This window comes from Oceaniovalibus sp. ACAM 378, from assembly GCF_008085915.1.
Lineage (GTDB): Bacteria > Pseudomonadota > Alphaproteobacteria > Rhodobacterales > Rhodobacteraceae > Oceaniglobus.
This window is the reverse complement of the sequence record NZ_VSJK01000001.1, coordinates 285294-342464: the sequence shown is the minus strand read 5'-3', so window position 1 is coordinate 342464 and position 57171 is coordinate 285294. Positions and strand designations below refer to the sequence as shown.

51 protein-coding genes, 1 tRNA gene, 1 pseudogene and 1 riboswitch (2 of these 54 running past the window's edge) are annotated in these 57171 nt (G+C 60.9%); of the genes and pseudogenes, 26 read left to right on the top strand and 27 right to left on the bottom strand.

Annotated features, from left to right (window positions below; genetic code table 11):
- The 6 genes and pseudogenes from FQ320_RS01515 to FQ320_RS26280 all read right to left on the bottom strand — a co-directional run.
- Positions 1-75: the beginning of an XRE family transcriptional regulator gene (locus FQ320_RS01515; protein WP_148469305.1), read on the bottom strand. The gene continues 582 nt to the left of window position 1, outside the view; only the first 75 of its 657 coding nucleotides appear in the window; the start codon lies at positions 73-75; the stop codon falls past the left edge of the window.
- 292 nt (positions 76-367) lie between these two features.
- On the bottom strand, positions 368-934 hold the full coding sequence (locus FQ320_RS01510; RefSeq protein ID WP_148469303.1) for a sarcosine oxidase subunit gamma: 567 nt from the start codon (positions 932-934) through the stop codon (positions 368-370).
- The gene (locus FQ320_RS01505; protein ID WP_148469301.1) at positions 927-3893 is read right to left on the bottom strand and encodes a sarcosine oxidase subunit alpha family protein; all 2967 of its coding nucleotides are present in this window, start codon (positions 3891-3893) and stop codon (positions 927-929) included. The genes FQ320_RS01510 and FQ320_RS01505 overlap by 8 nt, the downstream gene beginning before the upstream one ends.
- The gene (locus FQ320_RS01500; RefSeq protein ID WP_148469299.1) at positions 3890-4177 is read right to left on the bottom strand and encodes a sarcosine oxidase subunit delta; all 288 of its coding nucleotides are present in this window, start codon (positions 4175-4177) and stop codon (positions 3890-3892) included. The genes FQ320_RS01505 and FQ320_RS01500 overlap by 4 nt, the downstream gene beginning before the upstream one ends.
- A 13-nt stretch (positions 4178-4190) precedes the next feature.
- The gene (locus FQ320_RS01495) at positions 4191-5441 is read right to left on the bottom strand and encodes a sarcosine oxidase subunit beta family protein (protein WP_148469297.1); all 1251 of its coding nucleotides are present in this window, start codon (positions 5439-5441) and stop codon (positions 4191-4193) included.
- A 203-nt stretch (positions 5442-5644) separates the two neighbouring features.
- Positions 5645-5915: pseudogene (locus FQ320_RS26280) on the bottom strand (glutathione binding-like protein); the annotation flags it as partial.
- A gap of 259 nt (positions 5916-6174) precedes the next feature.
- Positions 6175-6299, top strand: a riboswitch (SAM riboswitch).
- Between the two features lie 43 nt (positions 6300-6342).
- On the opposite strand from FQ320_RS26280, the gene metZ reads away from it, so the two are divergent.
- The 3 genes from metZ to FQ320_RS01475 all read left to right on the top strand — a co-directional run bounded on the left by metZ (position 6343) and on the right by FQ320_RS01475 (position 10337).
- Positions 6343-7524, top strand: coding sequence for an O-succinylhomoserine sulfhydrylase (gene metZ / locus FQ320_RS01485; RefSeq protein ID WP_148469296.1), 1182 nt, complete (start codon positions 6343-6345; stop codon positions 7522-7524).
- 165 nt (positions 7525-7689) lie between these two features.
- The gene (folE2, locus tag FQ320_RS01480) at positions 7690-8793 is read left to right on the top strand and encodes a GTP cyclohydrolase FolE2 (RefSeq protein WP_148469294.1); all 1104 of its coding nucleotides are present in this window, start codon (positions 7690-7692) and stop codon (positions 8791-8793) included.
- Between the two features lie 92 nt (positions 8794-8885).
- Complete coding sequence (locus FQ320_RS01475) at positions 8886-10337, top strand: TrkH family potassium uptake protein (RefSeq protein ID WP_148469292.1); 1452 nt, start codon at positions 8886-8888, stop codon at positions 10335-10337.
- A gap of 153 nt (positions 10338-10490) precedes the next feature.
- On the opposite strand, the gene FQ320_RS01470 is transcribed toward FQ320_RS01475, so the two are convergent.
- Positions 10491-12263, bottom strand: coding sequence for a serine protease (locus FQ320_RS01470; RefSeq protein WP_148469290.1), 1773 nt, complete (start codon positions 12261-12263; stop codon positions 10491-10493).
- Positions 12264-12394: 131 nt separating this feature from the next.
- Here FQ320_RS01470 and FQ320_RS01465 point away from each other — a divergent pair, with 131 nt between their 5' ends.
- The 8 genes from FQ320_RS01465 (at position 12395) to glmM (ending at position 23081) form a co-directional block, all read left to right on the top strand.
- Positions 12395-13366 (top strand): glycine--tRNA ligase subunit alpha, encoded by a 972-nt coding sequence (locus FQ320_RS01465; protein WP_148469525.1) that lies wholly within the window; start codon positions 12395-12397, stop codon positions 13364-13366.
- Positions 13367-13430: 64 nt separating this feature from the next.
- Positions 13431-13952, top strand: coding sequence for a DUF6446 family protein (locus FQ320_RS01460; RefSeq protein ID WP_148469288.1), 522 nt, complete (start codon positions 13431-13433; stop codon positions 13950-13952).
- Positions 13953-14016: 64 nt separating this feature from the next.
- Positions 14017-16239, top strand: a complete 2223-nt coding sequence (gene glyS / locus FQ320_RS01455; protein WP_148469287.1) for a glycine--tRNA ligase subunit beta — start codon at positions 14017-14019, stop codon at positions 16237-16239.
- Positions 16240-16279: 40 nt separating this feature from the next.
- Complete coding sequence (locus FQ320_RS01450; RefSeq protein WP_148469285.1) at positions 16280-18868, top strand: putative PEP-binding protein; 2589 nt, start codon at positions 16280-16282, stop codon at positions 18866-18868.
- Between the two features lie 154 nt (positions 18869-19022).
- Positions 19023-19697 carry a cell wall hydrolase gene (locus FQ320_RS01445; protein ID WP_148469283.1) on the top strand — a complete coding sequence of 225 codons (675 nt, stop codon included), beginning with the start codon at positions 19023-19025 and terminating at the stop codon, positions 19695-19697.
- 98 nt (positions 19698-19795) lie between these two features.
- Positions 19796-20734, top strand: coding sequence for a dihydroneopterin aldolase (locus tag FQ320_RS01440; protein ID WP_148469281.1), 939 nt, complete (start codon positions 19796-19798; stop codon positions 20732-20734).
- Positions 20734-21741 carry a dihydropteroate synthase gene (gene folP / locus FQ320_RS01435; protein WP_148469279.1) on the top strand — a complete coding sequence of 336 codons (1008 nt, stop codon included), beginning with the start codon at positions 20734-20736 and terminating at the stop codon, positions 21739-21741. The genes FQ320_RS01440 and folP overlap by 1 nt, the downstream gene beginning before the upstream one ends.
- Positions 21738-23081, top strand: a complete 1344-nt coding sequence (glmM, locus tag FQ320_RS01430; protein WP_148469523.1) for a phosphoglucosamine mutase — start codon at positions 21738-21740, stop codon at positions 23079-23081. Before folP ends, glmM begins: the two co-directional genes overlap by 4 nt.
- 75 nt (positions 23082-23156) lie before the next feature.
- Here glmM and FQ320_RS01425 read toward each other — a convergent pair whose 3' ends face one another.
- Together FQ320_RS01425 and ilvC are read right to left on the bottom strand one after the other, a co-directional pair.
- Positions 23157-24113: a DMT family transporter gene (locus FQ320_RS01425; protein ID WP_255509332.1), complete on the bottom strand. Its 957-nt coding sequence runs from the start codon at positions 24111-24113 to the stop codon at positions 23157-23159.
- A 241-nt stretch (positions 24114-24354) separates the two neighbouring features.
- Positions 24355-25377, bottom strand: a complete 1023-nt coding sequence (ilvC, locus tag FQ320_RS01420) for a ketol-acid reductoisomerase (RefSeq protein ID WP_148469277.1) — start codon at positions 25375-25377, stop codon at positions 24355-24357.
- Positions 25378-25509: 132 nt separating this feature from the next.
- Between ilvC and FQ320_RS01415 the strand changes: the two genes are divergently transcribed.
- From FQ320_RS01415 to FQ320_RS01405, 3 genes are read left to right on the top strand one after another with little or no spacing between them, the layout of a single operon-like run.
- On the top strand, positions 25510-25965 hold the full coding sequence (locus tag FQ320_RS01415; RefSeq protein ID WP_148469276.1) for an Lrp/AsnC family transcriptional regulator: 456 nt from the start codon (positions 25510-25512) through the stop codon (positions 25963-25965).
- Entirely contained in the window at positions 25962-26423 is a 462-nt protein-coding gene (locus tag FQ320_RS01410) for an Lrp/AsnC family transcriptional regulator (RefSeq protein WP_148469273.1), read from the top strand. The genes FQ320_RS01415 and FQ320_RS01410 overlap by 4 nt, the downstream gene beginning before the upstream one ends.
- A gap of 49 nt (positions 26424-26472) precedes the next feature.
- On the top strand, positions 26473-27600 hold the full coding sequence (locus FQ320_RS01405) for an aminotransferase class V-fold PLP-dependent enzyme (protein ID WP_148469271.1): 1128 nt from the start codon (positions 26473-26475) through the stop codon (positions 27598-27600).
- Between the two features lie 76 nt (positions 27601-27676).
- Here FQ320_RS01405 and FQ320_RS01400 read toward each other — a convergent pair whose 3' ends face one another.
- Entirely contained in the window at positions 27677-28903 is a 1227-nt protein-coding gene (locus FQ320_RS01400; RefSeq protein WP_148469269.1) for an FAD-dependent monooxygenase, read from the bottom strand.
- A gap of 82 nt (positions 28904-28985) precedes the next feature.
- Entirely contained in the window at positions 28986-29630 is a 645-nt protein-coding gene (locus FQ320_RS01395; RefSeq protein WP_148469267.1) for a pyrimidine 5'-nucleotidase, read from the bottom strand.
- 181 nt (positions 29631-29811) lie between these two features.
- On the opposite strand from FQ320_RS01395, the gene FQ320_RS01390 reads away from it, so the two are divergent.
- On the top strand, positions 29812-30465 hold the full coding sequence (locus tag FQ320_RS01390; RefSeq protein WP_148469266.1) for a GntR family transcriptional regulator: 654 nt from the start codon (positions 29812-29814) through the stop codon (positions 30463-30465).
- Here the strand turns inward: FQ320_RS01390 and FQ320_RS01385 are convergent.
- Complete coding sequence (locus FQ320_RS01385) at positions 30428-32320, bottom strand: glycosyltransferase (protein ID WP_148469264.1); 1893 nt, start codon at positions 32318-32320, stop codon at positions 30428-30430. The genes FQ320_RS01390 and FQ320_RS01385 overlap by 38 nt on opposite strands.
- 70 nt (positions 32321-32390) lie before the next feature.
- Entirely contained in the window at positions 32391-33551 is a 1161-nt protein-coding gene (carA, locus tag FQ320_RS01380) for a glutamine-hydrolyzing carbamoyl-phosphate synthase small subunit (RefSeq protein WP_148469262.1), read from the bottom strand.
- A gap of 204 nt (positions 33552-33755) precedes the next feature.
- On the opposite strand from carA, the gene FQ320_RS01375 reads away from it, so the two are divergent.
- Positions 33756-34217, top strand: coding sequence for a GatB/YqeY domain-containing protein (locus FQ320_RS01375; RefSeq protein ID WP_148469260.1), 462 nt, complete (start codon positions 33756-33758; stop codon positions 34215-34217).
- Between the two features lie 186 nt (positions 34218-34403).
- Here the strand turns inward: FQ320_RS01375 and FQ320_RS01370 are convergent, their stop codons facing one another.
- The 3 genes from FQ320_RS01370 to lipB form a co-directional block, all read right to left on the bottom strand.
- The gene (locus tag FQ320_RS01370) at positions 34404-34940 is read right to left on the bottom strand and encodes a DUF2244 domain-containing protein (RefSeq protein WP_148469258.1); all 537 of its coding nucleotides are present in this window, start codon (positions 34938-34940) and stop codon (positions 34404-34406) included.
- A 157-nt stretch (positions 34941-35097) separates the two neighbouring features.
- On the bottom strand, positions 35098-36771 hold the full coding sequence (gene ctaD / locus FQ320_RS01365; protein ID WP_148469256.1) for a cytochrome c oxidase subunit I: 1674 nt from the start codon (positions 36769-36771) through the stop codon (positions 35098-35100).
- 321 nt (positions 36772-37092) lie between these two features.
- The gene (gene lipB / locus FQ320_RS01360) at positions 37093-37740 is read right to left on the bottom strand and encodes a lipoyl(octanoyl) transferase LipB (protein ID WP_148469255.1); all 648 of its coding nucleotides are present in this window, start codon (positions 37738-37740) and stop codon (positions 37093-37095) included.
- A 139-nt stretch (positions 37741-37879) separates the two neighbouring features.
- Between lipB and FQ320_RS01355 the strand changes: the two genes are divergently transcribed.
- Positions 37880-39241, top strand: a complete 1362-nt coding sequence (locus FQ320_RS01355; protein WP_148469253.1) for a peptidoglycan-binding domain-containing protein — start codon at positions 37880-37882, stop codon at positions 39239-39241.
- Between the two features lie 68 nt (positions 39242-39309).
- Positions 39310-39395, top strand: a tRNA-Leu gene (locus FQ320_RS01350).
- Positions 39396-39559: 164 nt separating this feature from the next.
- Here the strand turns inward: FQ320_RS01350 and FQ320_RS01345 are convergent.
- From FQ320_RS01345 to pyrC, 4 genes are all read right to left on the bottom strand, one after another.
- Positions 39560-40921, bottom strand: a complete 1362-nt coding sequence (locus FQ320_RS01345) for an MBL fold metallo-hydrolase (RefSeq protein ID WP_148469251.1) — start codon at positions 40919-40921, stop codon at positions 39560-39562.
- A complete protein-coding gene (locus FQ320_RS01340; protein ID WP_148469249.1) occupies positions 40921-42423 on the bottom strand; it encodes a replicative DNA helicase in 1503 nt (500 codons plus the stop codon). Before FQ320_RS01340 ends, FQ320_RS01345 begins: the two co-directional genes overlap by 1 nt.
- 164 nt (positions 42424-42587) lie before the next feature.
- Entirely contained in the window at positions 42588-43265 is a 678-nt protein-coding gene (locus FQ320_RS01335) for an orotate phosphoribosyltransferase (protein WP_148469247.1), read from the bottom strand.
- 47 nt (positions 43266-43312) lie between these two features.
- A complete protein-coding gene (gene pyrC, locus FQ320_RS01330; RefSeq protein ID WP_148469245.1) occupies positions 43313-44350 on the bottom strand; it encodes a dihydroorotase in 1038 nt (345 codons plus the stop codon).
- A 288-nt stretch (positions 44351-44638) separates the two neighbouring features.
- On the opposite strand from pyrC, the gene FQ320_RS01325 reads away from it, so the two are divergent.
- A complete protein-coding gene (locus FQ320_RS01325; RefSeq protein ID WP_187393733.1) occupies positions 44639-45040 on the top strand; it encodes a lysozyme inhibitor LprI family protein in 402 nt (133 codons plus the stop codon).
- Positions 45041-45230: 190 nt separating this feature from the next.
- On the top strand, positions 45231-45488 hold the full coding sequence (locus FQ320_RS01320; RefSeq protein ID WP_148469241.1) for a hypothetical protein: 258 nt from the start codon (positions 45231-45233) through the stop codon (positions 45486-45488).
- A 96-nt stretch (positions 45489-45584) separates the two neighbouring features.
- Here the strand turns inward: FQ320_RS01320 and FQ320_RS25470 are convergent, their stop codons facing one another.
- The 6 genes from FQ320_RS25470 to FQ320_RS01295 form a co-directional block, all read right to left on the bottom strand.
- A complete protein-coding gene (locus FQ320_RS25470; protein ID WP_187393732.1) occupies positions 45585-45752 on the bottom strand; it encodes a hypothetical protein in 168 nt (55 codons plus the stop codon).
- Positions 45753-46103: 351 nt separating this feature from the next.
- The gene (locus FQ320_RS01315) at positions 46104-47048 is read right to left on the bottom strand and encodes a hypothetical protein (protein WP_148469239.1); all 945 of its coding nucleotides are present in this window, start codon (positions 47046-47048) and stop codon (positions 46104-46106) included.
- 172 nt (positions 47049-47220) lie between these two features.
- Positions 47221-47901, bottom strand: a complete 681-nt coding sequence (locus FQ320_RS01310; protein ID WP_148469237.1) for an FkbM family methyltransferase — start codon at positions 47899-47901, stop codon at positions 47221-47223.
- The gene (locus tag FQ320_RS01305; RefSeq protein ID WP_148469235.1) at positions 47894-48304 is read right to left on the bottom strand and encodes a hypothetical protein; all 411 of its coding nucleotides are present in this window, start codon (positions 48302-48304) and stop codon (positions 47894-47896) included. Before FQ320_RS01305 ends, FQ320_RS01310 begins: the two co-directional genes overlap by 8 nt.
- Positions 48304-49182, bottom strand: coding sequence for a hypothetical protein (locus FQ320_RS01300; protein ID WP_255509331.1), 879 nt, complete (start codon positions 49180-49182; stop codon positions 48304-48306). The genes FQ320_RS01305 and FQ320_RS01300 overlap by 1 nt, the downstream gene beginning before the upstream one ends.
- Positions 49182-49988: a hypothetical protein gene (locus FQ320_RS01295; protein WP_148469231.1), complete on the bottom strand. Its 807-nt coding sequence runs from the start codon at positions 49986-49988 to the stop codon at positions 49182-49184. Before FQ320_RS01295 ends, FQ320_RS01300 begins: the two co-directional genes overlap by 1 nt.
- A 205-nt stretch (positions 49989-50193) precedes the next feature.
- Between FQ320_RS01295 and FQ320_RS01290 the strand changes: the two genes are divergently transcribed.
- Genes FQ320_RS01290 through FQ320_RS01280 form a run of 3 tightly spaced genes read left to right on the top strand, consistent with a single transcriptional unit; the run spans position 50194 to position 53922 of the window.
- On the top strand, positions 50194-51993 hold the full coding sequence (locus FQ320_RS01290) for a glycosyltransferase family 2 protein (RefSeq protein WP_255509330.1): 1800 nt from the start codon (positions 50194-50196) through the stop codon (positions 51991-51993).
- A complete protein-coding gene (locus FQ320_RS01285) occupies positions 51986-52882 on the top strand; it encodes a hypothetical protein (protein ID WP_148469229.1) in 897 nt (298 codons plus the stop codon). Before FQ320_RS01290 ends, FQ320_RS01285 begins: the two co-directional genes overlap by 8 nt.
- Positions 52879-53922: a glycosyltransferase family 2 protein gene (locus FQ320_RS01280; RefSeq protein ID WP_148469227.1), complete on the top strand. Its 1044-nt coding sequence runs from the start codon at positions 52879-52881 to the stop codon at positions 53920-53922. The genes FQ320_RS01285 and FQ320_RS01280 overlap by 4 nt, the downstream gene beginning before the upstream one ends.
- 38 nt (positions 53923-53960) lie before the next feature.
- Here FQ320_RS01280 and FQ320_RS01275 read toward each other — a convergent pair whose 3' ends face one another.
- Positions 53961-55181, bottom strand: a complete 1221-nt coding sequence (locus tag FQ320_RS01275; RefSeq protein WP_148469225.1) for an acyl-CoA dehydrogenase — start codon at positions 55179-55181, stop codon at positions 53961-53963.
- A 121-nt stretch (positions 55182-55302) separates the two neighbouring features.
- On the opposite strand from FQ320_RS01275, the gene FQ320_RS01270 reads away from it, so the two are divergent.
- The 3 genes in view from FQ320_RS01270 to FQ320_RS01260 are tightly spaced (each overlapping or abutting the next) and all read left to right on the top strand, a layout consistent with a single transcriptional unit that may run on beyond the window.
- Positions 55303-56214 (top strand): MoxR family ATPase, encoded by a 912-nt coding sequence (locus tag FQ320_RS01270; protein WP_148469223.1) that lies wholly within the window; start codon positions 55303-55305, stop codon positions 56212-56214.
- The gene (locus FQ320_RS01265; RefSeq protein ID WP_148469221.1) at positions 56211-56735 is read left to right on the top strand and encodes a hypothetical protein; all 525 of its coding nucleotides are present in this window, start codon (positions 56211-56213) and stop codon (positions 56733-56735) included. The genes FQ320_RS01270 and FQ320_RS01265 overlap by 4 nt, the downstream gene beginning before the upstream one ends.
- On the top strand, positions 56728-57171 hold the start of the coding sequence (locus tag FQ320_RS01260) for a VWA domain-containing protein (protein ID WP_148469219.1). 813 nt of this gene lie beyond the right edge of the window; the window shows 444 of its 1257 coding nt (coding positions 1-444); the start codon lies at positions 56728-56730; its stop codon lies off the right edge, out of view. The genes FQ320_RS01265 and FQ320_RS01260 overlap by 8 nt, the downstream gene beginning before the upstream one ends.

The following is a 57171-nucleotide window of genomic DNA, read 5'->3' as shown; positions in this document are numbered from 1 at the left end:
GGCGCCCCTGACCTTGAACGGCTCCTGTTCAGGCACCTTTGACGTTGCCCCGGGCGAGCGTTTTTCCTGATTCATCCTGTTAAGCCCTTACCTGCGATCTTTGCGGGCGCCATAAGCTTTGGTGAAAAATGCAGCAACCGCAGAGCGGAGAGGCGCAAAAGTTCCTTGGCAAGACCCATCACGGTAATAATTGATGAATAGCGGGAATAAATCAACGACCTTGCAGTCTGATTTTTCCGGGGTCCATGGCCTGTCTCGCAACGGTGATCAGGCTGCTGCGTGCAATCAGTAAAATCGCCATCCTCTTGTGTCAATTCCGCGCGTCGCCGACGGGCGACGTCACGCAGAACCCTTTGATCCGACCGGCTCAGACGACGCTGGTCGCTGCAACGGTGAGCGCGTGGTAAAGCGAGCCTGCCGACGACCGTGGGCCGATAACGCTGAAATGGCTGTTCTTGGTGCGGCAGATCAGAAAACACCCCAGATGTTCCAGCCGCGTCCGCGTGACCTGACCCTGTGCCATCACGCGGGTGTCGGCATTGCACAGCCGTTCCAGCACGTCATGGCAGCGTTCGCCCTGCAAATCGAAACGGCACCAGCCGTCGGTTTGTTCAGTGATCGACGCGGCGTCGCCGACGGCGGCTTTCAGCTGTGCGGCCAGATCTTCGTGACGGTCATGGGGCGCCTCGATCATCCATTGCTGCGGCCCGGTCCAGAAGGCGGTGAAAGCCCCCGCGGTGGCACAAGTAGCGACATCAGGCAGGGGGATGCCAAGGAATTTTTCGGCCGCCGTCGCCGTGTCACCCTCGCGATTGCGCCGCGCCGCGAGGGATGCCAGTGCCCAGTCGGGACATTCCGATATCTGCAATCCCTTGAACCTGTCGATCTGCGCGGTGGTGCGGCCAAGCGGGGTGATTGGGATCAGATCATGCACGGAGCCGGTCTCCTTTTGGATCGACAAAATGGGCGCTGACGACTTCGACGTCGACATCCGCCCCGGTCAGGGGCGTCGTGAGGGTCAGGATTTCACCAAACCGATTGCCACCGTCCCGAAGAAACCCGAGTCCGATGGATGAATTGAGGCTGGGGGAAAAGGCGGCAGAGGTGACATATCCCTGATCGTGTTTCGCATCCACCGGCGTTCCCTTGGTCATCAGATGCCCGCCCGCGGTGACTTTATGCGTGCTATCGACCGGTTTGAACCCGACCAGCATCAACGCATCCGGCTTATTCAGCCCCTCGCGCTGGGACAGGGTTGATCCGATACTGTCCTTCGTTCTGGACACCATGCGCCCCATGCCAAGGTTCAGCGCGGTACTCGTTCCGTTCAACTCACTGCCTGCCGCATGGCCCTTTTCGATACGCATGACACCCAACGCCTCGGTGCCATAGGGAACCACATCGAATTCGCGACCGGCCTCCATGATCCGGCGGAACATTGCATCGCCATATCGGGTTGGCACGGCGATCTCATAGGCCAGCTCGCCAGAGAACGAGATGCGGAACAGCCGGGCGCGCAGACCGCCGCAGACCGTAATCTCGCGGCAGGCCATGAATTCGAACCCTTCGTTCGTAATGTCGACATCCGGATCGACGATCTTTTGCAACAGCTTGCGCGAATTCGGACCGGCGACGGCGTATTGCGCCCATGCCTCGGTGGTCGAGATCAGTTGCACATCCATATCGGGGAACAGGCACTGGCGGACGAACTCCAGGTGTCGGTAAACACCCACGGCATTGGCGGTGGTGGTGGTCATTACGAAATGATCCTCGCTCAGACGCGCGGCAGTGCCGTCATCCATCGCCATGCCGTCTTCGCGCAGCATCAGACCATAGCGGGTCTTGCCGACGGCCAGTTTGGCAAATCCATTGGCATAGACCTTGTTCAGAAACCCGGCCGCATCGGTCCCTTGCACGTCGATCTTGCCCAGAGTGGTGACATCGCACACGCCGACCGATCCACGCACCGCGCGCACCTCCCGGTCGACACTTTCGCGCCAATGGACCTCGCCGGGTTGGGTAAACCATTGCGCCCGCAGCCAGTTGCCGACTTCGACGAAACTGGCGTTATGCTCGACGGAAAACCGGTGGCTGGGGGTTTCACGGGTGGGGTGAAAGTTCTTGCCACGCGCCCGCCCGCCAAATGTGCCAATCGGCACGGGGGTATAGGGTGGACGGAACATCGTCGTGCCGACCTCGGGGATCGATTTTCCGGCCAGTTCCGCCATGATGGCAAGGCCGCCCATGTTGGAGGTCTTGCCCTGATCGGTGGCCATGCCAAGCGTGGTGTAACGTTTGAGATGTTCGACCGAGCGGAAGTTTTCCTGATGCGCAAGCGTCACATCCTTGACGGTCACATCGTTCTGCTGATCCAGCCAGGCGCGCCCCTTGCCGCCCTGAACATACCAGAACGGCTGCAGGTTGATCGGTGCATCCTCAGCCTGCGGCAGATCGAGCGCGGGCGCGTCGATGTCCAGATCACGCAACGCGGCGGCAGCCTGATCGCTGCCGGTTCGCAAGGCGGCGGCAGTCGAAAAATCCCCATTGGCGGCACCGGCCACGGTCAGGCCCGGCGTGCCGGACTCACCCGGCACAAAGGCGGCGATTTCAGCGTTCCAGACCGGGCGCCCGCGTTGATGACAGGTCATGTGGACATTGGGGTTCCAGCCGCCTGATACGCCCAGAGCGCCGCATTCGATATTGCGCTCAGAGCCATCGCCAAGCCGCACGTGGATATAACTCAAGCCCAGCCGCCCCGTGGTGTCGGTCACTTGAGCATCCGGGAGCAGTTCGCAATCGGCAATGCGCGGCGCATCGGCGCGCGTGTCGATTACCGCCATCACCTTGACACCCTTGGCCAAAAGATCGGCGGCTGTGCGATGCCCGTCATCGTTGTTGGTGAAGATCGCAACGCGCTTGGCTGCCGTCACCGCCCAGCGGTTGGCATAGGCGCGCATGGAACCCGCCAGCATGATGCCCGGGCGATCGTTATTTTCAAAGGCGATGGGCCGTTCGATGGCACCGGCACACAGAAGCGCGCGTTTGGAATAGATCCGCCAGAGGATCTGCCGTGGCTTGCCAGCGGGTGTCACGGCAAGATGGTCACTGACACGTTCGACTGCGCTGTAAATCCCATGATCGAAGGCGCCGACAATTGTCGTTCTGGTCATGCAACGCACATTCGGCAGCGACTGAAGTTCCGCCATTGTCGCAGCGGCCCATGCCTGACCGGTCTGCATGCCCACGGCAAAGGTCTCGGCGTTCAGACGCCCGCCAAAGATGTAATCCTCATCCGCAAGGATCACACTTGCCCCCGCGCGCCCGGCGCGCAGCGCAGCGGCAAGCCCGGCAGGGCCACCGCCGATGATCAGCAGGTCGCAATGCAGGAAACCCTTGTCATAGCCATCGGGATCGTCCTGCAGGGAAAGTGAGCCAAGCCCCGCAGCCTTGCGAATGATCGGTTCATACAGTTTTTCCCAGAACGCAGCGGGCCACATGAAGGTCTTGTAATAGAACCCGGCGGTCAGGAAATTTGAAAACCTGTCGTTGATCGCCATTGCGTCGAATTTCAGCGACGGAAGCCGGTTCTGGCTTTTCGCCACCAGCCCGTCGAACAGCTCGGCAGTGGTCGCGCGGGTGTTCGGTTCTTGCCGCGCACCGCTGCGCAATTCGACCAGCGCGTTCGGCTCTTCGCTACCCGCGCTCAAAACGCCGCGCGGCCGGTGATATTTGAAAGAACGCCCCATCAGCCGCACGCCATTGGCCAGGAGCGCCGAGGACAGCGTATCGCCGGGATGGCCTGCATAGCTTTTGCCGTCAAAGGTGAATCTAATGGTCCGCGACCGGTCGATTGCGCCACCGGCAAGCCGGTTGTCCTGAGCTGCCCGGATCATTTGCTGCGCCCTTTGCTGCGGGCCACATCGCGGGCCATTTCAACACTGGTGATTTCATGGGTCAGCGTGTTGCGCGTGACGACCAGCCAACTGCGGTCGCCGATCTCGTGAAACCACAATTCGCGGTGTTCGCCCGCCGGATTATCGCGCAGATAGGCATATTCATAGAATTGTTCCTGCGCATCAGCGGCTTCCCAATCGGGGCGGTCGATCAGTGAGGCATCTCCGAGATAGGTGAACTCTTGCGCGTCGCGCGGGCCGAGAAGCGGGTGATTGATGATCATTCTTTCAGGCTCCTCAATGCAGGTTGGGCTGTGCGCCCACGCCTTTTTCATCGATCATATATCCGCGGCGGAAGCGGTCGAACCGATAGGCGGTGGCGTATTCATGCGGAATGTCGCGGGCCAGCAGATGCGCATAGCACATCCCCGAGGCCGGGGTCGCCTTGAAGCCGCCATAACACCAGCCGCCGTTGAAATAGAGCCCTTCAATCTCGGTGCGGTCGATGATCGGCGAACCATCCATCGACATGTCCATGAGGCCGCCCCACATCCGTAGCACGCGCGCCCGCCCCAATGCAGGGATCAGGGCCATGCCGCTTTCCATCACACCCTCGACCACGGGCAGATTGCCGCGCTGTGCATAGGTGTTATAGCCATCGGGATCGCCGCCAAAAACCAGCCCGCCCTTGTCCGACTGGCTGCAATAAAAGTGCCCCGCACCAAAGGTGATGACCCCCGGCAGAACCGGTTTCAGACCCTCGGTCACAAACGCCTGCAACACAGTGCTTTCGATCGGTAGTCGCATGCCGGCCTTTGCCATCAGGCGCGAGGATGACCCGGCGACGCAACTTGCCACCTTGCCCGCGCCAATGAAACCGCGCGATGTTTCGACACCCTTGCAAACACCGTTCTCAATGCGGAAACCGGTGACCTCACAATTCTGAATGATATCGACCCCCAGATTGTCGGCACCCCTCGCATAGCCCCATGCAACCGCATCATGGCGCACGGTCCCGCCGCGATGCTGGGCCAGACCGCCCTTGATCGGAAAGCGCGCGTCGTTGAAGTTCAGAAACGGATAGCGCGCCCTGATCTGTTCGACGCCAAGCATTTCGGCGTCTGCACCGTTCAGGATCATCGCATTCCCGCGCCGGGTGAAGGCAGTGCGCTGTGCATCGGTGTGGATCAGGTTGAGAATCCCGCGTTGGCTGACCATCGCGTTATAGTTCAACTCCTGCTCCAGCCCCTCCCACAGCTTCAGCGCGTATTCGTAGAAAGGCCCGTTGCCTTCCAACAGGTAGTTCGAGCGGATGATCGTGGTGTTGCGGCCCACGTTGCCGCCGCCGATCCAGCCCTTTTCCAGCACCGCGATGCGTTTTTTGCCAAAGGTGCTGGCCAGATAATATGCCGTTGCCAACCCATGCCCGCCGCCGCCGATGATGACAAAGTCATAGGCCGGTTGCGGTTCGGGATCACGCCATGCAGGTTTCCAGCCCTTGTTCCCCGTCAAGGCTTCCTTGATGATCCGCAGACCGGAATAGCGCATGAATGACCTCGTTCTTATTGCGTCAGGATGGGGGATGGGCAGGGCGGAGTTCAGGCAGTTGATCGGATGTCCATCGGTCAAGATCCGCCATAACAGCCATTTTCCGTTTCAGATTGCAAGGTTGGGCAAAAACCACTCTGGGCCGGGTCCTGCGATAAAGTGGTTCGTCTGACTGGATCACACCGTCGGGCGACCCAACAAGGCTAACGGCGCAGCTCTGCCGCCAGGGCCCGCGCCGCGATCACACCGGGTCTGCCCCCGACCAGATCAAGCCATCGGGCAAGGTGGGGCTTGTCGTACAGAGTCTGCTGCTGGCCTTCCCTAAGGGACGCCCAACCCCAGATCGCCAAGTCGGCGATGGAATAAAAATTGCCCGCAACAGTATTCGTTCTGCGTCAACTGACGATCAAGCACCCCATAAAGCCGTGCGGTTTCGCTGCGATAACGGTCCTTGGCATGGGGCAGGTCGATGGGATGTTGTTCAAGGCTGGAAACATCTGGTTGTAGGCGAAAACCAGTAGCCGTGAGTCATGATGATGACCGGTGCCTCCGCCGGCAGTGCGCGAAATATTGCGATCAGCGTGGCGGTGTCGTCAATCGCGCCGGTGTGACGAAGCATTGGCATCGTCGCGTTCCGTCTTCCTGTCGCACAGGATTGCGGCATCAGGGGAAAAGCACGGTTACATCATCGTGAGGGTGCTTGACCGATTGGGCTCACGGGTTTAATCGGCAAGTCAGGAAACGTGGCGATTTGTTCACCGGATTGCGGGCCACGTCGGTGTTTTTTCGTCCGGACCATCGGTCCGACCGGCAAGACCCCGGAAAAGAAACCGCTAAAGAGGTCGGGGCAAATGCCCCCGGCGTCCGTGACGGTGGGGGTTTTTGTTGGAAAGGACACCCCATGAGCGACAAGTGGAACACCCGCACCCGGGCTGTGCATGCAGGCACGCGCCGCAGCCAGTACGGCGAGGTCTCCGAGGCGATCTTTCTGACTCAGGGGTTCGTTTACGACACCGCTGAGCAGGCAGAAGAACGGTTTTTGCAACCGGGTGACGATGAATTCATCTATGCCCGTTATGGCAACCCAACCGTCCGCATGTTCGAAGATCGGATTGCAGCGATTGAAGGGGCCGAAGATGCCTTTGCCACCGCCAGCGGCATGGCGGCGGTCAATGGCGCGCTGACCTCGCTGTTGAAAGCGGGCGATCATGTGGTCAGCTCGCGCGCTTTGTTCGGGTCGTGCCTTTATATCCTCGATGATGTGCTGAAACGGTTCGGGGTCGATGTGACCTTTGTCGATGGCACCGATATCGATGCCTGGCGGGCCGCCATGCGCCCCGACACCCGCGCAGTGTTTCTGGAATCGATCAGCAACCCGACGCTTGAGGTGATTGATCTGAAGGCAGTGGCCGAGATTGCCCATTCAGTCGGTGCCACGGTGGTTGTCGACAACGTCTTCGCCTCGCCGGTCTGGTCGCGGGCGCTGGAGCTTGGGGCTGATGTCGTCGTCTATTCCGCCACCAAACACATTGACGGGCAGGGGCGGTGTCTGGGCGGCGTGGTTCTGGGCACCCGCGAATACATCCGCAAGACGCTGGAACCCTATCTGAAACACACCGGTGGCGCGATGTCGCCGTTCAACGCCTGGGTGATGCTGAAAGGTATGGAGACGCTCGATCTGCGGGTCCGGGCGATGACCGACAGCGCCACGCAGATCGCCGAAGCGCTGGAAGGTGACGCGCGCCTTGCCCGGGTTATCTTTCCCCATCTCGCCAGCCACCCGCAGGTCGAAGTGGCAAAGCGGATGATGGAGCGGGGCGGCACGGTTCTGTCGATTGATCTGAAGGGCGGGCAGGCGGCGGCGTTCCGGTTTTTGAACGCGCTTGAGATCATGACAATCTCGAACAACCTTGGCGATGCGAAGTCTATCGTCACTCACCCCGCCACAACCACCCATCAACGGCTCAGTGTCGATCAGCGGGCCATTCTGGGAATCACCCCCGGGCTGGTGCGGATCTCGGTCGGGCTTGAGGATTGCGGCGATCTGTTGAACGATATCCAACAGGCGCTGGAGGCGGTTTAGCGCGAGATGACCTTACTGGGGGTCTGCATGACTGCAAACCCTCCGGAGGCGCGGCGTTTTCCGATATCGCATCGTCGACCCCGGCTTCTGACGCGGTCGCCGGGGCGGTAAAACGGTGCAGGCCGCCCTATATGTTACTCACGATTGCATGAAAGGGACGATGCCATGACCCGTCTTGCCACCGAATTTGACCGCACGCCCGACCGGGATCAGGCAGCCGCCGCCCTGCGCCTGTTGCAGGATTGGGTTGCACAGGCCGGGGCCAAGGACATCGCGGCGCTTGATCCCGTTCTCGCCCGGCTGCTGCCCGGTCAACCGCCTGAAACCTGCGCCAAGCTGTCGCGCAGCTATCCCGATGAATTTGTTGTTGATGCCGATTATCGCGCCACACTGCCCGATCTGCAGAATGGGTCGCACACCCTGATCAAGGGATCGAAACGCCAGATTCAGCATGTGGGAATCAGCAATTTCCGCCTGCCGATCCGCTATCACACCCGCGACGGCGCCGACCTTGTGCTGGAAACCAGCGTCACCGGCACCGTGTCGCTTGAGGCCGAAAAAAAGGGCATAAACATGTCCCGGATCATGCGCACATTCTATCGCCACGCCGAAGCAACCTTCAGCTTTGAGGTGATCGAGGCGGCGCTGGATGATTACAAAACCGATCTGGAGAGTTTTGACGCAAGGATCCAGATGCGCCTGTCGTTCCCAATGAAGATGGACAGCCTGCGCTCGGGCCTCTCGGGGTATCAATACTATGATATCGCGTTGGAACTGGTGGAAATTGACGGGGTACGGCGCAAGATCCTGCATCTCGACTATGTCTATTCGTCGACCTGTCCCTGTTCGCTCGAACTGTCCGAACATGCGCGCGAGGCCCGTGGGCAGCTGGCCACGCCGCATTCGCAACGTTCGGTCGCGCGGCTGTCTATGGCGCTGACCCCCGATGCGCCCTGTCTGTGGTTCGAGGATCTGGTGGATCTGTGCCGCGCCGCAGTTCCGACGGAAACGCAGGTGATGGTCAAGCGCGAGGATGAACAGGCTTTTGCCGAGCTGAACGCCGCCAACCCGATCTTTGTCGAGGACGCGGCCCGGCTGTTTGCGGGGCGGTTGCAGGACGATCCACGGATCGGAGATTTCCGCGTGGTGGCCAGCCATCAGGAAAGCCTGCACAGTCACGATGCGGTTTCGGTGCTGACCGAAGGCGACACCTTTGCACAGGCCAGCCTTGACCCGCGCCTGTTTGCCACACTGTTTCATGTCGGCTGATAACCGGATCGCCGCGCCGGTGTTGTGCCCGGCGCGTCAACTCAGGCGGCACCCCGCTTGACACCGCGCGGCGGCCCGGCCAAGCCTGCGCAATGATCGACCCGCGCCCCGTTGGATATGTGATCGGCCTGCTTGTGGCTGCCCTCGGGCTGACCATGTTTGTACCGATGTTCGTCGATCTGGCCGCGGGCAATCCGCACTGGGCGACCTTTCTGGAAAGCGGTGTGGTCACCACACTGACCGGCGGGTTGATCGCGCTGGCCTGCTCCAATGGTCTGGCTGACCGAATCTCGATCCAACAGACATTCCTGCTGACCACCGGGGTCTGGGTCATGCTGCCGGTGTTCGGCGCGATTCCCTTTGTGCTAGGCGCGACCGAGGCCAGTGTGACCGATGCAATCTTTGAATCCATGTCGGGGCTGACCACCACCGGGTCCACCGTTTTCACCGGGCTGGAGAAATTGCCCCGGGGCCTGTTGTTGTGGCGGTCGATGCTGCAATGGTTCGGCGGCATCGGTGTGATTGTCATGGCGATGGTGTTTCTGCCTGAACTGCGCGTCGGCGGGATGCAGGTGTTCCGCTCGGAAGCCTTTGACACGATGGGCAAGATCCTTCCCCGCGCCGCCGAGATCGCAGCGCAGATCAGTTGGATCTATGTCGCGCTGACCTTTGTGTGTTTCCTGGGGTATCTCGGGCTCGGGATGCCAAGCTTCGAAGCGATCAATCACGCGCTCACCACCCTGTCCACCGGCGGTTTCTCAACCTCGGATCAGTCGTTTGCAGTGTTTCAGGGGGCTCCGGAATACCTCGCTTCGGTGTTCATGATTTTGGCCAGCCTGCCGTTCGTCCGCTATATCCAGCTGATCGCCGGCACCGCAAAGCCAATGTGGCGCGATTCGCAGATTCGCGGCTTTCTGGCCATCGTTGTGACTGTTGCGGTGGGCTTGAGCTTCTTTCAGGTTCTGATGCTGGATCGCGGCATCGAAGAAAGCTTTCGCGAGGCATTGTTCAATGCCACCTCGGTCATGTCGGGCACCGGATATGCCAGCGTCGATTATCAGCTGTGGGGCACGTTCTCGATGGTCGTGTTCTTTCTGATCGGGTTGATCGGTGGTTGCGCCGGTTCGACCTGCTGTTCGGTCAAGATCTTCCGCTATCAGATCCTGATTTCGGCCATCGTCGCCCAGATCCGCCGGATCCATTCACCCCATGGGATATTCACCCCACGCTATGACGGTCGCCCGGTCACCGAAGACGTTCTGAATTCAGTCATGGCGTTTCTGGTGCTGTTCGTCGTGTCGCTGGGGGGGCTGTCGGTGCTTTTGGCGATGACCGGGCTGGATTTCGTCACCTCGCTGTCGGGGGCGGCAACGGCGATTGCAAATATCGGGCCGGGGCTGGGACCGATCATCGGTCCGGTGGGCAACTTTGCCCCCCTGAACGACGTGGCCAAATGGCTGTTGGTTGGCGGGATGCTGATCGGGCGGCTGGAACTGATGGCGGTCTATGTTCTGTTCACCTCGTTCTTCTGGCGGACTGCCTGACGAACCTTGGGTGCGATGCCGGTCCGGGCCGTGGATAACGCCTGTACTGGCCGATGTCCGGGGTCTGGATTGCCCAAAGCCGGGGCGTTCGGGCCGAAGGGGCGGGTCTTGGCGGGCGGCTCTAGCACGCCCGCCAATGGACTGTCTGAACCGTTACCAGCAACTGACCAGCACTGTCATGTCGGTTGCCGTCTCGGTCAGAACCCCAGACTTCAAAGGGCCCGAGCGTTCGGCGGCGCTGGCCGACAGACCGTTGGCAGACATGAAATCGGCGATGGTTTCGACGTCCACGGCAAAGGACACGGCATCGGGCAGGGTGCGTCCGTCGCGATCGACGTTGGGCATCAGCATGCCCAGAACCGCACCGCTGACATCAAGGACAGGACCGCCCGCATCGCCGGGTTGTGCGGTCAGATCCAGCCGTTTGATCGACTCGTTGCCGTCCAGCCCGCGCAGATCGGCCAGTGTGCCAAAGGTCAGCGTCGGCGCACCCAGAATCCCCTCATAGGAGTATCCGGCCAGCACAACCGTTGATTGCAGCCGGGGCACGGCAGGCTGGAACCGGGCAAAGGCGCGGGGCGCAAGCGCCTGGCTCGGCGTCAGCAGGGCCAGACCGGTTTTTGCATCGCTGGCCTGCAGCGTCGCCTCGATTTCTTCGTTCAGGGTGATGCGCGAACAATTCTGCACCGCCGTTGCTGTCGTCAGCACAGTGCCGCGCGCATCGACATAAAACCCCGAACGTGACGAATCGGGTCGGCGGATTTCCAGCCCGGCCAAAAGATCGATTCGCTGATCCTCGGTCGGGTCGCCGACCAGATCGTTCATCACCCGGTCGGGCAGGGCGGCAAAGCTGCCGGTCATTTCGTCAATCACCCGCTGGCGGCGCTTTTCGTCGCCCGTGGGCCAGATCAGGGTGAACCCCTTGACCGCGCCGTCGCGCGCCACCGCTTCGGTATGGCTGATGAAGTCCGGGCCTTCGCCGATCAGGGTGAAACTGTTATTGCGCTTTTCTCGCGCGCCGTTCTCAGGAACGATTTCAAGGGTCTGCATGATATCGAACAAGCCGAACAAGGTATCGGTATCGCCTTTTTGGCTGATCAGCAGCACCTTGGGAAACCGGTCGGTGTCGTTGTGCGGACCATAGTGTGCAAAGGGCGGTTCATAGCTGTCGAAACCGATCAGCTCGAGCGGCATCATGATTTCGATACCGGCGGTTTCGTCCCGCACCATCTCCAGCCCAAGACCTGCCAGAATGGCATTATAAGCGGTCAGAAGTTCGCGCCGTTGGCGGGTCGTCAGGATGCCGGTTGCCGCGTATCCCTTGGCGACCTGCCATTCGCCCATGCTGTTCCGGGTGCCACGGCCAAATGCGCCGTCGATGGCGGCCTCGTAGAAACCTTCCCATTGCAGGGCAATCTGCAACTGCTTGCGTTCGTCGGCTGACAATTGCGCCTCGGATTGGCGGGCCTCGGCCGGAGTTTCATCCGTCACCGGGGCCGGGACCGGATCGGTTTCAGGGATCGGCGTGGCCACAATGGGCGCGTCGGGATGGGCCGGGGCAGAGGTTGGCGGCGTGTCCGGCGCGGCGACCGCAGCACCGCCGATCGGCCAGAACTGCGAGGTGAAACTGGACCCGTCGGTCGAGAAACTGTCGTTCGGAATCAGCCCCTGACTGCGCAGGGTTGACCGCAGGGATGCGGTTTCGCTCTCACCTTGGGGGCCGACGACCACCGCATACCAGTTCGTTGATCCAAGCCGGTATCCGGCGACATTCCGGATCGCGCCGGCATAATCGGCGGCCCGTTCCTGTGCCCGTTCCAAGCTGGGCTGGGCCTCGATCTGCAACCAGGTTGATTGTTGGGCGGTGACCGCGCCGCCGAAGTTGGTGGCAATCACCACCAGAAACACCCTGAAATTACCGAACATTATAAAGTATCTTACCCTTGCTGCACCCGCCGCTGTTTTCGGCGCCGTGCCATCAGAGACAGATCCGGCTCGAGGTCAAGAAACATTGGCGCGAGGCCGCCGTGCAATTGACCCTTGTTGCCCTTCTGCCTATGCAACGCTCATCTTTGCAGGAACCTGCAACGAAAAAAAACACGAGGCGCCCATTGGATACCCCCCGTTCGTTTCAGGAGATCATCCTGCGGTTGCAAACCTATTGGGCCGGTCAGGGCTGTGCGGTTCTGCAACCCTATGACATGGAGGTCGGCGCGGGCACGTTTCACCCGGCCACGACCCTGCGTGCGCTGGGTCCGGTGCCCTGGGCCGCCGCCTATGTCCAGCCGTCACGCCGCCCGACCGACGGGCGTTATGGCGAAAACCCCAACCGGTTTCAGCATTACTACCAGTTTCAGGTGCTGATCAAACCCTCCCCGCCTGACCTGCAAGAGCTTTACCTCGGCTCGCTCGCTGCCATCGGGATCGACGCCGGTATCCACGATATCCGTTTTGTCGAGGACGATTGGGAATCGCCGACGCTGGGGGCATGGGGGCTGGGCTGGGAGGTCTGGTGCGATGGCATGGAAGTGTCGCAGTTCACCTATTTCCAGCAGATGGGCGGGCATGATTGCCGCCCCGTATCGGGCGAGCTCACCTATGGGCTGGAGCGGTTGGCGATGTATGTTCTGGGCGTCGATCACGTCATGGATATGCCGTTCAATGATCCGAAATCACCCATCCCGCTGAAATACGGCGACGTGTTCCTCCAGACCGAGCGTGAATATTCACGTTGGAACTTTGATGTGGCCGACACCGAAACACTGTTGCAGCATTTCAAGGATGCCGAGGCGGAATGTGCCCGCACCCTTGCCGCCCCCGCCGAGGATCCGAAAACCGGCAAACGCATCGTGATGGCCCATCCGGCCTATGACCAGTGCATCAAGGCGTCCCATGTGTTCAACCTGCTGGATGCCCGCGGGGTGATTTCGGTTACCGAACGGCAGGCCTATATCGGCAGGGTGCGCGCATTGGCCAAGGCCTGTGCCGATGCCTACCTGATGACCGAACAGGGCGGATGGTCAGCATGAAACGGGGCACAGGGACGGTGACGGGCACGGTGCAGACCGCCCGAAACCTCCAGGAGGCGACACAATGAACGGCAAGTTCATCGGAGGGTTTATCGTGATCACTGCGCTTGTTGCCGGGGCGGCGATGTATTGGCTTCAGGTCTATGGCTTTTACGATACGGTCGATTACCAGCCCGACAGCGTGGTTCTGACCGTGCTTGCCACCGAAACGCCCGAGCCGATTCTGGCCGAGAATTTTCAGGGCATCGATGCCGACAGCTCGCCGCTGCGGTTTCGCGCCTGTTTCACCACTCCGATGAGTCAGGCCATGCTGACCGAAACCTATGTCACCTATCCGGTCGCCGACCCCCTAGTTGCGCCCAGTTGGTTCAAGTGTTTCGACGCCGCCGCGATCGGTGCCGCGCTGGAAACCGGGGAAGCGATTGCGTTTCTCGGGCAGGCCAACATCGAATACGGAGTCGACCGGGTGGTCGCGGTGTTCGACGATGGCCGCGCCTTTGTCTGGCACCAGCTGAACAATTGCGGCGATACCCTGTATGATGGCAGCGCAGCTGGCCCGGCTTGTCCCACGCGCGACGGGGGCTGACACCCGTACCATCTTTTTGCCGCCCGCCGATCCTGAATTACGCCTTGCCCAGAATGAGCCCCAAATGCCCGACCTGCTGATCGAACTGTTGTCCGAGGAAATCCCCGCCCGCATGCAGGCCCGTGCCGCAGCGGACCTGAAAGAGCGTGTGACGAACGGGCTGGTCGACGCCGGTTTGACCTATGCCAGTGCGGGCGCGTTTGCGACGCCCCGCCGTCTGACGCTGTCGGTCGAGGGACTGCTGGCGGGCTCGCCCCCCCAGCGCGAAGAGCGCAAGGGACCGCGCGTCGATGCGCCAGAAAAGGCGCTTGCGGGGTTCCTGCGCTCGGCAGGGGTGGCGCGTGAAGATTTGCAGATCGTCGATGACAAGAAGGGTCAGGTGTTCATCGCAGTGATCGAACGTCCGGGACGCCCCGCCGCCGAAATCGTGGCCGAGGTTCTGGAACGGGTGGTGCGCGATTTCCCATGGCCGAAATCCATGCGCTGGGGCACCGGTGATCTGCGCTGGGTGCGGCCTTTGCACTCGATCCTCTGCATCCTGTCGGACGAGGCTGGGCATACCGTGGTGCCGCTCGACATCGACGGCCATGTTGCGGGCGACAGGACGCGCGGCCACCGGTTCATGGCCCCGGCGGAATTTTCTGTAACCGGGTTCGATGATTACGCGGCGAAGTTGAAGCGTGCCAATGTCGTGCTCTCTGCCGCTGACCGCGCCGAGATAATCCGTGCCGACGCCGAAACCCAGGCTTTCGCTCTGGGGCTTGAGGTGGTCGAAGATCCCGGTTTGCTGGCCGAGGTGGCGGGGCTTGTCGAATGGCCCGTTGTGCTGTCCGGTGACATCGGCGCCGAATTCCTGCACCTGCCACCCGAGGTTTTGCAGACTTCGATGAAGGAGCATCAGAAGTTTTTCAGCGTCCGTGATCCGAAATCCGGCCGCATTGTCCGCTTTGTGACTGTCGCCAACCGCGATACCGCAGATGAAGGCGCGACGATTCTGGCCGGCAACCGCAAGGTGCTGTCGGCCCGCCTGTCGGATGCGCTGTTCTTCTGGGACAACGACCTGCGCGTGGCGACGAATGACATTGGCGTCTGGGTCAAGGCGCTGGACAATGTGACCTTCCATAACAAACTCGGCACCGTGGGCGAGCGGGTAAACCGCGTTGCCGCCCTTGCCCGCGAGATTGCGCCGCTGGTGGGTGCCGATCCCGACCGCGCCGAACAGGCAGCGCGTCTGGCCAAGGCCGATCTGTCGTCCGAAATGGTCTATGAATTCCCGGAACTTCAAGGGGTTATGGGGCGATATTACATCGAGGCGTCGGGATTGGATGCCGATATCGCCGCCGTCGCCCAAGAACACTATTCCCCCCTCGGCCCGTCAGATTCCGTGCCCACAGCGCCCTTGTCGGTGGCCGTGGCGCTGGCTGACAAGATAGATGTGCTCGCCGGGTTCTGGTTGATTGATGAGAAGCCGACCGGGAGCAAGGATCCTTTTGCTTTGAGGCGGGCGGCTCTGGGGGTGATCCGGTTGGTATTGGATCAAAAGCTTTCTGTTCGGCTCCTGAAACTGATTGTTGCTCACATTACTAGAGTTTTTTCAGAGAGCTACTTTCGATCTCAGGCATCGTTACTTCAGAAAATTGACCCTGATCTTCCCGACGATATTCGTGAAGAAGCGCAATTGGCGATTGAGGGCCGAACCAAAGTCATTGATTCTGATACTCCCGAGGATGTTGAATATTTCTTTCCCGTTAGTGCACTTGCAGCAGACCTCCTCGCCTTCATCCACGACCGTCTCAAGGTCTATCTGCGTGACCGCGACATCCGGCACGACATCATCGACGCTTGCCTTGCCATGCCCGGCAATGACGACCTGACTCTGCTGGTCAACCGCGCCGAGGCGCTGAGCGCGGTTTTGAAAACCGAAGACGGTGAAAACCTGCTGCAGGGCTTCAAGCGGGCCAACAATATCCTGTCTCAGGCCGAAGCCAAGGATGGCGTTGAATATTCCTATGGCGCCGATGTGAAATACGCCGAAACTGACGCGGAACGCACCCTGTTCGCCGCGCTGGATCAGGCCGAGACGCTCATCACTCCGGCGATGGAGGCGCAGGATTTCGAGACGGCAATGGCCGCCATGGCCACCCTGCGCGCGCCGATCGACGGATTTTTCGAAGCGGTGCAGGTGAATGCCGACAGTGGCGTGATCCGGCGCAACCGTCTGAACCTGTTGTCGCGCATCCGAACCCTGTGTCTGTCCGTCGCCGATCTGACCCGAATCGAGGGTTAAGCCCGGCAAGGTAAACCTTGCCAGACACATGCAGGGGCGTATGCTGCGCGCGAACCATCGGAGCGCTGCAGTGCAGAAACATGCCGACATCGCGGCTTTTACCCCGATCACACCTACCGCGCCGATAACGGAATCGGTGCATGGTGGCCGGGCGAAGTGTCTGCAACGGTTGCTGCGCATGCACCTTCCGGTGCCCGAAACCGTCGCCCTGTCGTTTGAAACCGTGCGCCGGATTGCCGGCGGCGACGTCCCGGATCTGCGCCCTTTGCTGGCCACGCTGGGGAACCGCCTCGTGTCGGTCCGGCCCTCGGGGCAGGTGGCCGATTGGGGCGGGCCGGGTGCGATTCTGAACATCGGGATGAATGATGCGCAGCACCGGCACCTGACCGGGCTGATCGGGCAGGCGGCGGCGGATGCGCTGTATGTCGGGTTTATCCAATCCTATGCCGTGCATGTCGCCCGGTTGGAGCCGGACATGTTCGAAATCTCTCATCCGGTCACCTCTGATACGATTCAGACCCTGCTCCACACCTATGAAACCGAGATCGACGAACCGTTTCCGCAAGCGCCCGACCGGCAACTTGCCGATGTGCTCCGCTCCATGGCCCGCGCGTGGGAGGGGACGTCAGCCCGCCTGTTGCGACAGGCCAAGGGCGCGCCCGCCGATGCCGGGCTTGGGCTTGTGGTTCAGGTGATGGCGCTGGGGGTCGGCACCGGGCCGGGCTTTGAGCACGGGTCGGGTGTGGTTCAGTTTGTCGATCCGCGCACCGGTGCGCGTCAGGTCACTGGCCGATACCTGAGCCAGAGTCAGGGTCGTGCCGCATTGGTGGCAGATGCGGGCGCGATCTTTCTGACGCGGGATCAACGCGGTGCCTCGCTTGAGGATCTCTGCCCCGAGGTGTTTGCCGAATTGGTCGCTTGTGGTGAATTGTGCCGCCAGCGCTTGCGCGAGGAAATGCAGGTCGAATTTACCATCGAGGCGGGGCACCTGCATGTGCTCGACGCCGTGCGTGTGCCGCGACAGGCACGCGCATCGGTGCGGATCGCCGTGGCGCTGGCGCAAGATGGGATCATCCCCGAAGCCGAAGCGGTTTTGCGCGTCGATCCTGCCTCGCTTTCCGATCTGCTGCACCGGCAGGTCGATCCGGAGGGGCCACGCGACAGTTTCGCCCGCGGCATTCCGGCCAGTCCGGGTGCGGCCACCGGTCGGCTGGTCTTCACTTCGCGGGCGGCACAGGAATCCTTTGCGCGGGAAGAACCCTGTATTCTTGTGCGTCAGGAAACCAAGCCCGACGATGTGCGCGGCATGCATGCGGCCGTCGCCGTTCTGACCCAGAAAGGCGGCGTGACCAGCCATGCGGCGGTCATTGCGCGCGGGTTGGGGTTGCCCTGTGTCGTCGGGGCCTCGGGAATTCAGATCGACGGGCGGGCGCGTACCCTGACCGGCGATCATGGCCGGGTGTTCAGCGAAGGCGATATCGTCACCGTCGATGGTACGCGCGGCATGGCTCTGGTCGGTGCGGCGCTGCTGCTTGAACCCGCGCTGGACGATGCGTTTCAGTGCCTGCTGGATTGGGCCGACGAACATCGCGATATCGGCGTGCGGGCCAACGTCGATACCCCCGCCGAGGCCGAGGTTGCGCTGCGGTTCAACGCCGAGGGTGTGGGCCTGTGCCGCACCGAACATATGTTTTTCGATCACGACCGCCTGACCGTAATGCGCGAGATGATCTTTGCCGAACGCCCCGAAGACCGGGCGGCGGCCCTTGAACAGCTGTTACCGGTGCAACGTGCCGATTTTACCGAACTTTTCCGCATCATGGCGGTATTGCCGGTGTGCATTCGTCTGCTTGATCCACCGTTGCACGAATTTTTGCCGACCGGCCGCGAGGGGCAACTGGATCTGGCGGCGGCGCTTGATATGCCGCTGGCGCAGGTCACGGCGCGGGTCGATTCGCTGCGTGAATTCAATCCGATGCTGGGCATGCGCGGGGTTCGGCTGGGAATTGCTGTGCCCGAAATCTATGACATGCAGGCCCGTGCGATATTCGAGGCGACGGTGGCTGTGGGCGGCACGGTGGTGCCCGAAGTGATGATTCCGCTGGTTTCAGCCAAGCGCGAGGTGGAACTGGTGCGCGGCCGAATCGATCAGGTTGCGGCAGCGGTGCGCGCCGAAACCGGAGTCGATTTCACCTATCGCCTTGGGGTGATGGTGGAGACGCCGCGCGCCGCGCTGCGGGCCGGTGAAATCGCTGAACAGTCGGCGTTCCTGTCGTTTGGTACCAATGATCTGACCCAGATGACCTATGGTCTGTCGCGCGATGATGCGGGACGGTTCATGGGCGCCTATGTCGGGCAGGGCGTGTTCCCCGAGGATCCCTTTTTGCGGCTGGATGTGGACGGAGTGGGCGAATTGCTGACCATCGGCGCCGAACGGGGGCGTATCGGCAACCCCGATATCGTGCTGTCGGTCTGTGGCGAACATGGCGGCGACCCCGACAGCATCGCCTTTTGTCGCGCGGCGGGATTCGACTATGTGTCCTGTTCGCCGTTCCGGGTACCGATGGCCCGACTGGCCGCAGCGCAGCTGGCAATTCGGGGCGGACGGGCGAAAATTTCACCGGTCTGATCCGCAAACGGCTGGCGGGAAACCGCCCAGATGCAGGCGCAATCGCCCTCGACTTTTACAAAACGCCCGTTTTCGCTTATCGGACAGTTTGCTTGTGCGCGTTTGCCCGGTTTTTCCACCGTGCCGCGACAAAGAAATAACACCCGGAGGTGATATGAAATTCCCGCGTTTTGCGCGGCTGGTGACGGCTTGTGCCACCTTGGCCGTCATTGCCACCGCCACCTCCGCCGATATCGTCATCAGCCAATCGAATGATCCGTCTGTCGCTTTGCAGCGCAACCTTGGCGGGCTTCTGGGCTCGGACAGTGCGCAAATTCGCCCTGAGCGCGGCAATCTGATGGCCCCGATGTTCGCCCGCCCCCAAGCCCCGGCCAATCCTTCATTCGACCAGATCAGCTATTCGCGCGGCTTTCTGGAGACCCTGCCGATACAAAAGGGCGGTGCGCAGTGGCAATGTCTGACCGAAGCGCTGTATTTCGAATCACGGGGCGAGCCGGTCAAGGGCATCTTTGCCGTGGCCGAAGTGATCCTGAACCGGGTCGACAGCGGCAGCTATCCGAATTCGGTCTGTGGTGTGGTCAATCAGGGGACGGGGCGCAAATATCAGTGTCAGTTCACCTATTCCTGCGATGGCTATCCTGATGTCATCCGCGAACGCGCGGCCTGGAAAAAGGTTGGCAAGGTGGCCAGGGTGATGCTGGACGGCGCGCCCCGCGCCCTGACCGACGGCGCGACACATTACCACACGCGTGCGGTTCGCCCGCGATGGAGCCAGGTTTTCGCCCGCACGGCCAGCATCGGCGTACACCATTTTTATCGCAAGGGCTGAGTCGCGCGGGGCATCCCCCGCACGCCGAGCGATTGACGGGTTTTGCATCGGGTCTTGGTGCGCTATCGCTGCAACCGTGCCGAATGCGGAGCCCTGCGATGACCACTGACCTGCTGCACGCCTTCGGGCATCCCCATTTGCGGGCCGGGGCGACGGCGCCTGACCGGCTCGCCGACCGGATCTCGCTTCGCGATCATATCGCCGAGATCGAGATTGGCGCCTTTCAACAAGAGCGCGGCACGACCCAGCGGATCCGGTTCAATCTGGTGGTCGAGGTGGCGCGCCATGACACCGGCACCGACGATGACGTCGACAAGATCCTGTCCTATGACACCCTGACCGAGGCGATCGCCCACGAGCTGACCGCCGAGCGGTTGAACCTGCTCGAAACGCTTGCCGAACGTGTGGCGCTGCGGGTGCTTGCCGCGCCGCAAGCGCTGCGGTGTTTTGTGCGAATCGAAAAGCTCGATCGCGGTCCGGGCGCGCTTGGGGTCGAAATCGTGCGCGACCGGGACGATCTTCCGGGGGCGGTGGCCGATGATGCGCCCCAGCCGCATGTGGTATTCCTGTCCAACGGCGCGCTGAAGTCACCCCTGCTTGGCGGATGGATCGATCAATTGGTCGCCGGCAGTCCGGCGATCCTGTGTGTCGATCTGCCCGAGACAGTGCCGCCGGTTTCGGAAAACTTAATGGCGCAAAGGCGGATCAATCTGTTGGCGATGGATCAGAACGCCTGGGTGCTGGCGGGGCAGGACCGGCGCTGTGTCGTTGTGGGCAGCCGTACGGAAATTGACTGGGCGCTGAAACATGACGTGCTGACGGTCTGGGCGCCGTCGAAAATCGTGCTCGATTCCGTTGATCCGCCGTCCGAGGGCAAGCGCTCCGGTCCCGCGCTGGCCCTGTGGTTTGCGGAGCAGGTGGGGGCGACATCGCTGCTCTGTATCGGCGGGGACGGGCCGGGCGAGCCAACCCTGCCGGATGCGACCGTTTCCGTGACCCTGCGACCGGTGGATGCAGCGCAGCTGCTGGACGTCTGATGGCCGAGTATTTCCGCCCGCTTGTCATCTGTGACCCGGTGCGCCCGCGCGATGCTGTGGGTCTGGCCGGCGGTTGGGGCTGGTTCACCCATGCCGAAGTCCTGAGCCGGAATCGCTCCGGGCGGGTGATCCCCGCCGCCGACATTCCCGCCGGGGTTTTGTCGCGCCTGACTGGGCCGCGCGCCGATATTGCCGGGCTGTCCATGGAGCACCCGCGTTTGATGGGCATTTTGAATGTCACCCCTGACAGTTTTTCGGATGGCGGACGGTTCTTGCAAAAGGATGCAGCGCTGGCGCAGGCGGGTGCTATGGGGTCTGCGGATATGCTGGATATCGGCGGTGAATCCACGCGCCCGGGTTCGGCGCCGGTCTTGGTTCCCGAAGAAATCGCCAGAACCGCCCCGGTTATCGCAGCCCTTCGCCAGAGTTTCGCGGGAGTGATCAGCATCGACACCCGCAAGTCCGAGGTCGCCCGGGCCGCGCTTGAGTCCGGGGCGACGATGCTGAATGACGTCTCGGCGATGGAGTATGACGCAGGCATGGCGCCGCTTGCCGCCGAGCGGGATGTGCCGATCTGCCTGATGCACGCACAGGGCACGCCCGAGACGATGCAGGCCGATCCGCAGTACGACAATGTGTTGCTTGATGTTTACGATGCGTTGGCCGGATGGGTTGACCGTGCCGTTGCCGCCGGGATCGACCGGTCGCGGATCGTGATCGACCCCGGAATCGGCTTTGGCAAGACGATGCAGCACAATTTGACCCTGCTGGCCGGTCTGTCGCTGTTTCACGGGTTGGGCTGTCCGATACTGCTTGGTGCTTCGCGCAAGCGGTTCATCGGGACTCTGGGGAATGCACCCGATGCGGATGACCGAATGCCGGGCAGCATTGCCGTGGCGCTTGCGGGTGTCGCGCAGGGGGTGCAGATCCTCCGGGTGCATGATATTTCGCAAACACGGCAGGCTCTGACCCTTTGGCGGGCCGCGACAAGAGGGACGACACCATAATGCGCAAGCTTTTCGGCACCGACGGGGTGCGTGGCACCGCCAACACCCATCCGATGACCGCCGATCTGGCACTGCGTCTTGGCGCGGCTGCCGGGCGTTATTTCCGCCGCGACGCGCAGCGCGCGCACCGGGTTGTCATTGGCAAGGACACGCGGCTGTCGGGCTATATGTTTGAAAACGCGCTGACCGCCGGGTTCACCAGCACGGGGATGAACGTCTTTCTTCTGGGCCCGGTTCCGACACCTGCCGTGGGGATGATTACCACATCCATGCGCGCCGATGTTGGGGTGATGATCTCGGCCAGCCACAACCCCGCCGTCGACAACGGGATCAAGTTCTTCGGTCCCGATGGTTTCAAGCTGAGCGATGATGCAGAGGCCGAGATCGAGGCTTTGGTCGAGGCCGGGGTCGAACCGGCCCGCGCGATGAACATCGGCCGCGCAAAACGGATTGATGATGGGCGGTTCCGCTATAGCGAACGCGTCAAGGCGACGTTCCCTTTGGGGATGCGGCTGGACGGCGTCAAAGTCGTCGTCGATTGCGCCAATGGGGCGGCCTATAAGACCGCGCCGGAAGTGTTGTGGGAACTTGGCGCCGAGGTGATCCCGATTGGCGTATCGCCGAACGGGCACAACATCAACGATGGCTGCGGCTCGACCAACACGCGTGCGGCGGCGGAAACCGTGGTGGCCCATGGCGCGGATGTGGGGATCTGTCTGGACGGCGATGCTGACCGGGTGATGATTCTCGACGAGACCGGGCAAGTGGCCGACGGCGATCAGATCATGGCGCTGTTCGCCGCCCGCTGGGCTGACGAGGGGCGTTTGGCCGGGGGCGCTCTGGTTGCCACGGTGATGAGCAATCTGGGGCTTGAGCGGTATCTGGACGGGAAGGGCATTGGATTGCACCGCACGGCCGTTGGTGACCGCTATGTTGTCGAAGCGATGCGCGCGGGCGGTTTCAATCTGGGCGGTGAACAGTCGGGGCATATTGTGATGACAGACTATGCCACCACCGGTGACGGTCTGTTGGCCGGGTTGCAGTTTCTGGCCGCGATGATTGGCACGGGGAAACCGGCGTCCGCGTTGATGCGGCAGTTCGAACCGGTGCCGCAGATGCTGAAGAATGTGCGCTTTGCCGCTGGGGCAGATCCGCTGGGCTCGGCGCGGGTCAAGGCGGCGATCGCCGAGGCCGAGGCGGATCTTGTCGGCAAGGGGCGTCTGTTGATCCGCAAATCGGGGACCGAACCGCTGATCCGCGTGATGGCCGAATGCGAAGATCCGGCGATGCTGGAAAAGATCGTGGACGGTATTGTCGCCCGGGTGGCGGAAAGCGCCTAGCGTGAGGCGACTTTCCAGGAAGGTATCAGAACGAGATTCGCCCGGACGTTGGGCGGATCTCGGTGCGCTTGATGGTCAGTTCGCCTTGCCCGCCAGCCGTTTCAACAATGCCCATTGGCTGATCGCCAGCCCGGTGAGGATCAACATCAGCGCCGCGAAAAACCGCAAGGGCAGCACTTCACCCAGAACCAGCGCGCCAAACACCATCGACCACAGGGGCACCTGGTAATTCACCAGCGACATGAACACTGAACCGGCGCTGCGGATGACAATCACCCGCAGGACAGTCGCCGCTGCGGTGGGCACAAACCCCAGCACCAGAATGGCCCAACCGGAAATGCCGGGTTGCCAGACCGGCACACCTTCGACCCACAGCATCGCGGGCATGAGGAACAACGCGCCCGCCGCAAGCGACAATGCCGACAGCACCACCGGATCGACCGGTGGACATCGCCGCGTCAGAACTGATGCGACGGCATAGCAGACCGAGGCGCCGATACAGGCCGCTTGTCCCAGCGCGACCAGCGATCCGCCGCCCAATCCGCGCAACCCCGGACCCATCAACACCAGAGCCCCGGCGAATCCGACGATCATCCCGATACTTTTGCGCGGGTCCATCCGTTCGTCCGTGAAGAAATGCGCCATGGGCAGCATGACCAGCGGCAAGGCGGCCATGGCCAGCCCGGCAAAGGCCGACGCTACATATTGTTGCCCCCATGCCAGCAAAAAGAACGGCAGCGCCGAGGAAAAGATGCCCAAAGGCACGGCGAGCATCCAGACACGTGGATCGCGCGGAAACGGCCGCCCGATGGCCAGCGCCACAGCAATCAGGGAAATGGCACCCAAGCTCGTGCGCGCCGCCGCAACCGTCAGCGGCCCGTATCCGCGCAAAGCCAGCGCGATCACCATAAAGGTGCCGCCCCACACCACCCCAAGAATCAGGATCGTCAGCCAGTTTGCCCATGTCGGCTCGGAACCGACGGGCGCTGTCGCGGGTTTACCTGACAGACGGGTCATCCGGAGATATCGCATGGACAGCACCTTAATCGCAGCATTTTTGACGGTGGTTGGCGGGTTTGTATATTTCGCAGCCGCAATGACGAGCAGATCAAAACAGAAGGTCCGTATTTCGGATCGTCCCTCGCCGCGGGCACGCACGAGCCTCAACGATTGATTTGAAAGGATTAGCCGCTGGCACACGGCATGTCAGCGGATGGATCAAAAAAGGCACCGCCAGTCTGGCGGTGCCTTCGCTATTGTCTGACCAGTTGGATCAGTTCTTTTCTTTGTCGACCATGCGGCCTTCGGAAATCCACGGCATCATCGCGCGCAGCTTTTCTCCGACCGCTTCGATCTGATGTTCGTCGTTCAACCGGCGCGTGGCCTTGAACATCGGCTGGCCGACAGAGTTCTCCTGCATGAAATCGCGCACGAACTTGCCCGACTGGATGTCTTTCAGGACTGCTTTCATCCGCGCCTTGGTCTCGTCATAGGGCAGGATGCGCGGGCCGCTGACGTATTCACCGTATTCTGCGGTGTTGCTGATTGAATAATTCATGTTGGCGATACCGCCTTCATAGATCAGATCGACGATCAGCTTTACCTCATGCAGACACTCGAAATAGGCCATTTCCGGCTCATACCCGGCTTCGACCAGTGTTTCGAAACCCATGCGGATCAGCTCGACCAGACCACCACAAAGCACGGCTTGTTCGCCGAACAGGTCGGTTTCGCATTCCTGACGGAAGTTGGTTTCGATGATCCCGGAACGCCCGCCACCGATGGCCGAGCAATAGGACAGGCCGATTTCCAGCGCCTTGCCGGATGCGTCATTGTCGACGGCAACAAGACAGGGCACGCCGCCGCCCTTGGTATATTCGCCGCGCACGGTATGGCCGGGGCCCTTGGGCGCCATCATGATCACGTCGACGCCCTTTTTCGGCTCGATCAGACCAAAATGCACGTTCAGACCATGGGCAAAGGCAATCGCGGCGCCTTCTTTCAGGTTGTCGTGGACGTATTTCTTATAGGTTTCGGCCTGCATTTCGTCGGGCATGGTGAACATGATCAGATCACACCAGGCGGCAGCCTCGGCGATGCCCATGACCTTGAGCCCCTGACCTTCGGCTTTTTTGGCCGAGGCCGAGCCTTCGCGTAGGGCGACGACAAGGTTTTTTGCGCCGGAATCGCGCAGGTTGAGGGCGTGGGCGTGGCCTTGGGAGCCATAGCCCAGGATCGCGACCTTCTTGTCCTTGATCAGGTTGATGTCGCAATCACGGTCATAATACACGCGCATGTCAGTTCTCCTTGCTCAGCGGTTGGCGCAGACCATAGGCGGCGTATCCGCCAAGCGCGAGGGGGGTTTTGAGGGAAGATCGTTCGTGTTAGAGTGAAATCATTCGCGTATTGACCATGAGACAAAGAAATCATGCTTGATGACATTGACCGCCGCCTGCTGCGGCATCTTCTGGCCGATCCCGCGCTTGGCGTCAGCGCTCTGGCCGTCCGCGCACAGGTCACCGGCGCCGTCGCCGCCCGGCGGATGGACCGTCTGCGCGCTGCGGGTGTTCTGAAAGGCATCCATGCGGTGATCGACTGGGCGGCTCTGGGCTGGACGGTCGAGGTTTCATTGCGGTTCACACTGGACAAGACGGTGGCAAATGCATTCGACGAATTCCTTGCCGCCGCCCGCGAGGTGCCCGAGGTGCTGGATATCCAGACCTTTCTGGGCCGGGTTGATGTCCGGCTTTCGGTGATTGCCCGCGACATGGCGCACTATCAACAGATCTATCGCAACCGAATCCTGCGACTGCCGCATATCGCGGATATCGAGGCGCTGGTCGAAGTCGCGCAAATCAAATCGGCGGGAAACCTTCCCCTATGACACCCGATGCCACCGACCGGGCGCTGCTGCGCCTTCTGGAGCAGGACGCAACCCGGCCCGCCAGCAGTCTGGGCCGCGCTCTGGGTCTGTCGCAGCCCGCCACATGGCGCCGGATTCAACGGCTGGAAGCGGCAGGTGTGATCACCGGGCGACGGCTGGATCTCGATCTGGAGAAGCTGGGATTTGGGGTGACGGTGTTTCTGGGCGTGAAACTCGCGACCAAGGGGCGCGTCAGTCTGGAAGATTTCGAACGCGCGGTGAATGCGATCCCCGAGGTGCAGGCGGTCAGTCTTGTTCTCGGGCTCTATGACTACCGCCTGCGGGTGGTCGCCCGCGATCTGACGGATTTCGAGAGAGTGTTGCGGCGGCGGATCATGGCCCTGCCGGGTGTGGGTGATGTTGAGGCGAACGTCCTGCTGAGCGAAGAGCGTCGCCCAGGTCCGATCGACCTGTTGTAAGGTCGGTCAATCCCGATATGGTGGGATGAAATTGCCAAGGAGCCGCTCAATGACCGCACTTTTGTCCGACATCGATCCCGATGGCCTGCTGGAATATTCCGTCGTCTTTACCGATCGGTCGCTGAACCATATGTCGGCGCAGTTTCAGGGGGTGATGCGCGACATCTCTGCCATGCTGCGTGAGGTATACAATGCCGATGCGGTGGCGTTGATCCCGGGCGGTGGCACCTATGCGATGGAGGCGGTTGCGCGGCAACTGGCCACCGATGCGAAAGCGATGGTGATCCGCAACGGCTGGTTCTCGTACCGCTGGACACAGATATTCGAAGCGGGCGTCACCCCGTCGGAAGAAATTGTGATGCTGGCACGGCGCACCGGCAATGCGCCCGATGCCCCCTTCGTTCCGGCCCCGATTGACGAGGTGGTGAACCGGATCGCCGCGGATCGCCCCGATGTGGTGTTCGCGGCCCATGTGGAAACCTCGTCGGGGATGATCCTGCCTGACGATTATCTGCGCGCGGTGGCCGATGCGGTTCATGCGGTCGGCGGGTTGTTCGTGCTGGACTGTATCGCCTCGGGCTGTGTCTGGGTCGACATGAAGGCGACGGGGGTCGATGTTCTGATCTCGGCACCGCAAAAGGGCTGGTCGGCTTCGCCCTCGGCCGGTTGCGTCATGCTGAACGCGGCGGCGGTCGAGCGGGTGAAAGCGCGCAAATCCACATCCTTTGCCGTCGATCTGGGGAAATGGCTGTCGATCATGGAGGCCTATGAGAACGGCGGTCATGCCTATCACGCGACAATGCCCACGGATGCCCTGGTCGGGTTCCGCGATGCGATGGCCGAAACCAAGGCCATCGGGTTTGACAAATTGTCAGACGCGCAGTGGGAGCAGGGCAATGCCGTGCGCGCCGCATTGGCCAAGCGCGGCGTGAAATCGGTCGCCGCCGAAGGTTTCGGCGCGCCCGGTGTCGTGGTGTCGTACACGGACCGGGACGATGTGCAGAACGGCAAGGCCTTTGGCGCGCTGGGGATGCAGATTGCCGCCGGGGTGCCGTTGCAGGTGGGCGAGGGGCCGGAGTTCAAGACCTTCCGCCTTGGGCTGTTCGGTCTGGACAAACTGGCTGATGTGCCTGCCTCGGTGGCCCGGCTAGAAACGGCTTTGGATCAGGTTTTTTGATCCGCGACTGAGCGTCGACATGTCGACAAGCCGACGCTCCTCGCTCCCTGGCGGTCGCTCCTCGCGAGGAGGGACGTCAGGACCGAGGAGCGTCTGGCAGTACCCCGGGCACATCGCGCCCCATTCCGGCCTGCATCACCTGTTTGCGCAACGGCGCCATGTCATGCACCGCCCGCAATCCCGCCAGCCGCAGCGCCTGAACTGCCGCAAGATCGGACTGACACACCCGGTTGAAAAGATCGATCGCCGATGCCCGCGCCGCCACGTCTCGCAACCGGTCTGCCGAATATCGCTCCAACCCTGCCGGCGCGCCGGGATCGTCTTCCAATCTGTCAAGCAATGCGGCCACATCCTGTAGCGAGGTATTCAACCCCTGCGCTCCGATGGGTGGCAGGACATGGGCCGCCTCGGCAATCAGCGCCACGCGCCGGGCGATCATCCGGTCCGCCGTCTGGGTCACCACCGGCCAGACCTGAACCGGAGTGATCCGGCGCATGTCCCCCAGCAGATGCACCGCGCGGGCCGACATTTCCGCGTCAAAGCGCGCCCCGTCATCCCGGGCCATCCCGGCAAGGTCCAGCGCCCTTGGACCGTCCTGCATCCAGACGATGGCCGATGCCGGTTCACCCTGATGATCGGCCAGCGGAACGGTGGTAAAGGCGCCGCCTGAATTATAGATTTCGCTGGATACATCCTCATGGGGCAGATCATGCGCAGCGGCAAAGCTCAGCGCCTTTTGGCCGTAACGGCGCACCCGCACTCCGATTCCGGCAGCCTGCCGCACCGAAGAGGCGCGCCCGTCGGCACCGATCACCAGACGGGCGGCGATGGAGGTGCCGTCGCTCAGCACGACCCTTGCCCCGGCGTCGCGGGTCAGCATCGACACGAACCCGACCCCAAGCCGCAGATCCACCCCGGGTAGGCTTGCAAGATGGGTCGCCAGAATCGCCCGACAACGCCAGTTCGGCAAATTCCAGCCAAACAGTTCTGACTCCACGTCCGAAGGGCTGAACATCCGCCGCGCGCGTTCGACCGGTGGCGTTCCATGGGTGTCGATCACCTGAAGGGCTGCAAGCGGTTGTGCCTCGGGCTTCAGCGCGTCCCACAAGCCAAGACGTGCGAGCAGCGCCTGTGCCGGTCGCAGATATGCGGTCGAGCGCAGGTCAGACCCGGCCTGTGCCACATCATCGACCGGTGGCGCGGGGTCGACGATACAGACGCGAAACCCCCGCTGCGCCAGCCCAGCCGCAGCGACAAGCCCGGCAATTCCGGCGCCGGAAATCAGGATGTCAGTTTGTTCCATACTGGTCTAACCTTCACCGGACAGCGCCCCGGGGCAAGGGGCCGCGAGGTCGCAGGCGGATGTATTGGGTCTGGTGGTTAAATCAGGCGCGGACCAGTGTGGAGAGGAATTGCGCAAGATCGGCGGTGTGATGGTGGATGTGATCGGCGGGCGCTGCCATGGGGGCAACGTGGATTGTGCCCATTCCCATGGCATGGGGTTCGATCAGATTGCGCGTGTCGTCCTCGAACATTGCGGCGCGGGACGGATCGACCCGGTCCAGGGCGAACACCGCGTCAAATGCTGCCTTTTCGGGTTTCGGCAGGAAGCCCGCGTGTTCGACGCCATAAACCGCATCGAAAAGACCCGCCAGACCGCGCGCCTCAAGCACCTTTTCAGCATAGGGCGCGCAGCCGTTGGTATAGACGATGCGCCTCCCGGGCAGGGCGGCGATATGCGCGCGCAACCCGGGATCGGGGGTCAGCACGGTGAAATCGATATTGTGCACATCATCCAGATATGGCCCTGGATCGACACCGTGTTCGCGCATCAGCCCCGCCAAAGTGGTGCCATACTGGCGCCAATACAGCGCGCGCAGACGGTCGGCCTCGGGCTCGGACACGTTCAGGGCCGTCATCACCCAGCGGGTCATGCGGATTTCGATTTGGTCGAACAGCCGCATTTCTGGCGGATACAACGTATTGTCCAGGTCAAAAACCCAGTGGCTTACATGATCGAGGTTTGTCATGCTCGGATCCCTAGCGGCGCTTGCCGAAGCATGCAAGATGGCAGACTTTATAGGGGCGGCCTTGAAAGTTGCGGGGCCGGGCGGCTAGGGTTCGCGCCAAGTCTCGGAGCCGGACGCCGGCGTCGGACTTTCGCGCCGAGCGCAGCGGTCCGGGCGCAAGGTCCGGGCATGGGAGAAGAACATGGCGGAAACGCGCAATGGACAGCCGGACGCCTATCAGCTGATCCTCGAGGCGATGGATACCGGCATTTTCCGTCCGGGTGATCGATTGGTGGAAAGCGAATTGGCCGAAAGGTTCGGCGTGTCGCGCACTCCGATCCGCGAGGCGTTGCAGCGGCTGGAAACTCAATCGATGCTGACGCGCGATGGGCGGTCGCTGATGGTGGCATCGCTGGACCATAACCAGTTGGCGGAACTCTATGTCGTGCGCGCCGAGCTTGAGGGGCTGGCGGCGCGGCTGGCGGCGCGCCATGCCACCGCCGAAGAGGTGCGCGTGTTGCGCGCCATGGTCGAGGAAGACCGCGCATTGCTGGGTGATCCGGGCGCGCTGGCACGGGCGAACCGGCGGTTTCACAAGCAGATCCACCTTGCGTCGCATAACCGGTATCTGGTGCAGCAATTGGATCTGGTACATCGGTTCATGGCGTTGCTCGCGACGACATCGCTTGCGGTGGAGGGACGGGGCGAAAAGGCATTGGCCGAACATGGAGCCATCGTTTCAGCGATCGAAGCGGGCGATGGAACCGCTGCGCATGATGCATTGAAATACCATATCTCAATGGCTTACGAGACGCGGCTTATGGCGGTGGCGGGACAGGTGGGCAGGGGAGACTGACCGGGCCGGACAGATGGCCATGGCTGGTCTTGTCCCAGAAAAACGGTTTCCACAGGATTTCCAACGCCGCCTTGCAGATCGCCGCGGTGCCCAGCATGTGATAGACCACAAGCGTCGGCACCCAGACCAGCAGGCTCTTGTCGCCGCGGCTGTGCGTGCCGATGGCCCAGACTGCGCAGTGGATCAACGTCGCAAGCCCCAGCCCCCAGGCGATCGCGGTATCGACCATCGGCCCAAGCTGCCTGGTCAACGGATGCGCCACACCAAACCAGAGCAACGCCGTCGCCCACAGGAACGGGGCCAAAAACGTTCCCAGCAGCCCGCCCAGCATCAGCACCTGCACCCCCCAGAACCGTCGCGCACCCAGATCGCGCCACAGAGCCACCGGGTCAGACATATGGACAAGCCAGGTCAGGGCATAGCCCTTGTTCCACCGTGAGCGTTGCCGCACCCAGGCCCAGGGCCGGCAATTCGCCTCTTCCATCGTCGTGCTGTCCAGCAGTTCGGTGCGAAACCCCTGCCGCGCCAGCCTGAGCCCCAGATCGGCGTCTTCGGTCACATTGTGCGAATCCCAACCGCCCAGCGAGACCAGCGCTGATTTGCGAAAGAACAGCGTTGTCCCCCCAAGCGGCAGCACCAGACCCAACCGTGCAAGACCCGGCAACATGACGCGGAACCACGTGGCGTATTCGATGGTGAAACAGCGCGCCATCCAGTTGGCATGGGCGTTGTAATAATCCAGCCGTCCCTGCAGGCAGGCGACCTGAGGCGCCGACCGCTGGAACTGTCCGACCACCAGCGCGATTTGTGCCGCGTCCGGCGCATCCTCGGCGTCATAGATGCCGACGATGCTGCCGCGGCAAAAGTCCAAAGCAAAATTCAACGCCCGTGGTTTCGTCTGCACGACGCCGCGCGGCACGGTGACGCATCGCATGGTGGCAGGCAGGGCACAGGCGGCAAGGGTGTCGCGGGTGACGTGATCGTCTTCTTCAACCACCAGCAGGATCTCCAGCATTCCTGCGGGATAGTCCAACTGCGACAGCCGCTGAATCAACCGTTCGGCAATCTGTTTTTCACGAAACAGCGGCACCATGACCGTCACCGGCACAAAGCGCAGCGGCGCGCGCGGCAGAGCCGGTTTTTCGCGCCGTCGGGCCACAACATGGACTACGCCCATTGTCGCCGCGAAGGCAGTGTTGATCAGAAGCACGAAAAGCGCGAGCCCGGTCAGCCCGACAATTAGCGCGCTGGGCGCCAGAGCAAGACAGCTCAGTAATGTCAGCGCAAAAATTAATGAACTGGTCACAATCGCAGGCGAGGAGAGGCCGCGGCAACTGTAGCGCTTCGCGACCCGCCGCTCGGACTCGCGGGCCAGATGACGCTTGCGCAGGTCGAGCAGGATGTCGCGCAATTCCGCCTCGGCACCCACGGCCATGGCGACCGGGCCCAGCCTATCCTCCAGAAACGGACGGACCAGGTTGAAAAGTTCGGGGCTGGACGTGGCCACAAGGGTCAGCGCACCGGAACGCGCCAATGGCAAGATGCCATGCACGGCACAGAACCGGGCGCCCACGGCATCAATCAGCGGCAAGTCCGGTGGCAGGGCCCGTGGATCAACCCGCGCCGCCTTGAACTGCAACGCCAAAGCATCCGCCAGCACCGCATCGTCGATATCGCCACGCAGACGCAGGATACGGCCCAGCGGTGCAGGCTGTTCCGCCTGATGGACCAGCGCAAGGTGCAGCGCCTTGGCGCTGAGCGCGCCCGAGCCGACAAGGATACTGCCAAGGCGCGGGACGGGTCCCGTATCGACGGAATCGCCGGGCAGAAAATCATGGCTCGACTGCAAGACCATTCACAAACCCATACGGAGACTGTTCCAACAGGTTTGATCGCTGATTCAGGTTAACCGGTGGTTAACGTCCTCAGTCTGCCTCGGCCATCGCCTTGGCGAAACGTTCGAACAGATAAAAGCTGTCTTGCGGGCCGGGGCTTGCCTCGGGGTGATATTGTACCGACCAGACCGGGCGATCATTGGCGCGGATACCGCAGTTGCTGCCATCGAACAGCGAGACATGGGTTTCGATAACATCGGCGGGCAGAGATTGACTGTCGACCGTAAAGCCATGGTTCATCGAGGTAATTTCGACCTTACCGGTTTCCAGATCCTTGACCGGATGGTTCGCGCCGTGATGGCCGTGGTTCATTTTGACCGTCCGCGCACCCAACGCCAGCGCCAGCATCTGATGCCCAAGGCAGACCCCAAAGACCGGCATCCGCGTGTCATCCAAAATCTTGCGAATCATCGGCACGGCATATTCACCTGTCGCCGCCGGATCGCCCGGACCGTTGGACAGGAACAGGCCGTCAGGCTTCAGCGCCAGCACATCTTCGGCGGTCGCGCTTGCAGGTAAAACAGTGACGTCGCAGCCAGCACTCGCCAGACAGCGCAGGATATTGCGTTTCGCGCCATAATCGATGGCGACCACCCGGTGCCCGGGGCCGGTGCGCGGAAGATACCCCTCGGGCCAGGCCCAGCGCATTTCATCCCAGCGATAGGATTGCAGGCAGGTCACATCGCGGGCCAGATCGCGGCCCTCAAGCCCCGGAAAGGCGCGGGCCGCGGCAATCAGCGCCTCGATATCGAAATTGCCCGAAGGATCATGGGCCAGCGCGACATGGGGCGCACCCTGTTGCCGGATTGCCCGGGTCAGCCGGCGCGTGTCGAGCCCGCCGATGGCGATGCGACCGCGCCGTTCCAGCCAATGGGACAGGGTGTCGGTGGTGCGCCAGTTGCTTGGCTGGGTCGGATCCCATTTCACCACCATGCCCGCCGCGGCAGGATCGGCCGCTTCGTCGTCCTCGGGCGTGACGCCGGTGTTGCCGATGTGGGGAAAGGTGAAGGTGACGATCTGACCGGCATAGGACGGATCGGTCATTATCTCCTGATATCCGGTCATCGCGGTGTTGAAACACAGCTCAGCCGTCGTCTGGCCCGTCGCACCAAATCCATGGCCGTAGAACAAGGTTCCATCGGCCAGCGCAAGGCAGGCGGTTGGGCGGGAAGAATGGGCGCGGTCGGTCATGGCAGACACTCCGGACGGGTCGGGGGCAGGGAGGATTGCATAAATCCGCCGCAATCTAAGAGCCGCCGACAGGGCGGTCAAGGGGGGCTGTAAAATGATAAACCGTTGTAATACAGTGCATTAGGACGCTAGAGCCCGGTTGCTCATGCAGCTGGGATCGACTATGGTGCCCGGCTTATTCCATTGGATGACCACAGGTGGATCATGGACCTTCGCACGCAAATCTCGACTGAACTCAAATCGGCGATGAAGAACAGAGAGGCAGAGCGTCTGTCGACCCTTCGTTTGATCACCGCGGCCATCAAGGATCGCGATATCGCGTCCCGGGGCGAAGACGGTGAAAACACTGGTGTTGGCGATCCCGAGGTGTTGCAGATCCTCGGCAAAATGGTGAAACAGCGGCAGGAAAGTGCGCGCGCCTATGAAGAGGGCGGGCGTCTGGAGCTGGCCGACCGCGAACGTTCGGAAATCACCGTGATCGAAGACTTTCTGCCCCGCCAGCTGACGGACGCCGAAGTTGAAACCGTCGTCTCGGCGGCAATCGCGGAAACCGGCGCGACCTCGATTCGCGACATGGGGCGGGTCATGGGACTGCTCAAGGGAAAGTATACCGGGCAGATCGATTTCGGTGCGGTCGGACCGATGATCAAGGCGCGGCTGGGATAACACCCGGGGCATCCGAATCCCGCGATATCGTTATCTGGGGTGATGGGCAGGGCGTTCTGCATCCGTCGCCCCGATTCGGCCAAAATTCATAAAATCACTGCGTGTTGCAGTTGCCAAACAACATGGTGCGCCTTTTTCGGTCGATAGGCGCGCTGTTCCCCATTCCGATGTGACAGCCGCGCCCGCTCAGCGGGACAGACGGTGCAGCAAGGCGTCGAGATCGGTGTACAGGTGTTCGCGTTCTTTTGGCGACAGGAACGCGCCCAGTTCAACCTCGCGCCCCGATCCTGACAGGGTGAGATAGTTGTCTACCGGTCCGCCGGTCTGTTTCAGCGCAAGGCGAACCCAGAACGGATTGGCCGACCAGCGTTGTACCGGCCCCTTCGGGTTGGTGCGTACAATTTCGATTCGGTCGGACCATAGCGCGAGATCCTCGCGCATAAGCCCGCTGGAATAGGACTTTTCAAGCATCACCCACAGCAGCCAGACCGCGCCGAGTGCAAAAGGCAACAGCCCCCACACCACAGGCGAGCCGAGCAGCGGCAGCACAGGGATCAGTACGGCCGCAAAGGCGAATCCCAGAATTCCGACCATGCCGCGGCGCGGCAAGGACCGATAGGGCCAGAGTACGGCACGGGCGAGCGCAGGATCGCCGGAACCATGCAGGAACGTGCCCGATTCGATGGGCGGCCCCTTCGGGTCAGTGTCCCATTTCACAGGCATCTGACGGCTCCCACCGGCGCGGCGGCTTTAACAGCGCAGGCGAGTGACGGATTGTGGCGATTCGTATCCATGTTGGCTCGGTCGGATGCTGACGTGAAAAGGGCCCCGGCGCATTGCGGGGCCCTTGCCGTCGTATGGTTCGGGCGGATCATGCGCCCTAGTGCGAGTGGCTCTTGTCCCAATCGCTCTGCTTGGGAAGCTGCTCGAACGTGTGTTCGGGCGGCGGGCTTGGCAGAGTCCATTCCAGCGTATCGGCGTATTCGTTCCAGGGGTTCGCCGGTGCGGTGCGCGGCGCTTTGATCAGCACCCAGAACAGCACGACGATGAAGAACAGGAACGATGCAAAGGACAGGAAGGCGCCCATCGAGCTGACAAAGTTCCACTGCGCGAATGCCTCGGGATAGTCGATATAGCGGCGCGGCATCCCCTGACGACCCAGAAAGTGCTGGGGGAAGAAGGTGAGGTTGGTGCCGATAAAGAAGGTCCAGAAGTGAATCCGGCCCGCCCATTCAGGAAGCATCTTGCCCGACATCTTGGGGAAGTAGAAATATATCCCTGCAAAGATAGCAAAGACGGCGCCCAGCGACATCACATAGTGAAAGTGCGCCACGACATAATAGGTGTCATGATACGCGCGGTCGATACCTGCCTGAGACAGGACAACGCCCGTTACGCCGCCCAGTGTGAACAGGAACAGGAACCCGAACGCCCAGAGCATCGGCGTCTTGAACTCTACCGATCCGCCCCACATCGTTGCGATCCAGCTGAAGATCTTGATGCCGGTCGGCACCGCGATCACCATCGTGGCCAGCATGAAATAGGACTGCTGGGTTAACGACAGGCCGACCGTGTACATGTGGTGTGCCCAGACCAGAAAGCCCAGTGCGCCAATGGCGATCAGTGCCCAGACCATCGGCAGATATCCGAAGATCGGCTTCTTCGAAAAGGTCGAGATGACGTGGCTGATGATGCCAAAGCCCGGCAGGATAACGATGTAAACTTCCGGATGGCCGAAGAACCACAGGATATGCTGGTACAACACCGGATCGCCGCCACCGGCAGGATCAAAGAAGGTGGTACCGAAGTTCCGGTCGGTCAGCAGCATCGTGATGGCACCGGCCAAAACCGGCAGGGCCAGCAGAATCATCCACGCGGTTACAAAGATCGACCACGAGAACAGCGGCACCTTGAACAGGGTCATCCCCGGCGCGCGCATGTTAAGGAACGTGGTGATCATGTTGATCGCGCCCAGAATCGAACTGGCGCCCGAAACGTGAACCGCGAAAATCGCGAGGTCGGTGGAAAAACCGCCTTCGGTCGTCGACAGGGGCGGATAAAGCACCCAACCGATCCCTGAACCGGCCTGATCGTTGCCGCCCGGCGCCAAGACTGCGGCGATGGCCAGCGCCGAACCGGCAACGAACAGCCAGAACGACAGGTTGTTCATCCGCGGGAACGCCATATCGGGGGCGCCGATCTGCAACGGCATGAAGTAGTTGCCGAAGCCGCCGAAAAGCGCGGGAATCACCACGAAGAACATCATCAGGATGCCGTGACCGGTAATCAGCACGTTCCACAAATGGCCGTTGGGGGTGCATTCACCGGCCGCCGCAGCGGTCAGGCGGGCGCCTTCCATACACATGAACTGCACACCGGGGTGCATCAGTTCCATACGCATGTAGATCGTAAAGGCCACCGAAATGAAGCCGATGAAGCCGGCTACAAAAAGGTAAAGAATACCGATGTCTTTATGGTTCGTGGACATGAACCAGCGGGTAAAGAAAGTCCGCTCGTCGTGTCCGTCGTGGCCATGAACGGCTGCGTCCGCCATGTGGTGCCTCCTGGTTTCCCGAAATCCTACGCCCCCGTCGGGTTGGTCCGGCGGGGTTTCAAGCCCTTACTAATGCCAATCCGGGGGCAGGGGCAATGTTGCAACCGGTCGCAGGGACGGAAAATATGTCGCGGGGGGCGAGAGCGGTGCTGACGGTCAGATCAACGCGATGGTTCCTGCGACCATTCCAAGGGCAAGGCAGGACCAGAAAATGGATTTGGCATATATGGCAGCGCTCCGACAGTTGAGATGTCAGGTGTCGCAGTCAGATGCTAATGTCTGGTTAACGCGCCGCCGATACCGGATTTCTTTTTCTCGGAATCAGCCAAACACCTGATCGAAACCGCGCCGCAATGCGACATCCACATCATTCATGCCGACGGGCAGGCCAAGATCGACAAGGCTGGTCACGCCGTGGTCGCGGATCCCGCAGGGCACGATTCCGTCGAAGTGTGAAAGATCCGGGTCGACATTAATCGAAAGCCCGTGAAACGACACCCATTTGCGCAACCGGATGCCGATCGCGGCGATTTTGTCTTCGGACAGTTCGCCGTTGGGTCCGAGCGGTTTGTCGGGGCGTTGCACCCAGACACCGACGCGGCCCTCGCGCACCTCGCCCGTGACGTTGAACTCAGCCAGCGTCGCGATCACCCAAGCCTCAAGATTATGGACAAACCGGCGTACATCCCGTCCGCGTGCGGCGACGTCGAGCATGACATAGGCCACCCGCTGACCCGGCCCGTGATAGGTGTATTGCCCACCGCGCCGCGCCTCGAAAACCGGAAACCGGTCGGGATCAACCAGATCGGCCCGGTCCGCGCTTGTTCCCGCTGTATAAAGCGGCGGGTGTTCCAGCAGCCAGACGGTTTCGCCGTGGGTGCCTGCGCGGATCCCCTCGGCGATCCTCTCCATCCGGGCCAGCGAATCGGGGTAGGAAACCGGCGCATCGGAGATCTGCCAATCGATCATCAGGTATCCAATTCAGTGGTTATCAACGGAAACGGTCTGGTAATCCCTACCATTGTCGAAACAAATTTCTGGTCTGGCAGGCCGAAAATCATGTTATGTTCCATTATAGAGAGAAATAAATTTATTGCGGAGCCAAAGCATGATCAAGACATCCCTTTTATTGACCACTCTTGCGGCCTCGGTTGCCGTGATTCCTGCCACGCGGGCCTCTGCCGACGCGGGCGATTTTGTGGCCGGCGCGATCGTCGGCGCCATCGTGAACCATGCGGCGCGCAACGCACCGCGCAGAAAGGTCTATACCACCACCAAGCGGCGGACCTATGTCCAGAAACGTCCTTCGATTCCCGCCACCCAGACGGGGCGGCAGATCCAGTCGTCGCTGAACTATTTCGGGTTCAACGCGGGATCGGTGGACGGACAATTGGGCAGCCGAACAAGACAGGCCGTTTCGCAGTATCAGGCCTATCTTGGGTATCCGGTTACCGGACAGCTTTCCAGCTTTGAACAGGACCTTTTGATCAATTCTTATAACCGCGCCCAGGCAGGGGGCAGCGTCACGATGCAGCGCGTGGCCGCCAATCCCGAGGGCACGCGCGGTCTGCTAAAGGATTTCCGCACCGAAATGGCCGGAGGAGTGCCCGGTTATGGTGGTGCAGTAGCGCCGCAGACCACAGTCGTCATGGCCCCCGCCGCCGCATTGCCGGTGGTTACGGCGGCCCCCGCGACAACGACGACAACGACAACCACCACCATACTCGCCCCCGAAACGACCGAGGCGGGCGCATCCAGCGGCGCCTTGCCCGATCTGTTCGGCGGCGCGACAACCCAAGCCTCGCTCGCCTCCCATTGCAATACGGTCAGCCTGCTGACCAGCACCAACGGTGGGTTCACGACGGTCGGCACCATGACCGATCCCAACATTGCGCTGAATGAACAGTTCTGCCTGGCACGTACCTATGCGATTTCGGCCGGGGAACAGCTTGCGCAGGGGTTGGGTGTGACGGCCGAACAGATCGCCTCGCATTGTGATGCCTACGGCGAGCAGATGAAGCCGCATGTCGTGGCTCTGTCATTGAAAGACCGCGATGAGGTGATTCGCGATGTCTCGGGCTTTGTGCTGGGAACGGGCATCGCGCCACAGAACCTGGCCGCGACCGCCAAGGTCTGCCTTTCGGTCGGTTATCGCACTGATAATATGGACGAGGCGCTGGGATCGGCCCTGATCCTGACCACGCTCGGCGAAAAGGGATATGGCGAACTGATGGGACACCACCTGTATCAGGGGTTTGGCGTCTCGAAACGCTCGGATCTGGCATGGGAGTGGTATGATACAGGGATCGAGGCGGCGACGACCAAGGCCGTGTTTGCCCCCGGGCAGGGCGAGCGTGTCCCGCTGCTGCGGGCCGCTACGCTGACCCTGCGTGACGGCGTACAGCCACACACCCCCATACCCGCAGCCCAGAAAGCGGCGACGTTGCCGTCCTTTTCAGTTAGCCAATAGGCCCAGACGCAATTTACCACTTCACATTGGCGGCGGCTTTGACTAGACCGCCGCCATGCTAGGATCGTGCGGTCGTGGCGGAATGGTAGACGCGCAGCGTTGAGGTCGCTGTGGGGTAACACCCGTGGAAGTTCGAGTCTTCTCGACCGCACCAATTCTTGCTCAGGGGCCTTCGCGCTCTGTCTCGCCAAAACAGGATGATCATTTTACTGATCGGTCCACTTCGTGCTCCCGTCGGGATCGCGAAAATTCGCACAGCCGGCATTATCAAGAATTTGAAATGAAGGCGCTGCGGCAGAGCAGATCCCTGTGCCGCCGTCAGGCGCGGCCTTTTCCCATGCGCCGCGATACCGCGATCAGCCGTTCAAAGAAAATCCTGATGATCTTGCCGTGAAACAGCAGCCCGGGACCAAAGGCGATCCCGAGATTGTTCAGGTTCTCGATGGTCAGGCCCTTGGCCGCCTTGGCGAATCCGCCGATCTGTTGTTCTTCGAGACAGCCGTTCACCAGCAACGTATCGAATCCGAACGTGTTGGTGAACATGAACCAGAGCGATTCCGAATGCATTGACAGGTCCGCCGGTTCGTCGGTTTCGACAAATTCGGGCTTGGCGATATCCACGCGGAAGGTGCGGCCCAAATCATCCAGCCGGATGACCACCGGCTGAAACACCCGGATCGGGCTAATTCGCTGGAATAGCCGCATCATTGTGGCATTGTTGTTGGCAAACACCCGGCGCGTATAGGTGGTGAAGGACTGTTCCAAAGTGGCGACATCCTGCGTTTCAAACTTTTGCAGCGGCATGTCGGGCATCTGGGCAAAGACCGCGCGCCAAAAGGCCAAGGCGCGTTCCGTTTGCGCCGTATCAATTGCGACATCGGGGGCGCAGTCGAACACATCGCCCGGTTTCATCGGCACAATTCGGCTTTCGGCGGTGCGGAAATTTTCCATCACCACGTCAGGGGTGTTCGCCGCATCGTTCAGATAAACGTTCTTTTCGTTTGAAAACGCGACGAAACTTGCAAACGGGATGGTGACGCGCGGTTTCATGACCACCATCTGCACCGCCATATTGTCGAGCTTCTGGCGTGCGGCCTCTTCCCGCCAAGCGGTGTTTTCGGGTCCGCCTTTCCAAGCGGCATAGCTGAACTGCGTCAGCAGAATGTCGCAGGTGCCGACAGCGCGCCGGATCTCTTCGGCTCGCTGCCGGGTCGCCACAGCACAGTCATTCAGGTTGAGAATATGCGTGTCGCCCGCGCGGATCGACAACGCCGAATCATAAAACTCGTCCTTGAGACAGGTCACCGAAAACCCATCAGCCACCGTAAACGGCCGTTTGAAGTCAATTTCCTGGACTGCGATCTTCTGCCCAAGCAAAAAGTCTGCAACGCGCCTGTCGTCGATCCTTTGGAACAGCACCGGGATGCCGCGCTCGCGCAGGATATCGCCATAGCGACGAAAGAACGGCACCGAGAAGTGGTCAGGATGTTCGTGCGACAGCCAGATATGCGTCGTGCGGTCCAGAACATCGCGGATTTCCGCATCGGGCGTTTCGATCAGCAACGACCAGCCCTTGTGAAACGCCGGGCCAAAATACCACGGATCGCTGAGCAGGCCGACCGTGCCATGTCGGATCAGAACCGAGGCATGGTTCACGAATTCAATCGTCGGCGCGGTCATCAGAATGTCGTTTCTCCGGGCTGTTGTTGCCAGGGCTGCACCAGATTGCCAAAGCGTGTGAACCGGCCCTCAAAGGACAGATCCACGCTGCCGATGGGGCCGTGGCGCTGTTTGCCGATGACGACTTCGGCGCGGCCATGCAGACGCTCCATTTCATCTTGCCATGCGGCGACTTTTTCCAATTCGTTGTCGCCGGGTTTTTCGCGCTCTTTGTAATATTCCTCGCGGAAGACGAACATCACGACATCGGCGTCCTGCTCGATCGAGCCGGATTCGCGAAGGTCGGACAACTGCGGGCGTTTGTCCTCGCGGTTTTCCACCTGGCGCGAAAGCTGTGACAGGGCGATCACGGGAATGTCTAATTCCTTGGCAATCGCCTTAAGCCCCATGGTGATCTCGGAAATCTCGTTCACGCGGTTTTCGGATCGTCCGGTTCCGCGCACCAACTGCAGGTAGTCGACGAACAGCGCATCCAGCCCGTGGGTACGTTTCAACCGCCGCGCCCGCGCCGCAAGCTGTGCAATGGGCAGGGCGGGCGTGTCGTCGATGAACAGAGGACAGGCCTCAAGATCCTTTGCCGCCTGCACGAACCGGCGGAACTCGACCTCGTTCATGTCGCCCCGGCGGATCTGTTCGCTGGGCACTTCGCTGGCTTCCGACAGGATACGCGCGGCAAGCTGTTCGGCGCTCATCTCAAGCGAAAAGAACCCGACGACACCGCCGTCTATCGCGCCGTCAGACCCGTCGGGCAACTGTCCGCGCTTATAGGCTTTGGCGATGTTGAACGCGATGTTTGTGGCCAGCGATGTCTTGCCCATGGAGGGGCGCCCGGCGAGGATCAACAAGTCGGATTTGTGCAGCCCGCCCAATTTCTTGTCCAGATCAATCAGCCCGGTTGAGACGCCCGACATGCCGCCTTCGCGCTGATAGGCCGCGTTTGCCACATTAACTGCGTCGGTTACCGCTTTGAGAAAGCTCTGGAATCCCTGATTTGTCTGTCCGGCCTCGCCCAGTTTGTACAGGCGCTGTTCGGCTTCGACGATCTGTTCCCTCGGTTCGGAATCGACATCGACCTTGGCGGCCCTGTCGCTGATGTCGCGCCCCAGCGCGATCAATTCGCGCCGGATCGCCAGATCGTGGATCATCTGTGCATAGTCACGCGCCGCAAATGACGAAATCGCCGCGCCGGCCAATCGCATCAGATAGGACGGACCGCCCAGTTCTTTCAGTCCTGCGTCGTCTTCAAGGAAGGCTTTGAGCGTGACCGGGCTGGCCAGTGCGTTCTTGGCGATACGCGCCGCCGCCACCTCATAGATGCGGGCGTGAACCGGATCATAGAAATGCGAGTCGTTGATGATGCTGGCAACGCGGTCAAAAATGTCGTTGTTGGTCAGGATCGCGCCCAGCAACTGCTGTTCGGCCTCGATATTGTGAGGCAGCAGATCCTGCATCTCGCCGTGTTTGTCTAACTGTCCGCTGCGGATCGTTGCGATCTCGTTCATCTTTGTCCCCGAATCTGCCCGGCCTCATGCCTTGGCTGTCATACGATTGCCCGCGCGTTGCTGGCAAATTGTATGTTTTGTGTATAACCTGCGGACGTACCGCATATTGCGCTGTGCGGGGTGGGTGGGTCAACATCTGGCTTTGCCAGCTGTTCAGTCGGCGGTCAGTCGCCGCGTGCTGCCTGCCAGGCCCGGGGCGCACGCAGGAAAGATTCAACCTCGCGCAGGGTTTCCACGTCAAAGGCTTCGCGTGTTCGCGCCTCGGCCAGAACATCCCACCAGGTACAAAGATGGTGCAGTTTCACGCCATGGCCGTGCAGGGTTTCCAGCGTGCCGGGGAAGATACCGTAATAGAAGATCACCGCAGTATTGCCGCAGGTTGCCCCGGTTTCACGAATCGCATCGACGAATGACAGCTTGCTGCCCCCATCGGTCGCCAGATCCTCGACCAGCAGCACCCGCTGACCCTCGGACATCACGCCCTCGATCCGTGCATTGCGCCCGTAACCTTTGGGTTTCTTGCGAACATAGGTCATCGGCAGCGCCATCCGCTCTGCCACAAGGGCGCCGAACGGAATTCCGGCAGTTTCGCCGCCCGCGATATTGTCGAACGCCTCCAGCCCCGCTTCGCGCATGACGGTGACGGTCAGGAAATCCATCAGCACCGACCGGATCCGCGGAAACGAGATCAGCTTGCGACAGTCGATATAGACCGGCGCTTTCAGGCCTGAGGCAAAGGTAAACGGTTCGGCGGCGTTGAAATGCACGGCCTGAATATCCAGAAGCATGCCGGCCGTCAGCCGTGCCATATCGTCCTTGGCTGGAAATCCACTGGGAATCATCGCGCCGTACCTTTCATCTTTGGTCTAAATTTTCCCCGTCGGGGGCGTCAGTCCTCGACACGCCAGTGCAGCGGCATATCCGGATCAAAAACGGTGACGAAGTCGTCGCCCGCCGCGATCGACGCCGGATACGTCACCGGATCGCCCTTGACCAGCGTCAGTGTGCCCGCATTCGGCGGCAGACGATAGAACGCCGCGCCATATACCGAGATGAACCCCTCAAGCCGGTCCAGCGCATCTTCGGACTCGAACAATTCGGCAAGGACCGACATTGTATTGGTCGCAGTGAAACAGCCCGCACAGCCACATGGCAACAGTTTTGCAGCATCCGCGTGTGGCGCGCTGTCGGTCCCGAGAAAGAATGCGGCCTCGCCCGAGATGGCGGCGCTGACCAGAGCCAGCCGGTGAGTTTCCCGTTTCGCCACGGGCAGGCAATAATAATGTGGCTTTATGCCCCCGGCCAGGATGTGATTGCGGTTGATGACCAGATGGTGCGTCGTGATCGTTGCGGCCAGATCTTCCCCCCCGTCGCGCACATAGGCTACGGCGTCGGATGTCGTGATATGTTCCATCACCACGCGCAGACCGGGAACATCGCGGCGGATCGGATCAAGCACGCGGTCGATGAAAACGGCTTCGCGGTCGAAGATGTCCACGGTGGGATCCGTCACCTCGCCGTGCACACAGAGGGGCAGGCCGATCCGGGCCATTTCCTCGAGTACCGGTTTCACCTTGGTGAAATCCGCAACGCCGCTGGCCGAATTTGTCGTCGCGCCCGCCGGATACAGTTTGACCGCAGTGATCAGCCCGGACTCGAACGCCGCGCGCATGTCATGCACATCGGTGTCTTCGGTCAGGTACAGCGTCATCAGAGGGCGAAAATCCGACCCCTGCGGTTTGGCCGCAAGAATGCGGTCACGGTATGCAGTGGCCTCGCGCCCGGTGACCACGGGGGGCACAAGATTGGGCATCACCAGAGCGCGGCTAAAATGCCGCGCGGTTTCGGGCAACACCGCGCGCAGCATTTCGCCATCGCGCAGGTGCAGGTGCATGTCGTCGGGGCGGCGTATTGTCAGCTTGTCCATGGCGCAGTCCGTACTGTGAACCGCGCATGGTTTCCAGTGGGCAATTCATCTGCCGATGCTCGGATATGAAACAGTGCGCTTGTCGTCGGTCATATTGCAACCGGGCGGTGGGCGTCGATCGGTGCCGTGATTGCAGTCCGTGCGGCTGTTCCTTTTGCCCGGATTTGTTAAGATCAACGGCATTGGCAAGGGGCATGGCCCGGGCCTCAAATGGCGAATCGTGCTGTCCGCCGGTCTGGCGTCATAGGGCCGAAATAGCACCTGTCGCGCCTTGGATGGAGACGGATGATGCGATTCATGCTTTGTGTTCTGGCAATCTTGCCCCTGCCGCTTATGGCTCAGACCACCGCCCAATCCGCGCAGTTCGTTGATTGTGCGCGGGCCCAAACGCAGGTGGATCTCAACTTTTGTGCCGCGCAGGATTGGCGTGAAGCCGATGTCATGCTGAACGATCTCTGGCCGCTGGCGATGAATATGGCGCGCAGTCTGGGCAGTACAAATGGCATTGCGGCGTCTGATCTGTTGCGCGACGCCCAGCGCGCCTGGATCGTATATCGCGATGCCGCTTGTGCAGCCGAATCGCAGTTGGTCGCGGGCGGTTCGATGATGGGGCAGGTTGCCGGTGAATGTCTGGCGCGGATAACCCGCGCACGGTCCGCCGAACTGCGCCTGTTTCTGCCTGACCGCTGAAACCCCCCGGTCTCAACCGGATATACGGCCACAAACACGGCTGATTGACCGCGCGTTTTTCCGGCATCGTTTGCCTGCCCTGCGTTTGCTGCATTGCAGCATTGCATAATCAAGCCTGCAAGAGGCTACCACTTGGCCCTATCTAGGAGGCAACGAGCAAAGACAGACCAAAGCGCGAAAAGGCAAAAAAATGACTACGGTACAGACGAATACGCATTCTCCGAACGCCACGTTCCACGTTGAGGCCGGAGCGGCCCGGCGTGTTGCAGCATGGTTCATGATGATAGTTACCGCCTATGGAAAGGCGAATATTGCGGCGCGCGAATTCGATATACGCCAGACTCGCATTGCCAAGCTGGAAGCCGCAAGTGACAGCGAACTGGCCAAACTGGGAATCACGCGGGACCGGATCCTGCATCATGTCTATCGCGATCTTCTGGCGAGCTGACCCTGCGCCGCCATTACTTCTGACGATGTGATTTCCATCCGCTACAATCTGTGAACCGCCGCTGCGGAACGCGCGCGGCGGTTCACTGTTAATGGATCAGTTCACGGGCTGGCCGATAATCACCGTGCGACCGCCGATTTGCTGAATCGAGACGCCGGGGATTTTTGCGGCTTCGACAGCCATCGCGCTGCGCGACACGCTGGCCCCCGAGGTTTCTGCACAGGCGGCCAAAGCGAGTAGGCCAAGCGGTATAAGTTTCTTCATTATCGGTCCTTCGGTTTTCAATTTTCGGGTCTGGGTGGATAGAACGTCGTCTGTCCAAGGCGTATTGCAGGAACAGGGCCGAGAAGTGTCGCGAACGCGCAAAAACTGTTGTTTAAGCGGAGGATTGTATGTTTTCCGGTGACGGGTGCGCGGTTCGGCGCTGTTGCTTTGGCGGGTGCAGTCGGTGGCAAAACACCGCCGCCGCGATGGGCTGAAACGACGGCAGCCCGCCTGTTTTCGCACCACCCGATCAGGCGGACAAAAACCGGCAGACAGAATCATGTGCGCAGAATGAGGCGGGTAGAATCGGGCGGGCAGAATCAGGTAGGTCGGAGGGATATCTGCTTTCGACTAACCGCGCTTTTCGGGAATTGAAACTCCCTTGGCCGCCAATTCGTCCTTGATCTGTTCAAAGCGTTTGGTGAACCGATGCCGTCCCGTGCGCTGCGCCACGTTGCGCACCGCCAACGCCTCAAGAACGGGGCGGTCGGCGTCGATCAGGCGACCGATCAGACGGCGCAACCAGGCCGGATTGTCGCGCCGGGCGCGCAGGGCGCGATAGAACGACGTTTCTTCCAGATCACCGTCCAGGGCACGCACGACCAATTCTTCAAGCAGTCCCAACTCGCTCAGGCCGTCCTCGATCCGTGATCCCATGTGGCGACACAGCAGGGGCGTTACAGTGGGTGCGGCCAAAGCGGCGGCATGGGCCCTGTCGGCGGCATCAGCCGGATCGTGCAACAGCAGCGCCGACTTGACCACCGACAGATTATCGGGCGTGGGAGCATAGCGGGCGCTGAAATCGATGTTTGCGGGGGGCTGGAACCGGTCATCCTGCGGCGCGCCCGGAATGCCAAAGCCGAAATGCGGCGCAAGCGCCATGACCCGCGAGCCGGGCGCGGTGAGCGCAAAGGACATTGCGGCGTGCCCGGCCGCCCCCTGACCATAGAACAGCACATCATCAAACTGGTCCAGAAGCGTACCGTCGACCAGGGCATCGAAGAACTGAATCACCTCGGGTGCGCGAAACCACGTCAAACCCCGGGAGACCAACGTCAGCGACGACCAATTCATGTCCTCGGCCAGATCCGCGAACCGCGACATGCGTGATTCCAGCGGCTGATTCCCTGATTCGATTTCGAAACTGATGATCATGGCGGCACCGCGCCGCTTGAACCGGATAAAATGGTCGGCGTTCAGCGGATAGGCGAATTCACCCAGCGATGTGATGTCCATATCATCGTCATCATCCTCGTCGTCGAATTCGCCGGGCGCGATCTTGTCCATGGCTTTCATCGTTGCTGCACCTTTCTGGCCGTCCCCGGGTCACATCGCTCGTCGTAACCTTAACCGTGTGATTAGACAGGATTTGTGCAAGATTATGGTTTTTTCGCGAACTGTTGAAAGAAACCGACTGCACCGGCGGATCATGGCCGAACCTGGGTGCGCAATCGGCGGAAAATCGGTGTTAAATCCAGTCGAGATTCACATGGGTCGGTGAAAACCGCTCGCTCACCGCTGTGCGCAGGGCGTGAAACCGCGGGCGCAGATCGCGGAATTTACGTTCATGAGTTTCCGCGACCAGTGTTCGCACCTGCCCGAACAGATCACGCGCCAACATGGTTTCAAGGATGTCGAGCTCGGCGCCTTCGATGTCCATTTTGACGAAGGCGACAGGTCCGTATTCGTCCAGCAGATCGGGAAATGACAATGCCTGAACCTCGATCGCGCTGTCCCCGTTGATCTGCCGTCCACCCTCCAGAATCGTCGATTTGACCGAGGCTCCTTCGGGGTTTGCATCGAAATTCTCGGCCCGCATCAGCCGCACGGTGCCGGGCAGGGCGGCGACGGCGGCGTTGAACAGGGTGACATTTGGGACGTCGGCGAATCGCGCCGTCAACCGTTCGAATGCAAAGGGATCGGGTTCATAGGCCAGAACATTTGCCCCAGTCGCGGCCAGTTGCGCGGTCACGACGCCCATGTTGGCGCCGCAATCCATCACCGTGTCACCCGGGCGCAACTGTGCGCAGATGCCCGAGAGGAAACCTTCGGCCCAGGCCTTCCGCATATTGCGTTTTTGCCTGCGGATGAGCTTTTCCGCTCGCAATTCGACCTTTGATTTCTGTGGAATATCGGGTGTGTCAGACATAGTGTCCCTGTATCGGTGGTGCATAGGCGGGCGCGTTTAACGGTTTGCCGCAGGCATATAGCAGCATTTGCGGTACCTCGAGAAACCTCTCGCCGCCGCATGGTTGGCCGGTTGGGTCGGCGACGGTGACGGATTTGCGCGCGATCACCGATAACTCGATCATCTCGCATGATGAAAGTATCGCCCAAAAATGATGGGTCCGGCCCGCGTTAACTCCTTGTTTCTGGGTGATATCCTCGCGCGGCAGGATGTGGTCACTGGCGTTCAGCAGGGACAGAAACCGTGTCTTCCGCCGCTCAGGCTTGTGGATCTTCAGCCGCCCGAGGATCAGACCGTTCCTTGCGCCACGGGCGTTCCCGGCATGACGGGCCATTACCAGACCGGGGATCAGCGAAATCCCCATCAGCCTACTTTTTTCCGCAGGTTGCCTTCGGTCAGGCGGCGCACAAAGGGTACGCCCGTTTTGTCCTGCAACATTGCGCGTGCGGTCCCGAGAAGGCCGGATTCCTTCAACACCCCGTTGTGGCGGTAATGCACGGTATAAACCTTGGGCTCGTCGGGCAGGGGTTGGCCGCGCAGCTTGCCTCCCATGATGAAATGTTGCTGTTCGGGCAGGATATTCCAGTTCAGACCAGCGCGGCGAATGGCCAGAGGCAGGCTCATCTGATCGAGGTAGGGGCGGCGATTGTCGAGCGTTTCGATCCGGTCGATGATGCGGGCCGTGTCGTACCAGATGTCGGGAAACCGCTGCGGGCCGGATTCGGGAAACACCACCAGCCCGGCGCTGAAATACGGGATCACCGGGCCGACCGGGCGGCGCATATATTCAATCCGTTCCTCGGGGATTGGCAGGTCGAAGGCGGCATGGATCGGCCCCCAGATTTCCTGCCCCGCCCAAGTCATCGAGGCGGCGACCGAACAGGACACATGCCCGTCCCTCACCAGATTGTCGGGGCTGTTTTCAGCCAGGAACAGTACGTCGGAATCCACAAACGCCGAAAATTCGGTATCGCGCGGCTGCATCGCGGCGATAATCTTGTTTCCGTGGGGATATTCGGTGTCCCACATGCCCTGTGTTCGCATCGGACGGATTTCGGCCCCCAGCATTTCGTGTGCCTTGAACACGGCTGGGTGCAGTTCGTCCATCCGGTGTTCGGGGCAATATCCCACCGCCGCCACGTCATCGCCAAACTGCGTGCGGATGCTGGCCAGCAGGGTGCAGGCGAAAATCTGATACTCAGGCGGTTCGACGATATAGACGAAGGTCAGGCGTGGTTTCATCAATCTTCCAGCGCCTGTTTCGGATCCACACCGATCTGCTTGCACATCCTCCATGCGTATGAATTCTTCAGCGGCGCATTCTTGCGCCACCAGGGCCGGGTGCCGTTGGTATAAAGATGAACCGACAGGGTATCGTCGGTGAACCAGCCCTCTACGTTGCCATGCGGATCAAAGAACACATCGTTCAACTGAAACGGCACGGGATACAGCACGTCCGGAGTCATCGCGCGGGCGTAATCGCCAGTCTGTTGTGCAAACCAGGTGAACGCCTGCGGGCCAAAAGCGGTGCGTTCGGCGCGGTAAATTCTGACAGCGTGCGGCAGGGATTCATCCTGCCGCGCCAGCCTGCGTTTCTGGCGGTCATTAAACCATGGCGGAGCAGGCGGCAGGTTGTCGTAATAGTCCAGCAACGCTTCGATCAACGCCCCCGTTTGCGGAATCTTGACCACACCGCAGTTCAGCGCGCCGCGCATTCCGTGCCCGGCATAGATGTGTTCGATCTCGTCAGGAAACGGTCTGTGACAGAATGCATCGCAATCGATCCATATTTCATCGGTCTTCTGAATCATCCGATAGCGAAACACGTTGGACAGGAACGAAGCGCTGGTCTCAGCTACAATATCCATCGGAATCGTCATGATGTCTGTCGCGGGTCGCACCGTTACCCCATCGGGCACATTGCTGACTTTATCGGTGCAATACAGCGTCGTCGGGTGCCCCTGCTGCACATGGGACATCAGGCATAACTGATTGATGTATTGTAGTTTATCGCCAATCCAAAGTGACGCGACGGGTCGCCTGTCCATGCCTGCCTCAAGTTCTACGCATAGTGAAGCGGAAATAATTTCGCAACATTACCCGTGTTTTTACCATTTTCGACACATGACAGAGCCGATTCGCCCTGTCCAGATCGCCGCAGTTGTGCGGGTGACTGACCACGGGGTATAATTCAGAAAAGTGAAGATTTCGCGGCGAAGATCGGGAAAATCAAAAATACTCGGGGCAGGGCAAGTGAACGCAAACCGGAAGATAAGTGACACCGGGCAAAAGCCGGGTATTCCGCAGAAAAACGTCAGCCGCCATGGCAAACTGACGGCCGTCTCGATGATGAAGGACGAAGGGCCGTACCTTCTGGAATGGGTCGCCCATCACATCGCCGTCGGATTTACCGATCTGGTGGTCTATACGAATGATTGTAGCGATGGCACCGACGACATGCTGATCCGGCTGCAGGAATTGGGGCTGGTGCAGCATCGCCGCAACGATATTCCCGAGGGGATGAAACCCCAGCCATCGGCGCTGAAATATGCGCAAAACGAACCCGAGGTCGGCAACAGCGACTGGATCATGGTGTTCGATGCCGACGAATTTCTGTGCATCCGCCCGGGTGGCGGCACGCTCGACACCTTGATCGACGGGATCAAGGCCGCGGGGGCCAACGGCATGGTCATCACCTGGCGGATTTTCGGTTCGGGCGGGGTGGTCAACTGGTCGCGCGATCCGGTCAGCGAGCAATATCTGATGGCCGCGCCGCAGATGTGGAACAAGGGCTGGGGGGTCAAAACGCTGTTTCAGTTCGATCCCGACAAGTGGAACCTTGGCATTCACCGCCCCAAGTTGAAAAACAAGGTTCTCGACACCGGATTTCCCGAGACCGTCATATGGCTGAACGGGTCAGGTCGCGAGATGGAGGAATATTTCAAGTTTCGCGGCTGGCGCTCGATCGTGCGGACCATCGGGTATGACTGGGCGCAGATCAATCATTACGCTGTGAAATCAGTGGATTCCTATGCGATCCGCAAGTTTCGCGGCAACGTCAACAACAAGGCCGACAAGTACAACGATGACTATTGGTCACTGCAGGATCGCAATGAAGTGCGTGACGACACCATGCTGCGATATTCGGCGCGGCGGAGTGAGATTGTGGCGGGATTGTTGAGTGACCAAGCCCTGAACCGGCTGCACTTTGCGGCACTTGAGCGGGCCGAGGCGCGGCTGAAAAGCTTTAAGTCCACATCGGAATATGCGGAATTCGCTCAGAAACTTTCCATCGCCTCCGCAGTGCCTATCTCACAGGTCGAGGCAAAACCGCCCAAGGCGCGCGACCCCGCCGGAATCGCCACAAAGATGGGCGATGTCGAAAAACGGACCGGTGACAAGCGCCTGCAACAACAGGCGAAACCGCCGCAGGACCGCGTGGTATTGCCTCTCGACAATCTGGTACGGGGTGCGGTCGATACCTCTGCGGAGGTGCCGCTTGAATGGCACGCGAACCACGCTCTGAGCCTGCCCGCCGATCCGCGCATTTTCACGCCGCCCGCATTACTGAGCATCGAGGCAGGCAAATACGACCGGAATCTGGCGCGCAATGCTGCGGCGCTGCTCGGGCGCGGGGCACGGTATCTTGAACTGGGCGCGACCACGGGGTTTCTGGCCGGGCAAGTGATGCGCGTCCGCCCCGATGCTGAGATCACACTGGTGCAGAGCGATCCGGGCTGGCAGGATGCAGTGCGGATGATCCTGCGCTACAATGGCATTGAGTTACCGGTACAGGGAGGCATTGCCGACATGGCTGCCATCCGTCCCGATCTGTTGGTGATCGGCGATGCGGCGATCACCCCAGATCACTTGAAGAACATCATGCAAGCTCATATTCCACATACCATTATTCTGACCGGACTGTTGTGGAGCGAACGGCACAGTGAGCTTGATGCCTTTGCCCGGGTCGCGGCGGATGCGGGTCTGACGCTGCGCCTGCCACTTGATCCGCAACTGTCGGCGGCATTCAGGGCGGGGTTTGACGATGCGTGATCCGGTTTCGGTCTTCTTTATCGCCGAGGGCGACCATTTGACGGCGCAGGCGCTCCTGCTTGCGGCCAGCCTTCGGTTTCACAATGGCCCCGAACCGCGCCTCATCGCTTATGTCCCCGAGGGATCCGATCCAGTGCCCGATCCCGCCCGCGCGGCCTTTGATGTCTTGGCGGTCGATCTGCGCCCTCTGCCAATCGAGAATGGATTCTGGAAATCCGGATATCCCCATGGAAACAAACTGTTTGCCTGTGCTGCGCCACGCGATCCGGGGCTGCAAATATTCATGGACAGCGATATGGTCTGTGTTGCGTCGTTGTCCTTTGGCGATCTCGCGCCGTTTGGAAGTGTTGCCGTGGTGCCCGAGGGCACGCCGACATGGGGCAAGACAGGGGATCGGTGGGCGCGGCTCTATGCCCATTTCGACCTGCCGCTGCCCGAAGATCGCGTGCATCTGGTGCGGCGGCGCAGAATCGAATTCCTGCCTTATTTCAATGCCGGATTCGTCGCCTTTCGCACCGGTGCCGGGCAGGAGGAAAGGCGGTTTCCCGACCTTTGGCTTGAGACAGCGCGGGAAATCGACTGGAATGCGCCGGTCGGATCGAAACGCCCGTGGCTTGACCAGATCTCCCTGCCAGTCACCCTGAAACGGTTTGGTTTAGAGTATCAATCATTGCCTGATGTCTGGAATTTCTCGATCTCGGATCGGGCGTTCGAACCCGACGCCAGACCGCGCGTCATCCACTATCATTCATTCCGTTTCGCATCTGTCTGGCCACAGGTGCGCGCCGAAATCGCGCGGATGTCGCATCGGTTGGGGCCCGCTTTGATGGCCGATCTCACACCGCTTTATGGCGGTCACTGGTATCGCCTCCCCGAGCCTGCAGCGTGACGCCACGCATTCTGATTGTTGCGACCATGCGCGATGAAGCTCCGCATCTGGTGGAATGGGTGGCCCATAATCGCGCTGCCGGGGCCGATGATATCCTTGTCTTTTCAAATGATTGCACAGACGGAACCGATGATCTTCTGGATGCGATGCAGGCGGTCGGCGCGCTGACCCATGTGCGCAACGCTGTTCCGGAAGGTCGCACGCCGCAATGGGCGGCACTGAAACAGGCGGCGGATCATCCTCTGACGCGCCGTGCCGATTGGATCGCGGTTCTGGACGCGGATGAATTCGTCAACCTGCGCGCGCCGCTGACCACGTTGCACGATTTGGTCACGGCCATCCCGGGGGCTGATGCCGTGGTGTTGCCATGGCGGTTGTTTGGCAATGCCGGCCATGTGGAGCGCCCGCAGGCCTTGACCATCGATGCCTATACCCGGGCGATTGCGCCAGATGCGCTCTATCCGCCATTATCACGTTTTTTCAAGACGTTGTACCGCAAAGCTGTGATGCAAAAGCCAGGTGTGCACCGACCTAAGCAAAGGGCCGGTCCGCCCCCCGTTTGGGTCGATGGATCGGGTCGCGCACTGCCTGCGGCTTTGGCGGCTGACGACACGCGCATTCTTTATTGGGGTGCACCTCTGGCGACGGATGTGGTGCAGTTGAACCATTATTCCGTCCGCTCGGCACAGGATTTTCTGTTGAAGCGCGGGCGGGGCCTGCCCAATCATACGGAAAAAGGGATTGATCTGACCTATTGGGTCGAGCGGAATTTCAACACCGTGGCTGACGACAGTATCACACGCATGGCCCTGGCAACCCGTGCCGAATACGCAAGGCTGCTGGCGATGCCTGAGGTGGGGCGGGCGCAGGCGAGGTCGGATGTTCTGACCCGCGCGACGCTTGCCCGCATGCTGAACGATCCGGAAACCGTGCAGCTCTACGGGCGGTTGTGTCTCTCCAATGGCAGCGAACCGCCGGATGCTGCCCTGTCGCAGCATTTGGTCCGTCTGTACCGGACTGCAACAGGCGGGCAAAGTTGATGTGATCTATCAACTTTGCCCGGCACATGACTGTTAAGTCAAAAGAAAGCCTGTAAACCTGTCTGCGCCCGCCCAAGGATCAGCGCGTGCACATCATGGGTGCCTTCATAGGTGTTGACGGTCTCAAGGTTCACCATATGGCGGATCACCTGATATTCCTCGGAAATGCCGTTGCCACCGTGCATGTCACGCGCCATCCGGGCGATATCCAGCGCCTTGCCACAGTTGTTGCGCTTGAGCATCGAGACCATCTCAGGCGCTGCGCGGCCCTGATCCATCAACCGGCCCAGACGCAACGATCCTTGCAGCCCCAGTGTGATCTCGGTCTGCATGTCCGCCAGTTTCTTCTGGAAAAGCTGCGTTTGCGCCAGTGGTTTGCCAAACTGTTTGCGGTCCAGCCCGTATTGCCGCGCGCCGTGCCAGCAGAATTCGGCAGCACCCATGACGCCCCATGAAATGCCGTAACGCGCCCGGTTCAGACAGCCAAACGGACCTTTCAGCCCTTCGACGTTGGGCAAAAGCGCATCTTCGCCCACCTCGACACCGTCCATCACGATTTCGCCTGTGGTGCTGGCCCGCAGGGACAGTTTGCCGCCGATCTTGGGTGCACTCAGCCCTTTCATCCCTTTCTCAAGGATGAACCCGCGGATCTTGCCGCCATGGGCCTCGGATTTCGCCCAGACGACAAAGACATCGGCAAACGGGCTGTTGGAGATCCACATCTTCGAGCCGGAAATCACATATCCGGCGCCCGATTTCTTTGCCACGGTTTTCATCCCGCCCGGGTCGGATCCGGCATCGGGTTCGGTCAGCCCAAAGCAGCCAATCAATTCACCCGAGCACAGGCCCGGCAAGTACTTGCGACGCTGTTCTTCCGAGCCGTAGGCATAGATCGGATAGATCACCAACGACGACTGGACCGACATCATCGAGCGGTATCCGGAATCGACACGCTCCACTTCCCGCGCAATCAACCCATAGGTGACATATCCCGCGCCAAGCCCGCCGTATTCTTCGGGCAGGGTGGCCCCCAGCAGTCCGGCATCGCCCATCTGGCGGAACAGGTCCGGATCGGACAACTCCTCGCGGTAAGCGGCGACCACCTTGGGTTGCAGCACGTCCTGCGAAAACGCGCGGGCTGCGTCGCGCAACATCCGCTCGTCCTCGTCCAGCTGATCGTCGAGCAACAGCGCGTCGTCCCAGGTGAAACTTGCCATCTCGGGCGCATCTTTGGCGGAAATCGGGGGGGTGGCGTTCATCGCAGTTGCTCCTGTGCCGGTTGAATCTGGTCTACGCCGGTCCGGGCGAAAGGGCAATTACCGCGCGCCCTTGACGTGCCCGTCCGCAGATGCAGCATTGCAGCGCAGGCAGGGAGTGAAGATGGCAAACGTACCGGACAGTATCGATGGGGTTCAAACCCTTCTTGCGGCGCAGAATTATGTCTGTGACCGACCCCTTGCCGTTATAACTTTTCTGGCGCTGAAACTGGGGCGACCGCTGTTTCTGGAGGGCGAGGCAGGCGTCGGCAAGACCGAAATCGCCAAGGCCATCGCGGCGGGCTTGGGGCGCGATCTGATCCGCCTGCAATGTTACGAGGGGCTGGATGCCGCCAGCGCGGTATATGAGTGGAATTTTGCCGAACAGATGATCGCCATCCGCACCGCCGAAGCCACCGGGGGCGCCGATCGTACCGCCCTGAAAACCGAGCTGTTTTCCGAGGAATATCTGATTGCCCGCCCGCTGCTTCAGGCGATGCGGCCGCACCCGAACGGCCCACCCGTCCTGCTGATCGATGAGTTGGACCGCACCGATGAACCGTTCGAGGCTTTCCTGCTCGAAGCGCTGTCGGATTTCGCCGTTACGATCCCCGAATTGGGGCGGATCGCCGCCCCCGAACCGCCGATTGTGATCCTGACGTCGAACCGCACGCGCGAGGTTCACGATGCCCTGAAACGCCGCTGTCTTTACCACTGGGTCGATTATCCGACGTTTGATCGCGAAATGGCGATCCTGAACGCCCGCGCACCCGAGGCGTCAGAAACGCTCAGCCGGGAAATCGTCGCCTTCATTCAGGCCCTGCGCACCGAAGATCTGTTCAAGAAACCCGGCGTTGCCGAAACCATCGACTGGGCCAAATGCCTGTTGGCGCTGGACACGATCGAGCTGTCGCCGCAAGTGATCGCCGACACTCTGGGCGCAATTTTGAAGTATCAGGATGACATCCAGAAACTTCAGGGCTCCGAGGCCGCGCGCCTGCTTGACGCCATCCGTGCCACGCCTGTGGCGGGATGAATTTTTTAGGTGAACAGGCAATCTCGGGCGCCACGCGTGCGACCGGACGCACGACGCTCGTTTTTTCAGGCACACTCGTCTTTGGAGCTTTGGGTTGGATTCAGCTTGCTGAAACATCGATCATTGGGCTGAAGTTTGAACAGGGGAAGTTTTTACCGGTGCTTGCCGTCCTCGTCGTGATTTCGGCAATCGCGCACTTCGTTCAATGGTATTCTGATCTGGCTTCCTATCGTGGTTGGAACATCCATGGTCAGAGTAAGTGGGCGGGTCGAGCTAGCGCGGCGCACAATAAAAGATTTCATGGTCTCGTGGAAGACTTGATAAGCGCTGTAGAGGAACTCGGACAAGACGAGTATGCGATTGAAGATATGGTTTCGCAGATACTTCCCGAGCTGAAGCTATTTAATACCAGCCTCCGCAACTACGGAAGATTTGCGGAACTATACGTTTACGGCTGGCATTTCGCTGTACCCATCCTTGCGGCACTCATTGCGTTAGGGATGTACTTTCACAATGGCTGATCTGCCCGCGCTGGACCTGCCCGATAATCCGCGTCTGACGCGCAATATCACATGGTTTGCCCGGGCGTTGCGCGCGGCGGGTCTGCCGATCGGGACGGGGCGGGTGCTGGATGCGATCCGCGCTGTTGCCGCTGCCGGGTTCAGCGACCGGCGGGATTTTTATTGGACGTTGCACGCCTGTTTCGTCAGCCGACCGGAACATCGCGTCGTGTTCGATCAGATCTTCCGGCTGTACTGGCGCGATCCGCGATACCTTGAACATATGATGTCACTGCTGGCCCCGGCGATCCGGGGTGTGCAGGAAGAACGGCTTGCGAAACCGGGGGAAAAGCGCGCCGCCGAATCCCTGCTTGATGGGGTGGATCGCGCGCTTCCCGATATGCCCGAACAGGACGGCAGCGAGATCGAGATTGATGCCACCCGGACCACGACATCG

What these genes read in the sequence shown, in the direction of transcription:
- FQ320_RS01285 (WP_148469229.1), top strand. Translation starts at nt 51,986, where the DNA reads ATGCGTGATCCGGTTTCGGTCTTCTTTATCGCCGAGGGCGACCATTTG.
- FQ320_RS01470 (WP_148469290.1), bottom strand. Translation starts at nt 12,263, where the DNA reads ATGTTCGGTAATTTCAGGGTGTTTCTGGTGGTGATTGCCACCAACTTC.
- FQ320_RS25470 (WP_187393732.1), bottom strand. Translation starts at nt 45,752, where the DNA reads ATGAAGAAACTTATACCGCTTGGCCTACTCGCTTTGGCCGCCTGTGCA.
- FQ320_RS01405 (WP_148469271.1), top strand. Translation starts at nt 26,473, where the DNA reads ATGACCGCACTTTTGTCCGACATCGATCCCGATGGCCTGCTGGAATAT.
- FQ320_RS01400 (WP_148469269.1), bottom strand. Translation starts at nt 28,903, where the DNA reads ATGGAACAAACTGACATCCTGATTTCCGGCGCCGGAATTGCCGGGCTT.
- FQ320_RS01450 (WP_148469285.1), top strand. Translation starts at nt 16,280, where the DNA reads ATGCTGCGCGCGAACCATCGGAGCGCTGCAGTGCAGAAACATGCCGAC.
- metZ (WP_148469296.1), top strand. Translation starts at nt 6,343, where the DNA reads ATGAGCGACAAGTGGAACACCCGCACCCGGGCTGTGCATGCAGGCACG.
- FQ320_RS01415 (WP_148469276.1), top strand. Translation starts at nt 25,510, where the DNA reads ATGCTTGATGACATTGACCGCCGCCTGCTGCGGCATCTTCTGGCCGAT.
- carA (WP_148469262.1), bottom strand. Translation starts at nt 33,551, where the DNA reads ATGACCGACCGCGCCCATTCTTCCCGCCCAACCGCCTGCCTTGCGCTG.
- FQ320_RS01460 (WP_148469288.1), top strand. Translation starts at nt 13,431, where the DNA reads ATGAACGGCAAGTTCATCGGAGGGTTTATCGTGATCACTGCGCTTGTT.
- FQ320_RS01335 (WP_148469247.1), bottom strand. Translation starts at nt 43,265, where the DNA reads ATGATTCCCAGTGGATTTCCAGCCAAGGACGATATGGCACGGCTGACG.
- FQ320_RS01370 (WP_148469258.1), bottom strand. Translation starts at nt 34,940, where the DNA reads ATGCCTGTGAAATGGGACACTGACCCGAAGGGGCCGCCCATCGAATCG.
- FQ320_RS01465 (WP_148469525.1), top strand. Translation starts at nt 12,395, where the DNA reads ATGCAACGCTCATCTTTGCAGGAACCTGCAACGAAAAAAAACACGAGG.
- FQ320_RS01475 (WP_148469292.1), top strand. Translation starts at nt 8,886, where the DNA reads ATGATCGACCCGCGCCCCGTTGGATATGTGATCGGCCTGCTTGTGGCT.
- FQ320_RS01265 (WP_148469221.1), top strand. Translation starts at nt 56,211, where the DNA reads ATGAATTTTTTAGGTGAACAGGCAATCTCGGGCGCCACGCGTGCGACC.
- FQ320_RS01395 (WP_148469267.1), bottom strand. Translation starts at nt 29,630, where the DNA reads ATGACAAACCTCGATCATGTAAGCCACTGGGTTTTTGACCTGGACAAT.
- FQ320_RS01410 (WP_148469273.1), top strand. Translation starts at nt 25,962, where the DNA reads ATGACACCCGATGCCACCGACCGGGCGCTGCTGCGCCTTCTGGAGCAG.
- FQ320_RS01425 (WP_255509332.1), bottom strand. Translation starts at nt 24,113, where the DNA reads ATGCGATATCTCCGGATGACCCGTCTGTCAGGTAAACCCGCGACAGCG.
- FQ320_RS01340 (WP_148469249.1), bottom strand. Translation starts at nt 42,423, where the DNA reads ATGAACGAGATCGCAACGATCCGCAGCGGACAGTTAGACAAACACGGC.
- FQ320_RS01275 (WP_148469225.1), bottom strand. Translation starts at nt 55,181, where the DNA reads ATGAACGCCACCCCCCCGATTTCCGCCAAAGATGCGCCCGAGATGGCA.
- FQ320_RS01500 (WP_148469299.1), bottom strand. Translation starts at nt 4,177, where the DNA reads ATGATCATCAATCACCCGCTTCTCGGCCCGCGCGACGCGCAAGAGTTC.
- folP (WP_148469279.1), top strand. Translation starts at nt 20,734, where the DNA reads ATGGCCGAGTATTTCCGCCCGCTTGTCATCTGTGACCCGGTGCGCCCG.
- ctaD (WP_148469256.1), bottom strand. Translation starts at nt 36,771, where the DNA reads ATGGCGGACGCAGCCGTTCATGGCCACGACGGACACGACGAGCGGACT.
- FQ320_RS01315 (WP_148469239.1), bottom strand. Translation starts at nt 47,048, where the DNA reads ATGAAAGCCATGGACAAGATCGCGCCCGGCGAATTCGACGACGAGGAT.
- ilvC (WP_148469277.1), bottom strand. Translation starts at nt 25,377, where the DNA reads ATGCGCGTGTATTATGACCGTGATTGCGACATCAACCTGATCAAGGAC.
- FQ320_RS01505 (WP_148469301.1), bottom strand. Translation starts at nt 3,893, where the DNA reads ATGATCCGGGCAGCTCAGGACAACCGGCTTGCCGGTGGCGCAATCGAC.
- FQ320_RS01390 (WP_148469266.1), top strand. Translation starts at nt 29,812, where the DNA reads ATGGCGGAAACGCGCAATGGACAGCCGGACGCCTATCAGCTGATCCTC.
- FQ320_RS01385 (WP_148469264.1), bottom strand. Translation starts at nt 32,320, where the DNA reads ATGGTCTTGCAGTCGAGCCATGATTTTCTGCCCGGCGATTCCGTCGAT.
- FQ320_RS01495 (WP_148469297.1), bottom strand. Translation starts at nt 5,441, where the DNA reads ATGCGCTATTCCGGTCTGCGGATCATCAAGGAAGCCTTGACGGGGAAC.
- FQ320_RS01320 (WP_148469241.1), top strand. Translation starts at nt 45,231, where the DNA reads ATGACTACGGTACAGACGAATACGCATTCTCCGAACGCCACGTTCCAC.
- FQ320_RS01295 (WP_148469231.1), bottom strand. Translation starts at nt 49,988, where the DNA reads ATGGACAGGCGACCCGTCGCGTCACTTTGGATTGGCGATAAACTACAA.
- FQ320_RS01345 (WP_148469251.1), bottom strand. Translation starts at nt 40,921, where the DNA reads ATGACCGCGCCGACGATTGAATTCGTGAACCATGCCTCGGTTCTGATC.
- FQ320_RS01445 (WP_148469283.1), top strand. Translation starts at nt 19,023, where the DNA reads ATGAAATTCCCGCGTTTTGCGCGGCTGGTGACGGCTTGTGCCACCTTG.
- FQ320_RS01355 (WP_148469253.1), top strand. Translation starts at nt 37,880, where the DNA reads ATGATCAAGACATCCCTTTTATTGACCACTCTTGCGGCCTCGGTTGCC.
- FQ320_RS01310 (WP_148469237.1), bottom strand. Translation starts at nt 47,901, where the DNA reads ATGTCTGACACACCCGATATTCCACAGAAATCAAAGGTCGAATTGCGA.
- glyS (WP_148469287.1), top strand. Translation starts at nt 14,017, where the DNA reads ATGCCCGACCTGCTGATCGAACTGTTGTCCGAGGAAATCCCCGCCCGC.
- FQ320_RS01440 (WP_148469281.1), top strand. Translation starts at nt 19,796, where the DNA reads ATGACCACTGACCTGCTGCACGCCTTCGGGCATCCCCATTTGCGGGCC.
- FQ320_RS01270 (WP_148469223.1), top strand. Translation starts at nt 55,303, where the DNA reads ATGGCAAACGTACCGGACAGTATCGATGGGGTTCAAACCCTTCTTGCG.
- FQ320_RS01375 (WP_148469260.1), top strand. Translation starts at nt 33,756, where the DNA reads ATGGACCTTCGCACGCAAATCTCGACTGAACTCAAATCGGCGATGAAG.
- FQ320_RS01300 (WP_255509331.1), bottom strand. Translation starts at nt 49,182, where the DNA reads ATGAAACCACGCCTGACCTTCGTCTATATCGTCGAACCGCCTGAGTAT.
- pyrC (WP_148469245.1), bottom strand. Translation starts at nt 44,350, where the DNA reads ATGGACAAGCTGACAATACGCCGCCCCGACGACATGCACCTGCACCTG.
- FQ320_RS01305 (WP_148469235.1), bottom strand. Translation starts at nt 48,304, where the DNA reads ATGGGGATTTCGCTGATCCCCGGTCTGGTAATGGCCCGTCATGCCGGG.
- FQ320_RS01325 (WP_187393733.1), top strand. Translation starts at nt 44,639, where the DNA reads ATGCGATTCATGCTTTGTGTTCTGGCAATCTTGCCCCTGCCGCTTATG.
- lipB (WP_148469255.1), bottom strand. Translation starts at nt 37,740, where the DNA reads ATGATCGATTGGCAGATCTCCGATGCGCCGGTTTCCTACCCCGATTCG.
- folE2 (WP_148469294.1), top strand. Translation starts at nt 7,690, where the DNA reads ATGACCCGTCTTGCCACCGAATTTGACCGCACGCCCGACCGGGATCAG.